Here is a 57,671-nt window from a genome sequence, read left to right on the forward strand (position 1 = left end):
GGTCGGTGGCGGCGTTGACCTGGGCCTCGGTGGCGAGGTCCAGCGCGGCCGTCGCCTCGTCGAGCAGGAGGACGTCCGGGTCGACCAGCTCGGCCCGGGCCAGGGCGATCAGCTGCCGCTGGCCCGCCGACAGGTTGCGGCCGCGCTCGGCGACCTCGTGCAGGTAGCCGCCGTCCAGCGTGGCGATCATGTCGTGGGCGCCGACCGCCCGCGCCGCCGCCTCCACCTCCGCGTCGGTCGCGTCGGGCCGCCCGTACGCGATGGCGTCGCGGACCGTGCCGGCGAAGAGGTACGCCTCCTGGGGCACGACGCCGAGCCGGTGGCGGTACGCGGTGAGATCGAGGTCCCGCAGGTCGGCGCCGTCCACGGTGACCCGGCCGGACGTCGGGTCGTAGAACCGGGCGACCAGCTTGACGAGCGTCGACTTGCCGGCGCCCGTCTCGCCGACGAACGCGACGGTCTGCCCGGCCGGAATGCGCAGCTCGACCCCGCTGAGAGCCGCCTCGTCGTCCCCGTAGGCGAAGGACACCTCCTCGAAGGCGATCTCGCCCCGCAGCGAGGACACCGGCAGCGGCTTCGCCGACGCGGCCGTGGACGTCTTCTCGCGCAGCAACTCCTGCATCCGCCCCAGCGACACGGCCGCCTGCTGGTAGCCGTCGAAGACCTGCGACAGCTGCTGCACGGGCGCGAAGAACAGGTCGATGTAGAGGAGGTAGGCGACGAGCGCACCGGTGGTGAGCGTGCCCGCCTCGACCCGTCCCGCGCCGACGATCAGCACCGACGCCGCGGCCACCGACGACAGGAACTGGACGAACGGGAAGTAGATCGAGATCAGCCACTGGCCCCGCACGCGCGCCGCCCGGTACTCCGCGCTGCGCGCCGCGAACCGCTCCGCGCCGGACCGCTCGCGCCGGAAGGCCTGCACGATCCGCAGGCCGGACACCGACTCCTGGAGGTCGGCGTTGACGACACTGATCCGCTCCCGCGCCAGCTCGTACGCCTTCACGCTGGAGCGGCGGAAGAAGAACGTGCCGACGATCAGCACCGGCAGCGTCGCGAAGACGACCAGCGCCAGCTGCACGTCGATCACGAGGAGCGCGACCATGATGCCGAAGAAGGTCACCAGTGACACGAACGCGGTCACGAGCCCGGTCTGGAGGAACGTCGACAGCGCGTCCACGTCCGTGGTCATCCGGGTCATGATCCGCCCGGTCAGCTCGCGCTCGTAGTAGTCGAGCCCGAGGCGCTGGAGCTGGGCGAAGATCTTCAGGCGCAGCGCGTAGAGCACCCGCTCGCCGGTCCGGCCGGTCATCCGGATCTCACCGGTCTGCGCGGCCCACTGCACCAGCACCGTCACCAGGGCCATTCCGGACGCCGCCCACACCGCGCCCAGCGCGGCCTGCTCGACGCCCTCGTCGATGCCGTGCCGGATCAGGATCGGCAGCAGCAGGCCCATGCCGGCGTCGACGGCGACGAGCGCCAGGCTGACCAGCAGCGCCGCGCCGAAGCCGCCCAGCAGCCGGCGCAGCCCGTACGACTCCTCGGGCCGGACCGCCCGCGCCTCGTCGACCGCCGGGGTGTCGGTCGCGGGCGGCAGCGCCTCGACCTGCGCGAGGAGCTCGGGGGTGGCGCCGGGTGCCGCCGACTCGGCGACCGGCTCGCTGCGCTCCCAGAGGGTGGGCGTGATGCCCCGCTCCGCGTCGAACTCGGCGTCGAGTTCCTCCCGTACGGTGTGGTCCTCGGGCATCTCCGGGACCGGGGCGTGGCCGGGCGAGACGCCGCCCAGCTCGTCGGGGTCGGTCAGCAGCCGCCGGTAGAGCGCCGAGCGCCGCTCCAGCTCCTCGTGGGTGCCGATGTCGGACAGCCGCCCGTCGTCGAGGACGGCGATCCGGTCGGCGAGGTTCAGGGTGGAGCGCCGGTGGGCGATGAGCAGCGTGGTGCGCCCGGCCATGACGGACCGCAGCGCCTCGTGGATCTCGTGCTCGACACGGGCGTCGACCGCCGAGGTGGCGTCGTCGAGGACCAGCAGCCGGGGGTCGGTGAGGATGGCGCGGGCGAGCGCGATGCGCTGGCGCTGGCCGCCGGAGAGGGTCAGGCCGTGCTCGCCGACCTTCGTGTCGTAGCCGTCCGGCAGCTCGGCGATGAACCCGTCCGCCTGCGCGGCCCGCGCCGCGGCACGGATCTCCTCGTCGGTCGCGTCGGGCTTCCCGAACGCGATGTTGTCCCGGACCGTGTCGGAGAAGAGGAAGCTGTCCTCCGGTACGAGGCCGATGGCGGCCCGCAGCGAGTCCATGGTCAGCTCGCGCACATCGTGCCCGCCGACCAGGACGGCGCCGTGCGTCACGTCGTAGAAGCGCGGCAGGAGCAGCGAGACGGTGGACTTGCCGCTGCCGGAGGAGCCGACGACGGCGATGGTCTCGCCGGGGCGGATCTCCAGCGAGAAGCCGTCGAGGACGGGCCGGCCGTCCTCGTAGGCGAACGACACGTCGTCGAACTCGACGCTCGCCGGGGCGTCGGCCGGCAGCTCCTTGGTGCCGTCCTCGATCACCGGTTCGGTGTCGATGAGCTCCAGGACGCGCTCGACGCCGGCGCGGGCCTGCTGGCCGACGGTGAGGACCATGGCGAGCATCCGGACCGGGCCGACGAGCTGGGCGAGGTAGGTGGAGAAGGCGACGAACGTGCCGAGGGTGATCTGGCCACGGGTGGCCAGCCAGCCGCCGAGCGCCAGCATGGCGACCTGTCCGAGCGCGGGCACGGACTGGAGGGCCGGCGTGTAGCGGGAATTCAGCTTGATGGTGCGCATGCGGCCGGCGAACAGCTTGCGGCTCGCCTCGCGGATCTTGCCGGTCTCCTGGTCCTCCTGCCCGAAGCCCTTGACCACGCGTACGCCGGTCACGGCCCCGTCGACCACGCCCGCGACGTGCGCGGCCTGGGCCTGGGCGTACCAGGTGGCGGGGTGCAGGCGGACGCGGCTGCGCTTGGCGATGAACCACAGGGCGGGGGCGACGGCCAGCGCGACCAGGGTGAGCGGCAGCGACAGCCACGCCATGATCACCAGGGAGATCAGGAAGAGCAGGAAGTTCCCGATGGTCATCGGGAGCATGAAGAGCAGGCCCTGGATCAGCTGGAGATCGCTGGTGGCGCGCCCGACGACCTGCCCGGTGGACAGCTCGTCCTGCCGCCGCCCGTCGAGCCGGGTGATCGTCCCGTACATCTCGGTGCGCAGGTCGTGCTGGACGTCGAGGGCGAGCCGTCCGCCGTAGTAGCGGCGGATGTACGTCAGGACGTAGACGGCGACCGCGGCGGCGATCAGGAGCCCGGTCCAGACGGCGAGGGAGCGCGTCCCGGCCCCGATGACGTCGTCGATGACGACCTTGGTGATCAGCGGGACGAGCGCCATGACGGCCATGCCCGCGAGGGACGAGCCGAGCGCGAGCACCACATTGCGCCGGTACCGCCAGGCGTACCCGGACAGCCGTCGTGCCCATCCTTGCTCTGCCGCCGCCACGTGGTGCCTCCCGTTCGAACCGGTGATCGGGTCGATGATCTGATCTACCGGAAGGCACCAACACGGGCGCGGACGGATTTCATCCCTCCGCAATGATCGGCCCTTGGTCCTAGGACCGGGGTGGGGCCCGGGTCGGGCGCGGGCCAGGCCGGCCCGGGCAGGGGTCCGGGCCGGCGGGCCGGAGTCAGCGGGTGGCGCTCACCAGGTCCTGGGCGGCCCGTCCGGGCACGGCCGGCACGGCCTCCTGCGGGACGGCGGGCGGGACGAAGACGTCGCTCCTGGCCGTGCCGGGGTTGAGGTCGGCGTGGACGACGCGGGCGACGGCCTGGATGGTGTTGATGCCGTCCTGCATGGTCGCGTTGTCGTGGGTGAGCACGGTGAGCTGGTAGTTGTGCTTCGTGCCGGTGAAGGCGCCGATGGAGTGCACGCGCCAGCCGTGGGTGGCGCGCGGCAGCCAGCCGTTCTTCACGTGGATCCTCGCCGTACCGGGCGCCCCGGCAGGGGTGCCCCAGCGCTGGGAGGCGACGACCTTGTTCATGAGGTCGAGGATGTAGGCGCGCGAGGCGTCGGTGAGGACGGTGTTCTTCGCGGTGATCAGCGCCAGCAGCTTCTGCTGGTCACGGGCGGTGATCTGGGTGAGGCCCCAGTAGCCGCCGGAGCCGGGGACGGTCTTGGTCATGCCGGCCGCGGTGAGGAAGCCCTTGACCTTGGTGACGCCCAGCTGCTTCCACAGCGCGCTGGTGGCGTCGTTGTCCGACTTGGTGATCATGGCGGTGGCGCGGGACTTCTCCGTCGCGGTCAGCGCCCGCTTGGACCTCTGCGCGTCCCAGAGGAGGGTGGCGAGCACGGTCGCCTTGACCGCACTGGCGGAGTCGAACTGCGTGTCCGGCCGCAGGACGCAACTGGTCTTGGTGACACGGTCGTTGACGAGGATCGCGGTGGTGGACTTGCGGCCCTGGAGGGCGGCGTTGATGTCCTTGACCAGCTTGGCGGCGAGGCCCGCCTGCTGGGAGGTGCACGCCACGGCCGGAGTGGCGGCGGTGGCGGGTGTGACGGTGGCGGCGGTCGGCAGCAGCACCCCGAGGGCGACCGCGGCGCACACGGCCCCGCGCCTGCGGCGGGATATGGAAAGTCTGTTCACGCAATCCATGACTCGGCAGCGCGGGAAAAGTTGTACGCGCGGGACTCACCGGGTCGCGAGCCCCGCGCGACTTCCGTCACAGGTGCGTCGGCGCGAACATCTTCAGCAGCGCGGGCAGTACGACGACGGAAGGCCCGGGCCGGGCAAGGGACTTCGCGAGGTCCTCGCGCAGCGCCTCCGGTGTCGTACGGACGGCGGGGACGCCGAACGACCCGGCGAGCGCGACGAAGTCCGGGCGGACCAGCTCGGTGCCGGTGGCCTCGCCGAAGGCGTCGGTCATGTACTCGCGGAGGATGCCGTAACCGCCGTCGTCGACGATCAGCCAGGTCACGTCCAGCCCGTACTGCTCGGCCGTGGCCAGCTCGGCGATCGAGTACATGGCACCGCCGTCGCCGGAGACGGCCAGCACCGGCCGCGTGGGGTCGGCGGCGGCCGCGCCGAGCGCCGCCGGGAAGGCGTAGCCGAGGCCGCCGGCGCCCTGGGCGGAGTGCATGGTGTTGGGCCGGCGGGCGTCGAAGGCGGACCACGCCCAGTAGGCGAGGATCGTCATGTCCCAGAAGCTCGGCGCGTCGTCCGGGAGGGCGTCGCGTACGGCGGCGAGGACCTGGCGCTCCACGGTGAGGTCCTGGGTGTCGATCCGTTCCCGGACCTTGTCCAGGACCGTGCGTACGCGGTCGGCGGCGCCCGTGTCCGGCCGGGGCTCCACGGTCTCCAGGAGGGCGGAGAGGGCGAGCCGCGCGTCGGCGTGGATGCCGAGGGCGGGGTGGTTGGACTCCAGCTTGCCGAGGTCGGCCTCGATCTGGACGACCCGGCCGCGCGGCGCGAAGGTGTGGTAGTTCGAGGACAGTTCGCCGAGCCCGGAGCCGACGACGAGGAGGACGTCGGCGTCCTCCAGGAAGTCGGTGGTGTGCCGGTCCTCCAGCCAGGACTGGAGGGACAGCGGGTGCGTCCAGGGGAAGGCGCCCTTGCCGCCGAAGGTCGTGACAACCGGTGCGCCGATCCGCTCCGCCAGGGCCCGGAGCTTGCCGGAGGCGTCGGAGCGTACGACTCCGCCGCCCGCGATGATCGCGGGCCGCTCGGCGTGCGTCAGCAGGTGCGCGGCGAGCGCGGTCAGCTCCGGGCGGGGCGGGAGGTCCTCGGGCGTGGCGTCCATGGCGGTGACCACGGGAAGGACGGTCTCGGCCAGCAGCACGTCCTGCGGGATCTCCACCCAGACGGGGCCGTGGGGCGCGGTCAGCGCGGACTCCCAGGCGGCGGCGATCGCCGACGGGATCTGCGACGGGGTGCGCACGGTGTGCACGGACTTGACGATGTCGCGGAACGAGGCCTGCTGGTCGCGCAGTTCATGCAGGTAGCCGCGGCGCCCGCCGCCCAGCCCGGCGGCCGGGACCTGGCTGCCGATGGCGAGCACGGGCGCGCTGGCGGCGGCCGCCTCCTGGAGCGCGGCCAGCGACATCAGGGCGCCGGGTCCGGTGGACAGCAGGAGCGGGGCGGCCTCGCCGGTGATCCTGCCGTACGCGTCGGCGGCGAAGCCCGCGTTGTTCTCGACGCGCAGGCCCACGTACCGGAGCCTGGAGCGGCGCAGCGCGTCGAACATGCCGAGCGCGTGCTGGCCGGGCAGCCCGAAGACCGTGGTGGCCCCGAGCCCGGCCAGCGTCTCGACGACGAGGTCCCCACCGGTGCGGCCGGGCGGCGGGTTGAGCGCCGCTTCGGTCTGCGCGGCGGTGGGCCGCAGGACGAGGTCGTGGTCGTGGGTCACGCCTTTTCCTTTCAGGGCTCGGTTCATCCCCAGAGGGGGGACCCCCACCGGGGCGCCTGTTGGGGCTGTCGACGGTCGATCTCCCCCTACGCCCTTCGGGCGTGGGAGGTGCCCCCGCTCGGGTCGCTCGTTCCTTAGCGACCCTCCGCGCTCCCCCTGCCTTCGGCGGGGGGACCCCCATCCCTTTCGACAGCCCCGCGCCCCTTCGGCTCACTCGCCACAGGTGCCGGGGGTGGGCCGTTCGGTCCCGGGGCCGGGATCTCATGGTTCCGCACCCCGGGGGCCGGCCGCGCGCGGGGGTTACTTCGCGGACTGCTCCGCGCCCGCGGCGCGGCTCGCGGCGATCTGGCGGGACATGATCGTCGTCAGCTCGTACGCGGTGTGGGACGCGGCGACCGAGGTGATCTCGGCGTGGTCGTACGCCGGGGCGACCTCGACGACGTCGGCGGAGACCAGGTTGCAGGACGCCAGGCCGCGCAGGATCTCCAGCAGCTCGCGGGAGGTCATGCCGCCCGCCTCGGGGGTGCCGGTGCCGGGGGCGTGGGCCGGGTCGAGGCAGTCGATGTCGATGGAGATGTACAGCGGGCGGTCACCGATGCGCTGGCGCAGCTGGTCGGCCACCTCGTCGGCGCCGCGCCGGTAGACGTCGGCCGAGGTGACGATGCCGAAGCCCATCTTCTCGTCGTCGGTCAGGTCCTGCTTGCCGTACAGCGGGCCGCGCGTACCGACGTGGGAGAGCGCCTCGGTATCGAGGATGCCCTCCTCGACGGCCCGCCGGAACGGGGTGCCGTGGGTGTACTCGGCGCCGAAGTAGGTGTCCCAGGTGTCGAGGTGGGCGTCGAAGTGGAGCAGGGCGACCGGGCCGTGCTTCTTGGCGACGGAACGCAGCAGGGGCAGGGCGATGGTGTGGTCGCCGCCCAGCGTCATCAGGCGGGCGCCGGTGCCGAGGAGGTCGTCGGCGGCTGCCTCGACCGTCTCGACGGCCTCGTTGATGTTGAACGGGTTCACGGCGATGTCGCCGCCGTCCGCGACCTGGGCGAGCGCGAAGGGCGAGGCGTCCTGCGCCGGGTTGTAGGGGCGCAGGAGGCGGGACGCCTCACGGATGGCGTTGCCGCCGAAGCGGGCGCCGGGGCGGTAGGAGACGCCCGAGTCGAAGGGCACACCGACGACGGCGACATCGGCGGTGCCGACCTCGTCGAGGCGCGGCAGCCGCGCGAACGTCGCCGGTCCGGCGTACCGCGGGACGCGGGACGAGTCGATGGGGCCGCGCGGCGTCTCGTGGGTGCTGCTCATGATCGGTTGGCCTTCTTTCGGTCGTCAGTACTGCTCTGTCCGGGTATGCGCTGCTTCGAGTGTGCATGGCCGGTCGGGACGACAGTAAGTGGCCGAGTCGCGGGGCTGAAGTGTACGTTTCATCCATTGTCGGCACCCCGGATGGAGGAAGCGTCCATGACGGAATCCGTCGCCGGGCCGGTGCCCGCTCCACCGGCACCCCCGGTCCCGCTGAGCGCGCTGCTCTCCCGTGAGGACCTGGGTCTGCGACTGATCGCGGGACCGGACGAGGCGGACGTCCACTGGGTGCACACCTCCGAGATGGCCGACCCGTACCCGTACCTGTTGGGCGGCGAACTGCTGATGACGGCGGGCGTGCAGCTCGTCGACCCCGAGCGGTACGTCGCACGGGTCGTCGCGGCGGGCGCGGCGGCGCTCGGCTTCGGGGTGACACCGGTGTACGACACGGTTCCGGAGGGCCTGGTCGCGGCCTGCGCCCGGCACGGGCTGCCACTGCTGGAGGTGCCGCCGAGGACGCCGTTCGCGGCGGTGGGGCGCGCGGTGTGGCGGCTCATGGCGGAGGCCCGCCACCGGGAGCTGCGCCGGGTGACGGAGGCCCAGCAGTCGCTCGCCACCGCCGCGGCACGCCCCGACCCGGTGCCGGCCGTGCTGCACGCGCTGGCGTCCCGGCTCGCGGGCCGGGCCGCGTTGTACGCGCCGGACGGCACGGAGTACGCGGCGGCGGGGCGCGCCGTGGAGCCGGAGGCCGCCGCGGCCCTGGCCCGGCTGGTGCGGGTGCTGGGCGCGGGCGCCCGCCCCGCCTCGGCGGCCGACACCGTGGGCGGCACCCACCTCGCCGCGTACGCCCTCGGGGGCGGCCATGGCCTCGCGCTGGGCCTCGCCTCGGGGCGCCGGGAGCCTGGCGACCATACGATCGCGGGCGTCGCCGTGGTCCTCCTGTCCCTGCTCACCGCCCCGCACCAGGGCGCCGACGAGGCCACGCGCTCCACCGCCCTGGTCCGCCTCCTGCTGGGCGCCGCCCCCGCCGAGGTGGCCCCGCTGCTCGGCGACGCCCCGTGGACCGTGGTGCACGCGCGCGGGGAGGGCGTCCCGCCGCCGCTGGGCACACCGCTGGTGGACGTGCGGGAGGGCACCGTACGGGCACTGCTGCCCGCCGGCCGCGACATCGCCCCGCACCCGGGCTGGACGCTCGGGGTCAGCGCCCCGGCGGACCCCTCGCAGCTGGGCGCCGCCGACCTCCAGGCGGCCCGCGCCCTCGGTCGCGCCCGGGCGGCGCACCTGCCGCTCGCCCGGCACCGCACCGGCGGCATCGGCGCCCTGCTGGACCCCGACGAGGCGTCCGCGTACGCGCGCAGCCTCCTGGCCCCGCTGCCGGAGCCCCTGACGGAGACCCTGCGCGCATGGCTGTCCCTGAACGGCAACTGGGACCGTACGGCCACCGCGCTGGGCGTGCACCGGAACACGGTCCGGCAGCGGATCGCCCGGTGCGCGGCCCTGCTGGAGGCGGATCTGGACGACGCCGAGGTCCGGATGGAGCTGTGGTTCGCACTGCGGTGGTTGTGATGTGAACGACCCTGGACAGGCGCGGTGACCGCCGGGTAACTTCTTCTGAGCAAGCGCTTAGCCAGACCGTAGCCAGCGACACCACGAGGAGGCGTCCGTGCGCCGTACCGTATTCAACGAGGACCACGAGGCGTTCCGGGACACCATCCGCGCCTTCATCGAGGCCGAGGTCGTCCCCGTCTACGACGAGTGGTTCGCGGCGGGCCAGGCGCCGCGCGACTTCTACTACAAGCTCGGCGAGCTGGGCGTCTTCGGCATCAACGTGCCCGAGGAGTTCGGCGGCGCGGGCCTGGACACCCACAAGTTCGAGGCCGTCCTCTACGAGGAGACCGCGCGCGCGGGCGTGAACTTCGGCGGCTCCGGCGTGCACGTGCTGCTCGCCCTGCCGTACATCAAGATGCTCGCCACCGACGAGCAGAAGAAGCGCTACCTGCCGAACTTCGTCACCGGCGAGGAGATGTGGGCGCTGGCGATGACCGAGCCGGGCACCGGTTCGGACGTCGCGGGCATGAAGACCACCGCCAAGCTCTCCGAGGACGGCACGCACTACGTCCTCAACGGCGCCAAGACCTTCATCACCGGCGGTGTCCACGCCGACCGCGTGATCGTGTGCGCCCGCACCTCCGCCCCCACCGCCGAGGACCGCCGCTTCGGCATCTCGCTCTTCGCGGTGGACACCAAGTCCGAGGGCTACTCCATCGGCCGCAAGCTCGACAAGCTCGGCCTGCGCACCTCCGACACCGCCGAGCTCGCGTTCGTCGACGTCAAGGTGCCGGTCGAGGACCTGCTCGGCGAGGAGGGCAAGGGCTTCTCCTACCTCGGCCACAACCTCGCCTCCGAGCGCTGGGGCATCGCCTTCGGCGCGTACGCGCAGGCCAAGGCCGCGATCCGGTTCGCCCAGCAGTACGTCACGGACCGCACGGTCTTCGGCAAGCCGGTAGCGCACTTCCAGAACACCAAGTTCGAGCTGGCCGCCTGCCAGGCCGAGGTCGACGCCGCCGAGGCCGTCGCCGACCGCGCCCTGGAGGCCCTGGACGCGGGCGAGCTGACCCCGGCCGAGGCCGCCAGCGCCAAGCTCTTCTGCACCGAGGTCGCCCACCGCGTCATCGACCGCTGCCTCCAGCTGCACGGCGGCTACGGCTACATGAACGAGTACCCGATCGCCCGCCTGTACGCGGACAACCGCGTCAACCGCATCTACGGCGGCACCAGCGAGATCATGAAGACCATCATCGCCAAGTCGATGGGCCTCTAGTCCCTGTGACCGAAGCGCTCGACGACCTGCTCGATCTGCTCGACCTGGAGCGGATCGAGCAGGACATCTTCCGGGGGCAGTCCCGCTCGGCGATCGTCCCGCGCGTCTTCGGCGGCCAGGTCGCCGCTCAGGCCCTGGTGGCGGCCGGCCGGACGGTCCCGGAGGACCGGCTCGCCCACTCCCTGCACGCGTACTTCCTGCGCCCCGGCGACCCCGGCGCGCCCATCGTCTACACCGTGGACCGGATCCGCGACGGCCGCTCGTTCACGACCCGGCGCGTGGTCGCCGTGCAGCACGGCCAGCCGATCTTCCACCTGTCGGCGTCGTTCCAGACGTACGAGGAGGGCCTGGAGCACCAGGCGGACATGCCGCCCGCCCCGGCGCCCGAAACGCTCCCCACGGCCGCCGAGCTGCTGCCCCGGTACGCGGACCGGTTCATCCACCCCGACACCGTGGACCGCCTCCTGGAGGCTCGGGCGGCGGTCGACCTGCGGTACGTCGAAGAGCCCCCGTACGGCACGGCGGGCACGCCCCGCGAGCCGCGCTCCCAGGTGTGGTTCCGTACGAACGGCAAGCTCGCCGACGACCCCCTGCTGCACGTGTGCCTGGCGACGTACGTCTCCGACATGACGCTGCTCGACTCGGTGCTCCTCGCCCACGGGCGCGGCGGCTGGGCGGTCGGCGACGTGGTCGGCGCGTCGCTGGACCACGCCATGTGGTTCCACCGCCCCTTCCGGGCGGACGAGTGGCTCCTGTACGACCAGGAGTCCCCCTCCGCCTCGGGCGGCCGGGGCCTCGGCCAGGCCCGCATCTACACGCAGGAGGGCCGGTTGGCCATCTCGGTGATCCAGGAGGGTGTCGTGCGCGTCCCGCGCGGATGATTTCCTTGGCTCCATGGAGACGTTGACGGGTGGAACGGCCCTGGCGCTGGCGGGAGTTGTACTGGGCACGCTGGGCACGCTCATAGGCCAGCACCTGGCGACCCGGGTCGAGAACCGGCGCCACCAGTGGGAGCGGACCGCCACCGATCGCGCGGAGCGGAAGGCGGCCATCATGGACTTCCTCGGCTCCGCGCAGCGGATCGAGATGGTCCTCGACAGCAGGAACCTCGGGCTGTCCGTCGCGGACGGTTCCGACGAGGAGGCGCTGCACGAGCTGTGGCTCGCCACCAAGGCCGTCGAACTGGTCTGCGCGTCCGACACGGCGCAGGCTGCCCAGGACTATGCCGGGGCCCTGCACGCACGCGTGCGGGGCGCCACCGCGAACGCGGCGCCGCCGGCCAAGCGTGAGAGGCGGCACGCGTTCATGGAGGCCGCCCGGGACGAGCTGGGCGGCCACCGGCGCGGGACGAAGGCCCGCTGAGCCGCCCCGGTCAGAGCAGCCCGGCCGCGTCCAGCAGGTACTCCGTCATCGGCTCGTAGAAGCGCGGGTCCACGACATGGTCGTCCAGCGGGATCGTGACCTGCATGGTGCCCTCCGCCTCGCCGATGAACAGGGCGGGGTCGTTGCAGTCGGCGAACCCGACCGAGTCGATCCCGCGCTGACCGGCGCGGCCCGCCCAGCCGTGGTCGGCCACGACCAGGTCCGGCTGCACGGCCAGGTGGTCCAGGATGGCGTTCATCGGCTCGGGCGAGTGCGTGTGCCACAGGCTCGCGCCGCGTTCGAAGACCGCCACGTCCGCGAACTGCACGACGTACCCCTCGTCCGCGATGAGCCCGCCCGGGATCCGCACGATGTCGCACCCGGCGCCCCGCAGGGCGGCGGCGGTCCTGCTGTGCACGTCCAGCAGCGCGCCGGGGTGCCCGGTCGCGAACAGCACCCGCTGCTTCCCGGCCGCCGCCTTCCGCAGCCGCGCGGCCATCCGGTCCAGGGCGTCGACGGTCAGCTCCGGGTCGATGGTGTCCTGCCCGGCCCGGTGCGCCGGATCGTCGTTCACCCCGCACCGTTCCGCCATCACGGCGAGCACGTCCTGCTCGTCGGTCCACCGGTCCCCCAGCTCCAGACCGAGCCAGTAGTGGCGGTCGCCGTTCGCCAGTTTGCGGTAGTGGGAGAGGTTGTTGTCGCGGGGCGTGGCGACGTCTCCGGCGATACGGGTACGGACGAGGTGCTCGACGAGGGCGGCGCGGCTGGGTATCGGCATGGCCCCATTGTGCCGCCCCGACACGGTGAGTGGCGGGGCTGTTTCGGGGGGTGGACGGTTACGGGGCGGTCGTGTCCGCTTCGGCGGCACGGTCGACCACGTAGACGCCCATGCCCTGGACCGTGTGCACCAGCCCTTCGTCCTTCAGGACCTGCACGGCCTTGCGAAGGGTGTCGCGTGCCACGCCGAACTCCCCCTCCAGCGCCACCAGGCTCGGGATGCGGCGACCGGGTGGGATGCTTCCGTCCTCGATGCGTGCACGCAGGATCGTCGCGATCTGGCGGTACGGCGGAACGGGGCCTTCCCGGTCAATGCTCATGGAACGCGAGCCTAGGTACCCAGCATGGACCTGCCATAGCCACCCCAGAGGGTAGACGGGGGTAGTACACCTCCTTTACGCTGCGGTGAAGCAGAAGCCCCGGCGACGGCTGCAACCGTCCCGGGGCGTGGCCGATCTGGAGAAAGCAGACCGACGTGACCGAGCTTATCCATGCCCTTTTCCGATGGGCACGGGCCCTGTCCGTACCCCCGCGCGTCCCCGAGGCGCCCCGCCCGCGTCCGGCCGTCCAAGCCCCGCCGCCCACCCTTCCGGCGCTGCGCTCGCCGTACGGGCTGGACGAGCCGCTGGACGGTGCCGAGACGGCTCTGGTGCGGCCGTATCTGCTCGGGGCGGCCGCGTGACCGGCCCGGCGCGCCGCCCGGTACGGATGTGCGTGCGGTGCGACCGGCTCACCGAGGCGCCCGTGCTGGTCGCCGAGGTCCACGCCGGTTCGGGCCCCGGGTTCAACGTCTACGCCTGCCCGGAGTGCGCACCGCACGTCCCGAAGCCACCGGACGCCCTGGACCTCCTCGCCACCGGCCGACCCGACCGCCCTCGGGACCGGTAGGGGCTCAGGCCGCCAGGGAGCCGAACGCCCCGTGGGCCAGGCGGCGCAGCAGGGCCTCCATGGCCGTACGGCCGAGCAGGCCGATGTGCGGGGTCGAGTTGAGCAGGCCGAACACGGCGTGGACGGTGGCCCGGGTCTCCGCCTCCGGGGGCGCCGGGTACAGCTCGCGCACCACCGTGACCCACAGCTCCACGTACTGCCGCTGGAGCTGGCGGACCCTCTTTCGGTCACTCTCCCGGAGGCGGTCCAGCTCGCGGTCGTGCAGGGTGATCAGGGGGCGGTCGTCGAGCGCGAAGTCGATGTGCCCGTCGATGAGCGAGCCGAGCAGCGCCTCGGAGTCGCCCGCCGCCTCCTGCACGCGTCGCCGTCCGCCGTCGAGGAGTCGCTCGCTGATGCCGACCAGCAGCTCAGCGAGCATGGCGTCCTTGCCGGGGAAGTGCCGGTAGAGGCCGGGGCCGCTGATGCCGACCGCGGCCCCTATCTCGTCGACGCCGACGCCGTGGAAGCCGCGCTCGGCGAAGAGGCGGGCGGCCTCCTTGAGGATCTGCTCACGGCGCGTCGGGGCGTCGGTCCTGGTGCTCATGGGATTGATTCTAGACAAGGCGGTTAGCGGTCGTTAACCTGATGGAAATACGTTAACGGTCATTAACTGGGGGCATGATGCAGCAGGCGCCCGTGCTGACCAGCACGGCAGACCCGGCTTCCGCCGCCTGGCAGGCCAATGAGGCGGCGCACCACGAGCTGGCCGACGGGCTGCGCGCCCGGCTGGCCGCCGCCCGGCTGGGGGGCGGTGAGAAGGCCCGGGCCCGGCACACCGCGCGCGGCAAGCTGCTGCCGCGCGACCGTGTGGACACCCTGCTCGATGCCGGTTCGCCGTTCCTGGAGCTGGCGCCGTTGGCGGCGAACGGGATGTACGACGACGCGGCCCCGGCGGCCGGGGTGATCGCCGGCATCGGCAGGGTCAGCGGCCGTGAGGTCGTCGTCGTCGCGAACGACGCGACGGTCAAGGGCGGCACGTACTACCCGATGACGGTCAAGAAGCACCTCCGCGCCCAGGAGGTGGCCCTGGAGAACCGGCTCCCCTGTGTCTACCTGGTGGACTCGGGCGGTGCCTTCCTGCCCAAGCAGGACGAGGTGTTCCCCGACCGGGAGCACTTCGGGCGGATCTTCTACAACCAGGCCCGTATGTCGGGTGCCGGCATCCCGCAGATCGCCGCCGTCCTCGGCTCGTGCACGGCCGGCGGGGCGTACGTCCCGGCGATGAGTGACGAGGCCGTGATCGTACGGAACCAGGGCACGATCTTCCTGGGCGGCCCGCCGCTGGTGAAGGCGGCGACCGGGGAGGTCGTCACCGCCGAGGAGCTCGGCGGCGGCGAGGTCCACTCCCGTACGTCCGGCGTCACCGACCACCTCGCCGAGGACGACGCGCACGCCCTCCGTATCGTCCGGAACATCGTCTCGACGCTCCCCGCGCGTGGGCCGCTGCCCTGGTCCGTGGAGCCCGCCGAGGAGCCCAAGGTCGACCCGGCGGGGCTGTACGGCGCGGTGCCCGTCGACTCGCGCACGCCCTACGACGCGCGGGAGATCATCGCGCGGATCGTGGACGGCTCGCGGTTCCAGGAGTTCAAGTCCGAGTTCGGCCAGACCCTGGTGACCGGCTTCGCCCGGATCCACGGCCACCCGGTGGGGATCGTCGCCAACAACGGCATCCTGTTCGCCGAATCCGCCCAGAAGGGCGCCCACTTCATCGAGCTGTGCGACCAGCGCGGCATCCCGCTGCTGTTCCTCCAGAACATCTCCGGCTTCATGGTCGGCCGGGACTACGAGGCGGGCGGCATCGCCAAGCACGGTGCCAAGATGGTCACCGCCGTCGCCTGCACGCGCGTACCGAAGCTGACGGTCGTCGTCGGCGGTTCGTACGGCGCGGGCAACTACTCGATGTGCGGCCGGGCGTACTCGCCGCGCTTCCTGTGGATGTGGCCCAACGCCAAGATCTCCGTCATGGGCGGCGAGCAGGCCGCCTCCGTCCTCGCCACCGTCAAGCGCGACCAGATCGAGGCGCGCGGGGAGTCCTGGTCCGCCGGGGACGAGGAGGCGTTCAAGGACCCGATCCGCGCCCAGTACGAGCAGCAGGGGAACGCCTACTACGCAACGGCCCGGCTCTGGGACGACGGCGTGATCGACCCGCTGGAGACCCGCCAGGTGCTGGGTCTGGCCCTGACCGCGTGTGCCAACGCCCCGCTGGGTGAGCCCGGCTTCGGCGTCTTCCGGATGTGAGGGACTGATGTTCACGACTGTTCTTGTCGCCAACCGGGGCGAGATCGCGGTCCGCGTCATCCGTACGCTGCGGGCCCTCGGCATCCGCTCGGTCGCCGTCTTCAGCGACGCGGACGCCGACGCCCGCCACGTACGGGAGGCGGACACGGCGGTACGGATCGGGCCGCCGGCCGCCGCCGAGAGCTATCTGCGGGTGGACCGGCTCCTGGAGGCGGCGCAGCGGACCGGCGCCGAGGCGGTCCACCCTGGGTACGGCTTCCTCGCGGAGAATGCCGCCTTCGCCAAGGCGTGCGAGGACGCCGGGCTGGTCTTCATCGGGCCACCGGCGTCCGCGATCGCCCTGATGGGCGACAAGATCCGCGCCAAGGAGACCGTGAAGGCCGCCGGCGTGCCGGTGGTGCCCGGCTCCTCGGGCAGCGGCCTCAGCGACGACGAACTGGCGGCGGCCGCCCGGGAGATCGGTATGCCGGTGCTGCTGAAGCCCTCGGCGGGCGGCGGCGGCAAGGGCATGCGCCTCACCCGGGTCGAGTCGGCCCTGCTGGACGAGATCGCGGCGGCGCGGCGCGAGGCGCGGGCGTCGTTCGGTGACGACACGCTCCTGGTCGAGCGGTGGATCGACCGGCCCCGGCACATCGAGATCCAGGTACTGGCGGACGGTCACGGCAATGTCGTCCACCTCGGCGAGCGCGAGTGCTCCCTCCAGCGCCGCCACCAGAAGATCATCGAAGAGGCGCCGTCCGTCCTGCTGGACGAGAAGACCCGCGCGGCGATGGGCGAGGCGGCCGTCCAGGCGGCCCGCTCGTGCGGCTACCGGGGCGCGGGGACGGTGGAGTTCATCGTCCCGGGCGGTGACCCTTCCGCCTACTACTTCATGGAGATGAACACCCGGCTCCAGGTCGAGCACCCGGTCACCGAGCTGATCACGGGCGTGGACCTGGTGGAGTGGCAGTTGCGGGTGGCCGCCGGGGAGCCGCTCGGGTTCACCCAGGACGACATCTCCCTGACCGGGCATTCCATCGAGGCCCGTATCTGCGCGGAGGACCCCTCGCGCGGGTTCCTGCCCTCGGGCGGCACGGTGCTGGCGCTGAACGAGCCGCGGGGCGAGGGGGTTCGGACCGACTCGGGCCTGAGTGAGGGCACCGAGGTCTCCAGCCTGTACGACCCCATGCTGGCGAAGGTCATCGTCCACGGGCCCGACCGCCCGACGGCGCTGCGCAAGCTCCGGGCGGCCCTCGCCGACACGGTCACGCTGGGCGTCCCGACGAACGCCGGTTTCCTGCGGCGTCTCCTCGCGCACCCGGACGTCGTCTCGGGCGACCTGGACACCGGATTGGTGGAGCGGGACGTGGACGGCCTGGTCCCCGAGGGCGTGCCGGAGGAGGTGTACGAGGCCGCCGCGGCGGTACGGGAGGACCGGCTGCGTCCCCGGCCGGACGCGAGCGGCTGGACGGACCCGTTCTCGGTGCCCAGCGGCTGGCGGCTCGGCGGTGAGCCCGTACCGGTCACGCACTGGCTGCGCGTACCGGGACTCGAACCCGTCGCACACCGGACCCGGGGTCACGCGCGCGTGACGGACGACCGGGTCACGGTCACCGTGGACGGTCTCACCCACACCTTCCACCGCGCCGGGACGTGGCTCGGCCGGGACGGGGACAGCTGGAACGTCCTGGACCACGACCCCGTGGAGGCGTCGCTCGGCCGGAGTGCGCACGCCGGGGCCGATTCGCTCACCGCGCCCATGCCCGGGACGGTCACCGTCGTGAAGGTGGCCGTGGGGGACGAGGTGACGGCCGGGCAGGGGCTGGTCGTCGTCGAGGCCATGAAGATGGAGCACGTCATCTCCGCCCCGCACGACGGCACCGTCGCCGAGCTGGACGTCACGCCCGGCACCACCGTCGCCATGGACCAGGTGCTGGCCGTGGTCGTTCCGAGGGAGGAATCATGATCACCGGACTCCCCATGACCGTGCCCGTGGACGGTCTGCCCACGCGTGTGCGGATCCACGAGGTCGGTGCGCGCGACGGCCTGCAGAACGAGAAGGGTGTCGTCCCGACCGAGGTGAAGGCCGAGTTCATCCGGCGCCTGGCGGACGCGGGGCTGACCACGATCGAGGCGACCAGCTTCGTGCACCCCACGTGGGTGCCCCAACTCGCCGACGCGGAACAGCTGTTCCCGATGGTGCGGGACGTTCCGGTCAGGCTTCCGGTCCTCGTGCCGAACGAGCGGGGACTCGACCGGGCGCTGGCGCTCGGGGCGCGCGAGGTGGCCGTGTTCGCCAGCGCCACCGAGTCGTTCGCCAAGGCCAACCTGAACCGCACCGTCGACGAGGCGCTCGCCATGTTCGCCCCGGTCGTCACCCGCGCCATCGAGCACGGCCTGACCGTGCGCGGCTATCTCTCCATGTGCTTCGGCGACCCCTGGGAAGGGCCCGTCCCGGTCGACCAGGTCGTCGCCGTCTGCCGGCGCCTGAAGGACATGGGCTGCGACGAGCTGAGCCTCGGCGACACCATCGGCGTGGCCACCCCCGGCCACGTCACCCGGCTCCTCACCGCCCTGAACGAGGCGGGGATCCCGACGGACGCGCTGGCCGTGCACTTCCACGACACCTACGGCCAGGCGCTCGCCAACACCCTCGCCGCCCTCCAGCACGGCGTCACCACCGTCGACGCCTCCGCCGGCGGCCTCGGCGGCTGCCCGTACGCCAAGTCCGCCACCGGGAACCTCGCCACCGAAGACCTCGTGTGGATGCTCCACGGCCTCGGCATCGAGACCGGGGTCGACCTCGGCCGGCTCACCGCCACGAGCGTGTGGCTGGCCGGACAACTGGGCCGTCCCAGCCCGTCCCGCACCGTCCGCGCCCTCGGCGGCGCGGCCTCCCACAAGGAGTCCTGAGTCATGTCCCTGGACCACCGGCTCTCCCCGGAGCACGAGGAACTGCGCCGCACCGTGGAGGAGTTCGCCCACGAGGTCGTCGCCCCGAAGATCGGTGACTTCTACGAGCGCCACGAGTTCCCGTACGAGATCGTCCGCGAGATGGGGCAGATGGGCCTGTTCGGCCTCCCCTTCCCGGAGGAGTACGGCGGCATGGGCGGCGACTACCTCGCCCTCGGCATCGCGCTGGAGGAGCTGGCCCGGGTGGACTCGTCGGTGGCCATCACCCTGGAGGCGGGTGTCTCGCTCGGCGCGATGCCGGTCTACCGCTTCGGCACCGAGGAGCAGAAGCGGCAGTGGCTGCCGCGCATGTGCAGCGGTGAGATCCTGGGCGCGTTCGGACTGACGGAGCCGGGCGCGGGCTCGGACGCGGGCGGCACCCGCACCACCGCCGTCCGCGACGGCGACGAGTGGGTCATCAACGGCTCCAAGTGCTTCATCACCAACTCGGGTACGGACATCACGGGCCTGGTCACCGTCACCGCCGTCACCGGCCGCACGCCCGAGGGCAAGCCGCTGATCTCCTCGATCATCGTCCCGTCCGGCACCCCCGGCTTCACGGTCGCGGCCCCCTACTCGAAGGTCGGCTGGAACGCCTCGGACACCCGTGAGCTGTCCTTCTCCGACGTCCGGGTCCCGGTGTCGAACCTGCTGGGCGAGGAGGGGCGCGGGTACGCCCAGTTCCTCCGCATCCTCGACGAGGGCCGGATCGCCATCTCGGCGCTCGCGACGGGGCTGGCGCAGGGGTGCGTGGACGAGTCGGTGAAGTACGCCAAGGAGCGGCACGCCTTCGGACGGCCCATCGGCGACAACCAGGCCATCCAGTTCAAGATCGCCGACATGGAGATGCGGGCGCACATGGCCCGGATCGGCTGGCGTGACGCGGCGTCCCGGCTGGTGAGCGGTGAGCCGTTCAAGAAGGAGGCGGCGCTGGCGAAGCTGTACTCGTCGACGGTCGCCGTCGACAACGCCCGCGAGGCCACCCAGATCCACGGCGGCTACGGCTTCATGAACGAATACCCGGTGGCCCGGATGTGGCGGGACTCCAAGATCCTGGAGATCGGTGAGGGCACGAGCGAGGTCCAGCGCATGCTGATCGCACGGGAGTTGGGTCTTTCCGCCTGAGGAGGCGGCACTTGCCGCGGCCGCCGCCGTCCATCGGCGGCGGTCCTTCGGCGTCCGACCCCCGGCGCGTCGTGTCCCATCGCACACGGGGGCACCCTCTGGACAATGCGTGAGGTTAGGCTAACCTACCTTCGAACTTGCCCAGTGGCCGAATACGGCCGTACGAAAGCGACTCGCCATGCCCAGCAACGCCCGAGCCACCCACCTCACCCGTCGCGGCCTGCTCGCCGCGGGCGGCGCCCTCGGGCTCGGCGCCGCGCTCGTCGCGTGCGGCGGAGGCAAAGACGACAAGGGCTCGTCGCCGGCCGGCGAGAAGTCCGGCCCGTGGAAGTTCACGGACGACCGCGGCAAGAAGGTCGAGCTGAAGTCCCCGCCGAAGAACATCGTCGCCTTCATCGGTACCGCCGCCGCGCTGCACGACTACGGCATTGAGGTCAAGGGTGTTTTCGGCCCCACGACCGTCAAGGACCCCAAGACCGGCAAGGACAAGCCGGACATCCAGGCCGGTGACCTCGACGTCACCAAGGTGAAGAACCTCGGCAACGTCTGGGGCACCTTCAACATCGAGGAGTACCTGAAGCTCGAACCCGAGCTGCTGGTCTCGGCGATGTGGGACAAGGACGTCCTGTGGTACCTGCCGCCGCAGTCCCACGACAAGATCGTCAAGCTGGCGCCGACGGTCGCCCTGTGGGCCGCCAACACCACGATGCCGAAGGCCCTGGCGCGCCACGCCGAGCTGGCCGAGTCGCTGGGCGCGGACCTGAAGGACAAGAAGACCGTCGACGCGAAGGCCCGCTTCGAGAAGGCCGCCGCCAAGCTGCGCGCCGCCGCCAAGTCGCGGCCGGAGATCCGCGTCATGATCGGTTCGGCGAGCGCGGAGCTGTTCTACGTCTCGCTCGCCAAGATGTCCGCGGACACCGCGTACTTCGAGGAGCTGGGCGTGAAGTTCGTGAAGCCGAAGGTGAACGCCCAGGGCTACTTCGAGGAGCTCAGCTGGGAGAACCTCGACAAGTACCCCGCCGACATCATCATGATGGACAACCGCAGCCAGGCCATCCAGCCCGGGGACCTGAAGTCCAAGCCGACGTGGGCCCAGCTGCCCGCCGTGAAGGCCGGTCAGGTCGTCCCGCGCTTCACCGAGCCGATCTACTCGTACGACAAGTGCGCCGTCCTCCTGGAGGACCTCGCCACGGCGATCGAGAACGCCAAGAAGGTGGCCTGAGCCGCATGTTCGGTTTCTTCTCCCTGAAGGTGCTGCGGACGCGACGGCTCGGTCCGTCGCTGGTCCGCGTCACCTTCACCGGGGCGTCCGACGCCGAACTGAAAGGTTTCGCCGCCGGGGGCCGCGACCAGAGCCTGTCGCTCTTCCTGCCCCACCCCGGTCAGCCCGAGCCGGTCATGCCGCCGGTGGTCGACGGGGATCTGTACGGCGCGCTCGGCGCGTGGCGGGCCATGCCCGACGACGTGCGGGCGGTGATGCGCTCGTACACGGTGCGCGAGCAGCGCCGGACCGGAGACGGAACGACCGAGGTCGACATCGACTTCGCCCTCCACGACGACGGCGGTCCGGCCTGCCGCTGGGCCGCGCAGGCCTCGGAGGGAGACCGGGTGGTCGTCCTCGGCCCGACGGTCGCCGACAACACCGGTGTGCGCTTCCGGTTGCCGACGGACGCGGACGAGGTGCTGATCTGGGGCGACGAGACCGCGCTGCCCGCCGCCTCGTCGATCCTGGAGTGGCTGCCGGCCGGAACCAGGGCGCAGGTGTGGCTCGAAGTGCCGTACGCCGCCGACCGGCTGGAGCTGAGGACCGAGGCGGACGCGACCGTCACCTGGCTGGTCCGGGAGGAGGGCGCGCCCGCCGCCGTCGACGCCGTACGCGCCGCCGAACTGTCCGGCACGGCTCCGTACGCCTGGATCGCCGGCGAGTCCGGTTCGGTCAAGGCGCTGCGCCGCCACCTGGTCAACGAGCGCGGGATCGACCGCCGTCGCGTGACGTTCGTCGGCTACTGGCGCAAGGGCCTGAGCGAGGACGCCCTGCGCGAGGCGCCGGACGCCACCGAGGACGAGTCCTAGCCCGGCTCATCGACCGCGCGCGGTCAACGCCCCGGGGCGCCCGCCCCGGGGCGCGGGCCGTCCTGCCGCCGGGCCCCTTCCCCCCTTTCGCGGGGACCCGGCCCGGCACCCACCCAGGACGCCGGCGCGGTGGCGCGCCGCCCGTAACGGGCGGGATCGCAGGGCCCGGTGAGACCCCCGACTCGGTTTCCCGTTCAAATTAGGTTAGGCTAACCTTACTTCCACCCGGCTCCTCAGCCCCTCCTGTCCCTGAGGGCCGATCAAGTCCCGTACGGGGAGGACCTTGCATGCGCTCGCACCTGCTCAATGACGCAACCGCCGAGCAGTACCGGCGTTCCGTCACCGAAGGAGTCGAGCGGGTGGCGAACCGGCTCGCCTCCACCCGGCAGCCGTTCACCGGCGTCACCCCCGACGAACTGGCTCCGCTCATCTCGGGCGTCGACCTCGACAAGCCGCTCGGCGACGCCTCCGCCGCTCTCGACGAGCTGGAGCAGGTCTACCTCCGCGACGCCGTCTACTTCCACCACCCCCGCTACCTGGGCCACCTCAACTGTCCGGTGGTCATCCCGGCCGTGCTCGGCGAGGCGGTCCTCTCGGCCGTCAACTCCTCCCTCGACACCTGGGACCAGAGCGCCGGCGCCACCCTCATCGAGCGCAAGCTGATCGACTGGACCACCGGCCGCATCGGCCTCGGCCCCGCCGCCGACGGCGTGTTCACGAGCGGCGGTACGCAGTCCAACCTCCAGGCGCTGCTGCTGGCCCGCGAGGAGGCCAAGTCGGACGACCTGGCGAAGCTGCGCATCTTCACCTCCGAGTGCAGCCACTTCAGCGTCCAGAAGTCCGCCAAACTCCTCGGCCTCTCCCCCCGGGCCGTCGTCGCGATCCCCACCGACCGCGACAAGCGCATGCAGTCCGTGGCCCTCGCCGCCGAGCTGGAGCTGTGCGCCGCCCAGGGCCTGACGCCCATGGCGATCGTCGCGACCGCCGGCACCACCGACTTCGGCTCCATCGACCCGCTGCCCGAGATCGCCGAGCTGGCCGACCAGTACGGCGCCTGGATGCACGTCGACGCGGCCTACGGCTGCGGCCTGCTCGCCTCGCCCACCCGCCGCCACCTCCTCGACGGCATCGAGCGCGCCGACTCGGTCACGGTCGACTACCACAAGTCGTTCTTCCAGCCGGTCAGTTCGTCCGCCGTGCTGGTCAGGGACGGGGCGACGCTGCGCCACGCCACGTACCACGCGGAGTACCTCAACCCGCGCCGTACGCTCGAAGAGCGCATCCCCAACCAGGTCGACAAGTCGCTCCAGACCACCCGCCGCTTCGACGCGCTCAAGCTGTGGATGACCCTGCGCGTCATGGGCGCCGACGGTGTCGGGCAGCTCTTCGACGAGGTCTGCGACCTGGCCGCGGCCGGCTGGGACGTGCTCGCCGCCGACCCGCGCTACGACGTCGTCGTCGAGCCGTCCCTGTCCACCCTCGTCTTCCGCTACATCCCGGCCGCCGTCACCTCGCCCGCCGAGATCGACCGCGCCAACCTCCACGCCCGCAAGGCGCTGTTCGCCTCGGGCGAGGCCGTCGTCGCCGGTACGAAGGTCGACGGCCGCCAGTACCTCAAGTTCACCCTGCTCAACCCCGAGACGACCGTGCACGACATCACCGCCGTCCTCGACCTGATCGCCGGCCACGCCGAGCAGTACCTTGGAGAGAACCTTGTCCACGCCTCGTGACATCCACGATTTCGTCGGTATCGGACTGGGTCCGTTCAACCTCGGCCTCGCCTGCCTGACCGAGCCGATCGACGAGCTCAACGGCGTCTTTCTCGAATCGAAGCCCAACTTCGAGTGGCACTCCGGGATGTTCCTCGAAGGCGCCCACCTCCAGACGCCGTTCATGTCGGACCTCGTCACCCTCGCCGACCCGACCTCGCCGTACTCCTTCCTCCAGTACCTCAAGGAGAACGGTCGGCTGTACTCGTTCTACATCCGTGAGAACTTCTACCCGCTGCGGACCGAGTACAACGACTACTGCCGCTGGGCCGCGTCCAAGCTGAGCAGCATCCGCTTCTCCACCACGGTCGAGAAGGTCGAGTACGACGCCGAAGAGAAGCTGTACGCGGTCCTCACCACCGCCGGCGAGACGTTCCGCGCCCGTCACCTCGTCCTGGGCACCGGCACCCCGCCGTACATCCCGGACGCGTGCCAGGGTCTGGACGGCGACTTCATCCACAACTCGCGCTACCTTCCGAGCAAGGAAGCGCTCCAGAAGAAGAAGTCGATCACCCTCGTGGGCAGCGGCCAGAGCGCCGCCGAGATCTACTACGACCTGCTGAGCGAGATCGACGTCCACGGCTACCACCTGAACTGGGTCACCCGCTCCCCGCGCTTCTTCCCGCTGGAGTACACCAAGCTCACCCTGGAGATGACCTCCCCCGAGTACGTGGACTACTTCCACGCCCTCCCCGAGGCCACCCGCTACCGCCTGGAGACGCAGCAGAAGGGCCTGTTCAAGGGCATCGACGGCGAGCTGATCGACGCGATCTTCGACCTGCTGTACCAGAAGAACCTCGGCGGCCCGGTCCCCACGCGGCTGCTCACCAACGCGTCGCTCAACAGCGCGACGTACGACAACGGCACGTACACGCTCGGCCTCCGCCAGGAGGAGCAGGGCAAGGACTTCGAGATCCAGACCGAGGGCCTGATCCTCGCCACCGGCTACAAGTACGTCACGCCCGCCTTCCTGGAGCCGGTCAAGGACCGCATCCGCTGGGACGGCCAGGGCCGCTACGACGTCGCCCGCAACTACTCCATCGACACCACCGGCCGCGGCATCTTCCTGCAGAACGCCGGTGTGCACACCCACTCGATCACCAGCCCCGACCTGGGCATGGGCGCCTACCGCAACGCGTACATCATCGGCGAACTGCTGGGCTCCGAGTACTACCCGGTCGAGAAGTCCATCGCGTTCCAGGAGTTCGCCGTATGAGCACCACCCTGTCCCTCGGGACGTTCACCTTCCGCCCCCTCGACCCCCTCACCGACGGCGAGCTGGTCCACGGCTGGGTCACCCACCCGAAGGCCGCGTTCTGGATGATGCAGAACCACACCGTCGCGGACGTCGAGCGCGAGTACATGGCCATCGCGGCCAACGAGCACCACGACGCCTTCATCGGCCTGCGCGACGGCGAGCCCGCCTTCCTCATGGAGCGGTACGACCCCTCCAAGGTCGAGCTGGTCGGACTGTACGAGGCCCGGCCCGGCGACGTCGGCATGCACTTCCTGGTCGCCCCCACCGACACGCCCGTCCACGGCTTCACCCGTGCCGTCATCACCGCCGTGATGGAGGAGCTGTTCCGCGACCCCGCGACCGAGCGGGTCGTCGTCGAACCCGACGTACGCAACAAGGCCGTCCACGCGCTGAACGAGGCCGTCGGCTTCGAGATAGCCGAGAAGATAGCCAAGCCGGAGAAGGACGCCTACCTGAGCTTCTGCACCCGGGAACAGTTCCGCGCCGCCGTGGGGGCCGCCCGATGAACCCCGTCGCGCACCTCACCCCCGAACGCTGGGCGCACGCCAACCGCCTCCTGATCCGCAAGGGCCTCGCCGAGTTCACCCACGAGCGGCTGCTGACGCCCGAGCCCCTCGGCGACGACTCCTACCGGGTCCTCAGCGACGACGGCACGACCGAGTACCGCTTCACCGCCGACCGGTACGCCCTCGACCACTGGCAGGTCGACGCCGACTCCATCAGCCGCCACCAGGGCGGCGAGGAGCTCCCGCTGGACGCGCTGCGCTTCATCATCGAGCTGCGCGGCTCCCTCGGCCTGAGCGACGAGATCCTCCCGGTCTACCTGGAGGAGATCTCCTCCACGCTCTCGGGCACGGCGTACAAGTCGGCCAAGCCGCACGTACCCGCCGCCGAGCTGGCCAGGGCCGACTTCCAGGCCGTCGAGACCGGCATGACCGAGGGCCACCCCTGCTTCGTCGCCAACAACGGGCGGCTCGGCTTCGGCATCGACGAGTACCACGCGTACGCGCCGGAGGCGGCGAACCCCATCCAGCTGATCTGGCTGGCCGCCCGCCGCGACCGCACCACCTTCACGGCCGGCGCGGGCATCGACTACGAGACGTTCATCCGCGCCGAGCTCGGCGACGACACCGTCGACGGCTTCGCCAAGACGCTCGCCGACCAGGGGCTGGACTTCGCGGACTACCTGCTCATGCCGGTCCATCCCTGGCAGTGGTGGAACAAGCTGTCCGTCACCTTCGCCGCCGAGATCGCCCAGCAGCGCCTGGTCTTCCTCGGCGAGGGCGACGACCGCTACCTGGCGCAGCAGTCGATCCGTACGTTCTTCAACACGAGCGACCCGGCCAAGCACTACGTCAAGACGGCCATCTCGGTCCTCAACATGGGCTTCATGCGCGGCCTGTCCGCCGCCTACATGGAGGCCACCCCGGCCATCAACGACTGGCTCGCCCACCTGATCGACGGCGACGACGTCCTCAAGGCGGCCCGCTTCTCGATCATCCGTGAGCGGGCGGCGGTCGGCTACCGGCACCTGGAGTACGAGGCCGCGACCGACCGGTACTCCCCGTACCGCAAGATGCTCGCCGCGCTGTGGCGCGAGAGCCCGGTGCCGACCGTCGAGAACGGCCAGCGCCTCGCCACCATGGCGTCGCTGCTGCACACCGACCACGAGGGCGCGTCGTTCGCGGGCGCGCTGATCGCCGAGTCGGGGCTCGCGCCCACCGAGTGGCTGCGCCGCTACCTGGACGCGTACCTCCTGCCGATCCTGCACACCTTCTACGCCTACGACCTCGCGTGGATGCCGCACGGCGAGAACGTGATCCTGGTGATCGAGGGCGGCACGGTCCAGCGGGCGATCTTCAAGGACATCGCCGAGGAGATCGTGGTGATGGACCCCGACGCGGTGCTCCCGCCCGCGGTCGAGCGGATCCGGGTCGACGTGCCCGAGGACACCAAACTGCTGTCCGTCTTCACGGACGTCTTCGACTGCTTCTTCCGCTTCCTGGGCGCGACGCTCGCCGCCGAGGGCGTGGTGGACGAGGACGACTTCTGGCGGACGGTCGCCGAGTGCGTGAAGGCGTACCAGGAGTCGAAGCCGGAGCTGGCGGACAAGTTCGCGCAGTACGACATGTTCGCCGACGAGTTCACGCTGTCGTGCCTCAACCGCCTCCAGCTGCGCAACAACAAGCAGATGGTGGACCTGGCGGACCCGTCCGGCGCGCTCCAGTTCGTCGGCACGCTGCCGAACCCGATCGCGCGGTTCGCGTAACCACCAGCCGGCCGGGGCGCTGAACGGAGTACGGTCCTCCGTTCAGCGCCCCGGTTTTTCCTACGCGGTCCGCCACGGCACCTGCGGAGACCGGTAGAAGTCGACGCCCAGCGCCTCCAGGCGCGGCCCCTGGCCCGCGAGCCGCTGCTTGTACGTCTCCCAGTCGTGCGTGGCGGCCGGGGACCACCCCAGCTCCGCCGCGCCGATCAGCCTCGGGAACGCCATTCGGTCGATGTGCGCGCTCGTCGAGACGGTCTCGCTCCACAGCGGCGCCTCGACGCCCTTGACGGCGCTCGCCGGCACGCCCGGCAGGTAGGCGCCGGGGTCCCAGTCGTACGACCGCTGGACCTCGACGTACCCGGCCCACGACAGCCCCAGCGGTGTGTCCTTGGTGTACTTCATGTCGAGGTAGAGCCGGTCGGCGGGCGACAGGATCAGCCCGGTGCCGTTCCGCGCGGCGTCCGCCACCCGCGCCTTCTCGGCGTCGCTGGTGCGGTCCAGGCCCCAGTACTGCGCGAGGGCGCCCTCCGCCGGGTTCGCGCCGGTGAGCTGGTGCCATCCGACGACCGTCTTGCCGTACTTCGCCACGGTCGCCTGCGCCCGGTCCATGAAGGCGACGTAGTCCTCGTGGCTGGTGGAGTGCGCCTCGTCGCCGCCGATGTGGAGGTACCGGCCGGGGGTGAGCGCGGCCACCTCGCGGACGACGTCGTCGACGAAGTCGTAGGTGATGTCCTTCGCCACGCACAGGCTGCTGAAGCCGACCTCGGTGCCGGTGTAGAGGGGCGGGGCGACACCGTCGCAGTTGAGCTCGGCGTACGAGGCGAGGGCGGCGTTGGTGTGGCCGGGCATGTCGATCTCGGGCACGACCTCCAGGTGGCGGGAGGCGGCGTACGCGACGATGTCCCGGTACTGGGCCTTGGTGTAGTACCCGCCGGGCCCGCCGCCGACCTGGGTGGAGCCGCCGTGGGCGGCCAGGCGGGGCCAGGAGTCGATGGCGATGCGCCAGCCCTGGTCGTCGCTCAGGTGGAGATGCAGCTTGTTGATCTTGTAGAGCGCCATCTGGTCGATGTAGCGCTTGACCTGCTCGACGGTGAAGAAGTGCCGGGAGACGTCGAGCATCGCGCCCCGGTAGCCGTAGCGGGGTGTGTCGGTGATCGTGCCGCCGGCGACCTTCCAGGGGCCCGGCTGCCGGGTGTCCTTCTCAATGGAGGCGGGGAGCTGCTGGCGGAGCGTCTGGACGCCGTGGAAGAGCCCGGCCGGCTCGCGGGCGGTGATGGTGACGCCCCGGCTCCCGGACTCCATCCGGTAGCCCTCGTCGCCGAGCGCCGCCTCGTGGGCGCTCAGCCGCAGCCGGATGCCGCCCCGCCCGTCGTCGTCGGTGACGGGCAGCGGGTAGCCGGTGGACGGACGCAGCACCGACGCGAGGTACGCCCCGATGCGGCGGGCCTCGCGCGAGTCGTCGTCCACATGGATCCGGGTGCGGGCGGTCAGCGTGTACGGACTGCCGCCGGGGCGTACGGAGGCCGGTACGGGCACGATGTCGCCGAGCGGCCGTACGGCGGGCGCCGCGGCGGCCGAGCCGGGAGCGGCCCCGGTCCCGGCGACCCCGGCCGCCACGACGAGCAGCAGCGAACCGAGGAGGCGGAGGCGGGCGAACGTTCTGCGCTGTCTCACAAGCCGGTCCCTTCGAGGGGCGTCGCAACTGTGGGCTGTGCAACCGAACGGTCACCATGCGTACCGCGCGTCGCAGGGCCGGTCAAGGTGTAGACCATTCCCGGGCCAGTCGATCACCGCATCTTCGCCCCGCGATGCCAGAATCCTCCCGAGTACGACCCCCACGCCGTGGAGCTGTTCGGCTTCCGCAAGGACCCGCTGATGGCACTGGTCGGCGCGGCCGTGGTGGCCCGGCTGCCGCACCCGAACGCCCCCGCGGCGGACGCCGCCCCGGTGGCGGAGGCGGCGGGCCCCGCCGACCACGACGTCCTGCTGCGACGGCTGAGGGAGCTGGGCGAGCTGTACCGGACGGGGATCCTCACCGACGACGAGTTCAGCATCGCGAAACAGGCGATTCTCAGGCAACTCTAAGCAAAACGGATCCACCCCTGCCCGATCTCGGGCAGGATTGTTGCCATCGCCCTGCCCGTCCTTCAATATCTACGAGTGCTCGAACACCGCCCGTCGCACGACGACCTCATCGACCACCTGGTCCGCAGCACCGCGCTCCAGCGCGGTGAGGCCGCCCGGGTGGTGCTCGACGTGCTGGCGTACTTCGACGAGACGACGGAGGAGTTCGTCCGCCGCCGCCACCGCGAGCTGCAGTCCGGCGGCGAGGTGAACGCCACGATCTTCGAGCGGATCGCGGCCGAACTGCCGCACCGCGCCGTGGCGCCACCGGAGCTCTCGCTCCGGCAGCTGCGCCGCATCGTCTACGGCTGAGCCTCCAGGGCTGAGCACACACCCGCAATCATTCGGAGGGGCAACACTTTATGTGCGGAATCGTCGGTTACATCGGGAAGCGTGACGTGGCTCCGCTGCTGCTGGAGGGCCTGGCGCGGCTGGAGTACCGGGGGTACGACTCGGCGGGCATGGTGATCACCAGCCCCAAGTCCACCGGCCTGAAGATGGTCAAGGCCAAGGGCCGGGTCCGCGACCTGGAAGCCCGCGTCCCCAAGCGCTTCACCGGCACCACCGGCATCGCCCACACCCGCTGGGCCACGCACGGCGCCCCGAGCGACGTGAACTCGCACCCGCACATGGACCCCGAGAACAAGGTCGCGGTCGTCCACAACGGCATCGTCGACAACGCCCCCGAGCTGCGCGCCAAGCTCGAGGCCGACGGCGTGGTCTTCGCCTCCGAGACCGACACCGAGGTCCTCACCCACCTGATCGCCCGCTCCCAGGCCGAGACCCTGGAGGAGAAGGTCCGCGAGGCGCTCAAGGTCGTCGAGGGCACGTACGGCATCGCCGTCATGCACGCCGACTTCAACGACCGCATCGTCGTCGCCCGCAACGGCTCCCCGGTCGTCCTCGGCATCGGCGAGAAGGAGATGCTCGTCGCCTCCGACATCGCCGCGCTGATCGCCCACACCCGCCAGATCGTCACCCTCGACGACGGCGAGATGGCCACCCTGAAGGCCGACGAGTTCCGTACGTACACCACCTCGGGCACGCTGACCACCGCCACCCCCGAGACCGTGGAGTGGGAGGCCGCCTCGTACGACATGGGCGGCCACGACACGTACATGCACAAGGAGATCTCGGAGCAGGCCGACGCGGTGGACCGCGTCCTGCGCGGGCGCATCGACGAGAAGTTCTCCACCGTCCACCTGGGCGGCCTGAACCTGGACGCCCGTGAGGCCCGGGGCATCCGCCGCGTGAAGATCCTCGGCTGCGGCACCTCGTACCACGCCGGCATGATCGGCGCCTCGCTGATCGAGGGCCTGGCCCGCATCCCGGCCGACTCCGAGCCGGCCTCCGAGTTCCGCTACCGCAACCCGGTCGTGGACCCCGACACCCTGTACATCGCCGTCTCGCAGTCCGGTGAGACCTACGACGTACTGGCCGCCGTCCAGGAGCTGAAGCGCAAGGGCGCCCGCGTCCTGGGCGTCGTCAACGTGGTGGGCTCCGCGATCGCCCGCGAGGCCGACGGCGGCGTGTACGTCCACGCCGGCCCGGAGGTCTGTGTCGTCTCCACCAAGTGCTTCACCAACACCGTCGTCGCCTTCGCGCTGCTCGCCCTGCACCTGGGCCGCATCCGCGACCTGTCCGTCGCCGACGGCAAGCGGATCATCGAGGGCCTGCGCAAGCTGCCCGGCCAGATCCAGGAGATCCTCGAAAGCGAGGAGGACATCAAGAAGCTCGCCGCCGAGTACGCCGACGCCAAGTCGATGATGTTCATCGGCCGTGTCCGGGGCTACCCGGTCGCGCTGGAGGCCTCCCTGAAGCTCAAGGAGATCTCCTACATCCACGCCGAGGCGTACCCGGCCTCCGAGCTCAAGCACGGCCCGCTGGCGCTCATCGAGCCCGCCATGCCGACCGTCGCCATCGTCCCGAACGACTCCCTGCTGGAGAAGAACCGAGCCGCGATGGAGGAGATCAAGGCCCGCAGCGGCAGGATCCTCGCGGTCGCGCACCAGGAGCAGGAGAAGGCCGACCACACGATCCTCGTCCCGAAGAACGAGGACGAGCTGGACCCGATCCTCATGGGCATCCCGCTCCAGCTCCTCGCCTACCACACGGCCCTGGCCCTGGGCCGGGACATCGACAAGCCGCGCAACCTGGCCAAGTCCGTCACTGTGGAGTAAATCCCGCCCCTGACGGCCGCAGCGACAATTGAGCAACCCTCACGGCGAGTAACCACGTCCGCGAGAGCGGCGGCGGTTCAGCCGCAAGAAACAGCGACCCCCGGCGCGTGCCACCAACGCGCCGGGGGTCGCCCTTTTCGTACGGCCGGTGCCGCCCTTGCACCGGCCTCAGTGGCCGCTCAGCCGGTGGCCGTCACACCCCGGCCCGCGGCGCGCCCCGAGAGCGTCGGCCACTTGGCGAGAGACGCGGTGGCGCCGTACCAGGCACCGAGGCCCGCGAGTGCGGCGGCCCAGCCGCCGATCTGCCCGAGCGCCGAGGCGTCCGCGAAGGCGCCGATGCCGGAGAGCAGCAGGGAGAGGGTCAGCAGCCCGTACACGCCCTGCCCGAGCAGCCCGCTGCCGGAGGCGGCGGCCGTCAGGCTGAGCGCCAGCATCGCCCACAGCAGCATGAACAGCCCGCCGGCCTCCTCGGACACCCCGCCGCCCGCGCCCGTGCCCCAGGCGAACCAGAAGGCGCCGAGGCCGGCGAACGCGGTGCCGGTGCGGCCGTCGCCCGCGCGGAGTTCGAAGAGACCGGCGACGAAGAGGGCGACCCCGCCGACCCACGTCGCGAGAGCGGCGGCGTCGGAGGCCGCGACATTGTCGATCACACCGGTGCTGCCGATGCCGAACGCCAGCAGCGTCAGACCGAGTGCAAGGTGGCCGAGAGTAGAGGTGGTGCTCCCCGCAGAGACGTCGTTGTCCACGGCGGGCTCCCTTCATGCTCATGTGCAGTTGTGCTGCTTCCCAGCCACCTGGATATACCCTTCACAAGCGCACAACCCACCTCGCGGAGCGGCTGAATTTCGCCTACGGGCAGGGAAATTGACGCCGTATCACCGGCGGATAACGGCAGGGCTACGGGATGACCACGACCGGCCGCTGCGCGCGCCGCGCCAGCCGTCCGGCGACCGAACCGAAGATCCGGCCGACGATGCCGTGCGTCGAGCCGACGACGATGGCGTCGGCCGAATACTCGCGGCCGACCTCCTCCAGCTCGTGGCAGATGTCGCCGCCGCGCTCGACCAGGATCCACGGCACCTCGGACAGGTAGTCCGCGCAGGCCAGCTCCAGCCCCAGCACCTCGGTGCGGTGGTCGGGCACGTCGACGAAGACGGGCGGCTCGCAGCCGGCCCAGACGGTGGTGGGGAGGCGGTTCGCCACATGCACGATGATCAGGCCCGAGCCGGACCGCCGGGCCATGCCGATGGCGTACGCGAGCGCTCGCTCGCTGGAGGTCGAGCCGTCGAAGCCGACGACCACCCCGTGCTGGAAAGCGGGATCGCAGGAGTGGCGTGTCTCATCCGCCGCGAGGGGGTCGACCGGGGAGTCGGCGACCTGCCTGCGGTCCGCGGGTTCGGGGAATTCGTGACCGGCCATCGGTGTCTCGACGAAGAACGTCCTCTTGGGAAGGAACAGGGGACCAACGGTTGGCGACGGAGCTCTGTCCGGGAATCATCTTCCCGACCCCATACCCCCAAGGGTACGGCGGCACTCCTCCGCTGCCCAGTGCCCGCCACCCTGCCGCGGCGGTCACACGGCGTTCCAGGGAGCATGCACGAGCCCGCCCCGTATGGCAATGCCGGATGCCCACTACAGCCGTCCTCCGTCCCACCGCCCTCGCCCCGCACTCGCCGGGCCCACCCCGCGTCCACCTGCACGAACCCCCTCCGAAACCACCCCGGCCCCCACCGCGGCCGCCCGCTCCGCCCCCGCTCGCCCTCGGGCCCGCGCCGGCCGTCCCCGCCGCCGTCGCGCGGGCAGTGGTCACCGGACCGACGGAACGAGGCGCACCCGGGGCCGCCCGGAGGCGTACGCCCGGTCCGCCGCCCCGGCGTTACTCTCCGTGACGGACACGCGCGACCATGCCGACCGGCCGGTACCTTCCTCCGGTCTCCTGCCCCTCGCACACAACCATGCCGACTGGGCGGTTTCTCGCCAGGCCCCCGCCGCCCGACGCCGCGCCCATCCGGGGGCGCGGGGCAGTGACCGGGGCGGCCGGTTGTCGTTGGCCACTCGGTCCGACCGGTCATACCGCAGCCCGCAGCCCGCGCCCCGCAGCCATCAGGGAGCCCCCGTGCCCGCACACCCGTCCGCCTCAGCCCCGTCGTCCGCGTCCGAGTCGGCGAGTGACGTGGTCCGCTGGGCAACCTTCAGCTGCGCCCTGGTCCCCGTGGTGCTGCTGGTGTACGGCACGTCCTTCGGCGGTGCGGCCGGAACCGCTCTCGCGCTGGCCGCCGTGACCGCCGCCTGCCGGGTGCTCCTGCGCCGCTCCGAGCGGGTGGCCGAGGAGGCACGGCGGCGGACCCTCCCGCACCGCGGCCGGCACTCCCGGTCCGGCACAGGAGCGCACCGCGGCGGTCGGCACGGGGTGGGGTGTGCGCCCGGGGACTGACCCGTTCGCACATCCGCGCCCGTAGGTTTTCAGCCAACTTCGGGCTCACGGCCATTCCTTGCCAGAATGGCCTGCCAACCCCCTTGTCACCAGGCGAGAAAGGACCGCGGCGGCCGCTCGCACCCTACGCGGATGGGCCATGCGTGTGAGGCGGCCTTCCCTGCGCGGCTCCCGAGTGGAACGCTTCGTGATCGAATGCTTCGCGCCAAGTTGCCTTGTCGACATAGCGCCGGATGCGGAACTTGTCACTCCGGCGCCACGGGACGCAGTAGATTCGATCATGACTATCGAAGACTGGGGACTCGTGCAAAACCGAGGGGAAACGTGCAGGAGCGACAGGACCTAGGAGACGCGAACACCGAGGGGGGCTTAGCGTCATGAGCCAGGACTCCGCCGCACCGGAGACCGGACGCAAACTGTCCGGACGGCGCCGCCGCGAGGTCGTCGCAGTGCTGCTCTTCAGCGGCGGCCCCATCTTCGAGAGTTCCATCCCACTCTCGGTGTTCGGGATTGACCGCCAGGACGCCGGGGTTCCGCGCTACAGGCTGCTCGTCTGCGCGGGCGAGGACGGACCGCTGCGGACCACCGGCGGGCTCGAACTGACCGCGCCGTACGGGCTGGAGGCCATCAGCCGGGCCGGCACCGTCGTCGTACCGGCCTGGCGGTCGATCACCTCGCCGCCACCGGCCGAGGCGCTCGACGCACTGCGCCGTGCGCACGAGGAGGGCGCCCGCATCGTCGGCCTGTGCACCGGCGCGTTCGTGCTCGCCGCCGCCGGTTTACTGGACGGGCGGCCCGCCACCACGCACTGGATGTACGCGCCGACGCTCGCCAAGCGTTACCCGTCGGTCCATGTGGACCCGCGGGAGCTGTTCGTCGACGACGGCGACGTACTCACCTCCGCCGGAACGGCGGCCGGGATCGATCTCTGTCTGCACATCGTGCGCACCGACCACGGGACGGAGGCGGCCGGGGCACTCGCCCGCCGGCTCGTCGTGCCGCCCCGGCGCAGTGGCGGACAGGAGCGGTATCTCGACCGGTCGCTGCCGGAGGAGATCGGCGCCGACCCGCTCGCCGAGGTGGTGGCGTGGGCGCTGGAACACCTGCACGAGCAGTTCGACGTGGAGACCCTCGCGGCCCGCGCGTACATGAGCAGGCGGACGTTCGACCGGCGTTTCCGCTCACTCACCGGGTCGGCCCCGCTCCAGTGGCTGATCACGCAGCGGGTGCTCCAGGCCCAGCGGCTGCTGGAGACGTCCGACTACTCGGTCGACGAGGTGGCGGGACGCTGCGGCTTCCGCTCGCCCGTCGCGCTGCGCGGGCACTTCCGCCGGCAGCTGGGCTCCTCGCCCGCCGCGTACCGGGCCGCCTACCGGGCCAGGCGCCCGCAGGGTGAGCCGGCCGGACCATCGGGACCGTCGTCGGGCGTCGTGGAGCCCATGGTGCCCTCACAGATGTCGTCGGCGGCGCGACGGGCGGCCGCGGCGTCCACCGCGTCCGGCCCGACGGCGACCGCCGCGGCCCCGCCGGAGCACGGCAAGCCGCACGCGGAAGCCTTCAGCGGCGGCCGGGCGGCCTTCCCGGGCCAGCGCAGCGCGCCGTAGCAGGACAGCGGGAGACCCGCGGGCCGCCGTGGAGGGGCGGTCGCTGAGGGGGTGCGGAAGCGCACCCGCTCAGCGACCGCCCCTCTAAGGTAGGACGCATGAACGATCGCATGGTGTGGATCGACTGCGAGATGACCGGGCTCTCGTTGACGGATGACGCACTTATCGAGGTGGCCGCACTGGTCACCGACTCGGAACTGAACGTACTCGGTCAAGGTGTGGACATTGTGATCCGCCCGCCGGACGCGGCGCTGGAGACCATGCCGGACGTGGTGCGCCAGATGCACACCGCCTCCGGTCTCCTGGACGAGCTCGCGAACGGCACCACCCTCGCCGACGCCGAGGAGCAGGTCCTCGCCTACGTACGCGAACACGTCAAGGAACCCGGCAAGGCTCCCCTGTGCGGGAACTCGGTCTCCACCGACCGCGGCTTCCTGCTGCGTGACATGCCGACCCTGGAGGACTACCTCCACTACCGGATCGTCGATGTCTCCTCGGTCAAGGAGCTGGCTCGCCGCTGGTACCCGAGGGCGTACTTCAACAGTCCGGAGAAGGCCGGCAACCACCGGGCGCTCGCCGACATCCGCGAGTCCATCGCCGAGCTGCGCTACTACCGCGAGGCGATCTTCGTCCCGCAGCCCGGCCCCGACTCGGACACGGCGAAGCAGATCGCCGCGCGCCACGTCCTGCCCGAGTAACCCGCCCGCCCGAAAGGCGGGAGCGAGCACCCTCTCGGACCCTGTACACTTTTTCTCGGCCGGTCGGGAAAAAGACCGGTCGTGGTGGGTATAGCTCAGCTGGTAGAGCACCTGGTTGTGGTCCAGGATGTCGCGGGTTCGAGTCCCGTTACTCACCCTGATCGACGAAGGGCCGATCCGCGGAAGCGGATCGGCCCTTCGTCACGTCGAGCCGGCCGGACCTGCGGACGGTGTGCGGTGGCCGCCCCGAGATCGACGGGCACGTCGTGTGGTTCGCGTCACTACGGTCGCAAGCGGTCGGCAGCGCCCCGGCCCACGCCGCCGGGTCGTCGTTCCGTCCACCGGCCGCTGATGCCGGCCGGCCCCGGCCGGTCGTACGAGGACGCCGGGGCCCCGGACCCGCCCGCGCCGGGTCGGCGGGGCCGGGACGCCCAGGCACGCAGGCGGCGGTCAGGACCCCGCGGTGTCGCCGTAGACGATGCCGCGGCCGTTGGTCGCCACGTACACCCGGCCGTAGACCCGGGGGTCGCCGGTGATGGCGGCCCCCGTCCAGCCCCACTGGTGGGCGTCGTCGTTGATCCGTACCCAGCTCTTCCCGGCGTCCGTGGACCGGAAGATGCCGCGTACGCCGCCGGCCTTCGCGCTGGAGTAGAGCGCCGGGTACGTGGCGCCGGGCGCCGCTTTGCCGAAGCCGATCGTGTCGGCCTGTTCGACGCCGCCGAGCCTGGTGAAGGTCGCGCCCGAGTCGGTGGAGTGCCACAGGCCGTACGCGCCGGTGGGGGATCCGCCCGCGAGCCAGATGTCACCGGAGCGGCCCGGCACCGCCTGGAAGCGGACGTTCCCGGTGGCAGGCAGTCCGGTGGCCCCGGCTCGGAAGGTGAGACCACCGTCCGTACTGACGTAGAAGGTCCCGTTCTTGAAACCGTAGAACCTCTTCGCATCCACCCGGTCGGCCTCGACGGTCGCGCCCGCCGGAATGCCCTGGGACGCGGTCCAGGACGTGCCGAAGCCCACCGTGGTGTGCACGGCCGCGCCGTCCGGACTCCACACGAACCGGCTGCCGTCGGCCGCCGCCGCGACCGTGCCGCCGCCCGAGACACCGGAAGGCTCCTGCCCCGGCCACCAGTTGGCGCCGTTGTCCGTGGAGAAGGCGATACGCGGGCCACCGTCGAGGTTGCCGACGCGGACGACCGTGTTCGGGTCCTTCTCGGCGTGGTCGAGGCTCGTGGTGGAGGTGAAGTTGGGCGAGGTGAACATCATGGCCGGCACCTGGCGGACGTCGGTGTGGCGGAAGCCGCCGATGTCGCCGAGCGCGCTGATCAGCGGGGCGCCGGAGGGCGGCGAGACCAGGTCGTTGACGGCGGTCTCCTCCAGCCCCTGCACCATGGGTGTGATGGTGATCCGGCCGCCGCTGTCCCACTGCGAGAGGTTCTCGGTGCCGTAGATCGTGGCGCCCGTGCCGTACATCATCCGGTTGGAGTCGAAGGGGTCGATCTCCAGCGCCTCGGTCATCCAGCCCAGTTTGGGGGTCTGTTCGGGCGGGGAGGGGTGGGCGCCCCAGGTGAGCCAGGGGGAGGACGAGACGTCCATGGTGTAGCGGTTGGAGCGGTTCGGGTACGGGCGGTACTCCCACGCCCGCGTCCAGGTCGCGCCGCTGTCCGTGGTGCGGAAGATCTGGGTGTCGGGCCACCAGGAGCTGTAGCCGGTGACCATGACCGTGCCGGGTTCGCGGCGGTCCACGCTCAGCCCGCTGAAGCCGTAGTACGCCTGGGGGTCGGGGGTGATGTCCTGCCAGGTGCCGGTCTTCGTGGCGTACCGCCACACGGCGCCCTTGCCGCCGTCGTACGGGCCTCCGGTGTCGCTGTACGCGAGGTAGAGGTGGCCGTTCACCGCGTCGAGGACGCCCTTGTGGGCGAGGAGGCCGGTGGGCTGGCCGGGCAGGCGGGTCCAGGTGGCGCCGGCGTCGGTGGAGCGGTAGACGGAGTTGGCCTTGTCGGCTACACCGACGTAGATGGTCCTGGTGGCGTTCCCGCGCGTACCGGTCGTCTCGTCGAAGGTGACCCAGACGACGCCCTGGTTGTCGGAGGCGTAACCGCTGGTGTCGGACGGGTCCTGGGCGTAGTTGCCGGGGTTGGGGAAGGCGGTGACCTTCGACCAGGTGGCGCCCGCGTCGGTGGAGCGCCACAGGCCCTTGCCGCTCGGCGCGCCGAGGTAGAGCACGCGGTTGCGGTGGGGGTCGACGGCGAGGCGCTCGCCCATGCCGCGGCCTGGCATGTTGCCGCCGAGCTTGAAGGGGAGGTCGGCCTTGCGCCAGGTGGCGCCGCGGTCGGCGGAACGGAGGACGGCACCGTTGCCGGGGTCCCAGCTGTTGGTGTAGGTGCCGACAGCGGCGTACACCCGGTTGGGGTCGACGGAGTCGGAGGCGAGGCTCACGACGCCGGTGTGGCCCCAGTCGTCCCAGCCGATGTGGTCGAGCAGCGGGGTCCAGCTCCTGGTCGCCTGCTGCCAGCGGTACGCGCCGCCGATGTCGGTGCGGGCGTAGGCGAGGTTCTTCTCGGTGCGGTTGAAGACGATGCCGGGAACGAAGCCGCCGCCGTCGATGCGGACGTTCTTCCAGGTGTACGACGCGGCCGTCTGCGGGCCGGCCGTGGCCGGAGGTGGCGCTGCGGTCAGCAGCCCGGCGGCGAGGGCCAGGCCGAGGAGCAGGTTTCGCGTTCTGCGCACGGGTGCTTCCTCTCGGACGTGGGGGGGTCCGCGGCGGGGGCTGTGGGCGGCTCGGTCCGCCGGGGGTGTGACGCGTCGTGCACAAGCCTTGAACCAGTGGGAGCGCTCCCACTATGAGGAGGGGGAGGCGAGGGGTCAAGGCGCTTGAAGAGTCGAAGAAGTTCGACAGGCGCAAATTGACGGCCCCTCTGTTCCTTGACGGAGTCTGCCGCTACGGTCTGCTCCACCAGTGGGAGCGGTTCCATTCAGTCGGCGCAGGGTCGGGTGCGCCCGAGCTGCAAGGAGTCGCTCATGCGACACCCCCCGCACGTCTGCCCCGGGCCACCGGGTGCTCGCCCTTCCCACCGCCCGCGCACCGCCCACGGCGGGTGACCGCGGCGAACCCGTATCTCCTCCGATCCAGCGACGACGACGGCACGCCCCCGCACATCTCCGTACGCATCCGTCACCGGGCCGCGGCGACCACCGACGCGCGCCCACGACCGAGAGGTAGCACCGGACATGAGCCGCACCAGAACCGCCGCACCCCCCACCCCCTCCCGCCGCCGAACCGCCCTCCTGGCCGCCTGCACCCTGCTCGCGGCGACGGGCGCCACCGCCACCGCACTGAGCACCCAGGCCGGCGCCGCCGCCCCCGGTTGCCGGGTCGACTACCAGGTCACCAACCAGTGGAGCACCGGCTTCGGCGCCAACGTCACCGTCACCAACACCGGTGACCCGGTGAGCTCCTGGACCCTGGAGTGGACCTACGCGGGCAACCAGCGCGTCACCCAGTCCTGGAACGCCACCACCTCACAGACCGGCGCCGCGGTCACCGCCAGGAACGTGTCGTACAACGGCAGCCTGGCCACCGGCGGCTCGGCCTCCTTCGGCTTCAACGCCTCGTACAGCGGCACCAACGCCGTACCGGCGACGTTCAAGCTGAACGGCGTGACCTGCAACGGCGGTCCGACGGATCCGACCGACCCGACGGACCCGCCGACCGACCCGCCGCCGCCCGGGAGCCGCGTCGACAACCCGTACGCGGGCGCCAAGGTGTACGTGAACCCCGAGTGGTCCGCGAAGGCCGCCGCCGAGCCGGGCGGCACGCGGATCTCCAGCCAGCCGACCGGCGTCTGGCTGGACCGGATCGCCGCCATCAACGGCGTGAACGGCGGCATGGGCCTGCGCGACCACCTCGACGAGGCGCTGCGCCAGAAGGGCACCGGCGAACTCGCCGTCCAGTTGGTCATCTACAACCTGCCGGGGCGCGACTGCGCCGCACTCGCCTCCAACGGCGAACTGGGCCCGACGGAGATCGAGAAGTACAAGACCCAGTACATCGACCCGATCGCCGCGATCCTCGCCGACCCCAAGTACGCGGGCCTGCGCATCGTCACGACCGTGGAGATCGACTCCCTGCCCAACCTGGTCACCAATGTGACCCCGCGCCCGACCGCCACGCCCAACTGCGACGTGATGAAGGCGAACGGCAACTACATCAAGGGCGTCGGGTACGCGCTGAACAAGCTCGGCGCGGTCGGCAACGTCTACAACTACGTGGACGCCGGCCACCACGGCTGGCTCGGCTGGGACGACAACTTCGGCGCCTCCGCCGAACTGTTCAAGCAGGCGGCGACCGCCGAGGGATCGACGGTCTCCAAGGTGCACGGCTTCATCGTCAACACGGCCAACTACAGCGCGCTGAAGGAGGACCACTTCAGGATCGAGGACACGATCAACGGCGTGTCCGTACGCCAGTCGAAGTGGGTCGACTGGAACCGGTACACCGACGAGCTGTCGTACGCCCAGGCCATGCGCGCCAAGCTGGTGTCGCTCGGCTTCGACCAGAACCTGGGCATGCTGATCGACACCTCCCGCAACGGCTGGGGCGGCACGGCCCGCCCGACCGGCCCCGGGGCGACGACCACTGTCGACACGTACGTCAACGGCGGCCGCTACGACCGGCGCATCCACCTCGGCAACTGGTGCAACCAGGCCGGTGCCGGTCTCGGCGAGCGCCCGAAGGCCGCGCCGGCGGCGGGCATCGACGCGTACGTGTGGATGAAGCCGCCGGGCGAGTCGGACGGGGCGAGCCGGGAGATCCCGAACGACGAGGGCAAGGGGTTCGACCGGATGTGCGACCCGACGTACACGGGCAACCCCCGGAACAACAACAACATGTCGGGCGCCCTGCCCAACGCCCCGCTGTCGGGCCACTGGTTCTCGGCCCAGTTCCAGGAGCTGATGAAGAACGCCCACCCGGCGCTCTGACCCGCCCCTGAGCCCCGCCCCCGGCCGGCCCTCGACGGGCCCGGCCGGGGCGGGATCCTCCGTGGCCGGGGGTGGACGGGGGTGGCGTCACGTCGAGTCGCGGACGACCAGCTCCGTCGGCAGGACGACCCGGCAGGGTTCGGGGCCCGGGCCGGTGATCTCCTGGAGCAGGGCGCGGGCCATACGGCGGCCCATCTCCTCGATCGGCTGGCGCACGCTCGTCAGCGGCGGGTCCATGAGGCGGGCCACCGCCGAGTCGTCGACGCCGATGAGCGCCACGTCGTCGGGGACGTGCCGGCCCGCTTCGCGCAGCGCTCCGCGGGCGCCCGCCGCCATGACGTCCGACGCGGCGAAGACGCCGTCGACGTCGGGGCAGCGGTCCAGCAGCTCGCGCATGGCGCGGCGGCCGCCCTCCTCGGTGAAGTCGGCGGCGGCGACCAGCCGGTCGTCGGCGGGGAGGCCGGCCGCCTCGATGCCCTGGCGGTAGCCGTCGAGGCGGCAGCGGGCCACGTACATGTCGAGGGGGCCGGTGATGGTCGCGACACGGCGGCGGCCCCGGCCGGTGAGGTGGTCGACGGCGGAGCGGCCGGCGCCCACGTTGTCGGAGTCGACGTAGGCCACCGGTTCGTCGGCGGAGCGGCGGCCGTTGAGCACGGCCGGCAGGCCCAGTTCCCGCACCAGGTCGGGCAGCGGGTCGTCCCCGTGGATGGAGACGAGCAGCACGCCGTCCACCCGCTGGGCGGACAGGTACTGCTCGAACCGCTGCCGCTCCTTGCTGGACCGGATCAGGGTCAGCAGCAGCTGCATGTCCGCTTCCGCGAGTTCGGCGCTGACGCCCCGGATGATGTCGAGGAAGTACGGCTCGGCGAACAGGCGGGCCTCGGTCTCCGGGATCACCAGGGCGATGGCGTCCGTGCGGGCGCCGGCCAGTGCGCGGGCGGCCCGGTTGGGGACGTACCCCAGCTCGGCGATGGCCTGGCCGACCGCCTCCTTCGCCCGGTCGCTGACCCGGGGCGAGCCGTTGATCACCCGGGACACGGTGCCGCGCCCGACACCCGCCCGGGCCGCGACCTCCTCCAGCGTGGGCCTGCCGGTCTGCCGTCCGCTCACCGCCATCGGTCTCCCATCGAACGCCGAGCCCCGCCATGAGCAGCGGGGCAGTGACTGCCGTCAACCTAGAGGGTGCCCCTGCACCGGGGCGAGCGGGAGTACCGGTCCGCCGCCTCCCGACGATTTGCCGCCCATGCCTTGACACCCGCCCCCGCCAGGCAGCACCCTTCCGGGCATGGTGCCGCATGGGAGCGCTCCCACACGGACCGCTGCCCGACCCGCACCTTCCCTTCTTGCGCGCACACCGGCACCACCTGGACGAGGAGAGTGGAATGCGCACTTCCAGCAGTACGCGCGGGCGCCGCCCGAGATCCGCGGCCTTCGCGGCGCTCACGGCCGGCGCGATCCTGATGACCGGCTGCAGCACGGACGCGGGCGGGGCCACCGGCGACGGGAAGATAACCCTGCGCATCGGAACCTTCGGTTCCTTCGGCTACGACGACAAGAACGGCGCCAAGCTCTACGCCGAGTACGAGAAGCTCAACCCGAACGTCACGATCGTCGAGTCGAACGTCGCCGACGGCCAGAAGTACTGGGACACCCTGAAGCTGCGCCTCTCCCGCAACAGCGGCCTCGCCGACATCCAGGCCATCGAGGTCGGTTACATCGCCGAGGCCGTCGGCCCCACCATGGCCAACAAGTGGGTGGACCTGTCCAGGACGGGCGGCGCCGACACCTCCGCGTTCCTCGACTGGAAGGTCAAGCAGGCCACCACCGCCGACGGCAAGGTCATCGGCCTCGGCACCGACATCGGCCCCATGGCCATCTGCTACAACAAGGACCTCTTCGCCAAGGCGAAACTGCCCACCGACCGCGCCCAGGTCGCCAAGCTCTGGGCGGGCGACTGGGCCAAGTTCGTCGCCACCGGCAAGACGTACCAGAAGAACGCTCCCCCCGGGACCGCCTTCCACGACTCCGCCAGCGGCCTGTTCAACGCCGTGCTCTCCAGCCAGCCGCAGCAGTACGCCAACGAAAAGGGCGAGCTGGACTACGAGAACAGCCCCGGCGTCAAGAAGGCCTGGGATCTCGCCGTCGAGGCCGCGCGGAGCGGGATCACCGCCAAACTGCGGCAGTTCGACGAGAAGGGCACCTGGAACGCCGGGTTCAAGAACTCCAAGTTCGCCACCGTCGCCTGCCCGAGCTGGATGACCGGCATCATCAAGGACCAGGCCGGCCCCGGCAACCAGGGCAAGTGGGACATCGCAAGCCCACCGGTCGCAGGAAACTGGGGCGGCTCCTTCCTCGCCGTACCGAAGGCCGGCAAGCACGCGGAGGAGGCCGCGAAGCTCGCCGCGTGGCTGACGGCTCCGGCGCAGCACGCCAAGGTGTTCGGCGTCAACGGCAACATCCCCTCCACCAAGGACACGCTCGCCTCGGCGACGGTGCAGAACGCCAAGATCCCGTACTTCGGTGACACACCGGTCGGGAAGATCTACTCGGAGGCCGCGGCCGGGATCACGCCCGCGCCGGTCAGCCGCTACGACGGTCAGGTGAAGACCTTCATCACCGACAACGGCATCCTCGACATCGAGCAGCGCGGCACCTCGCCGGACGCGGCCTGGGAGAACGTCAAGAAGCTGGTCGACGACAAGATCGACCAGTAACCCCTGCCGCCGGGCCCTCTCCGCCGCAGCCGCACGTGCCCGCGGCGGGGAGGGGTCGTGCAGGGTCGTCCCCGCTGGGGCCCCCGCGTGGTGGTGGCCCCTCCGGGGGAGGGTCGAGCCCGGAGGACCCCGGCCAGCCCCACGGACCGCACCGCCCCTGGGCCACCACCCGCCCGAACGCCGCACGCACGCGCATGCCCCGCACCCCCGAACGCCGCACGCACGCGCATGCCCCGCACCCCCGAGCGCACCCGCACGCACGCGCGTGCCCCGCACCCGCCTGAAAGGACCGTCCGAGTGGCCACCTCCGTCCGGGCGGCGGCCGACGGCACGTCGCCGCCCGACCCGCCCGACCCGTCCGAACCGCCGACTCCTCCTCCCCCGCCGGCCCGCAAGGCAGCCGGCCGGCGCAGCCGCCTGTACCGCTGGGACCTGAAGGCGACCCCGTACGCCTTCGTCGCGCCGTTCTTCCTCTGCTTCGCGGCCTTCGGGCTCTTCCCGCTCATCTACACGGGCTGGCTCTCGCTGCACCGCGTGGAGCTGGGCGGGGAGGCGCAGTGGCGCGGCTTCGACAACTACACGGGGCTGTGGGACAGCGACTTCTTCTGGAACGCGCTGGCGAACACGTTCACCATCGGGGTCATCTCCACCGTGCCGCAGCTGTTGATGGCGCTGGGCCTGGCCCACCTGCTCAACTACAAGCTCCGCGGGCGGGGTTTCTTCCGGGTGGCGGTCCTCGCGCCCTACGCGACCTCCATCGCCGCCGCGACGCTCGTCTTCGCCCAGCTGTTCAACAGCGACTACGGACTGATCAACACCGTCCTCGGCTGGGTCGGTTTCGACCCGGTGGACTGGGAGTCGTCCAAGTGGCCCGCGCAGATCGCGATCTCCGTGATCGTCATCTGGCGGTGGACCGGCTACAACGCGCTGATCTACCTCGCCGCCATGCAGGCCGTTCCCCAGGATTTGTACGAGGCCGCCTCGCTCGACGGTGCCTCGCGCTGGCGCCAGTTCATCAGCGTGACCATCCCCTCCATCCGCCCCACCATCCTCTTCACCGTCGTGGTCTCGACGATCGGCGCCACCCAGCTGTTCGGTGAACCGATGCTGTACGGCGGGAGTCTCGGGGTCAGCGGGGGCAGCGGCAACCAGTTCCAGACGCTGAGCCTGCTGATGTACGAGAAGGGCTGGATCACCGGGGCGCTGGGGCAGGCGTCCGCCATCGCCTGGGTGATGCTGCTGATCCTGCTGCTGATCGGCGGGGTCCGGCTGCTCGTCGCCCGCCTGAACAGGGAGACCACGTGAAGATCAAGCAGACGGCGGGACGCCAGCACCACGCGGGGCCGCTGACCTACGTGCTGCTGGGCCTGGCCGCCCTGGTCTCGCTCTTCCCGCTGTACTGGAACCTCGTCGCCGCGTCGCACACCGGCGAGCGCGTGGTCGAGGCCCCGGCGCCGCTCCTGCCGGGTCCGCACCTCCTCGACAACCTCACCTTCGCCTGGAACCAGGTGGACATGGGCGAGGCGCTGGTCAACACCACGGTCGTGGCGGGCCTGGTGGCGGCTTCCACCGTGGTCTTCTCCACACTCGCCGGCTTCGCCTTCGCCAAGCTGCCGTTCCGGGGCCGCAACGCCCTGCTGGCCCTCGTCGTGGCCACGATGACCATCCCTCCGCAGCTCAGCGTGATCCCGCTCTACCGGATCATCACCGACCTGGGGTGGGTGGACCAGCTCCAGTCGGTCGTGCTGCCTTCCCTGGTGGCCGCCTTCGGGGTGTTCTTCATGCGGCAGTACCTGCTGGAGGCGCTGCCCGTGGAGCTGGTGGAGGCGGCGCGGGTGGACGGCGCGCACAGCCTGCGGATCATCTGGCACGTCGTCTTCCCGGTCGCCCGGCCCGCGATGGCCGTGCTGGGCATGCTGGTGTTCGTCCAGGCCTGGAACGACTTCTTCTGGCCGTTCATCGCGCTCACACCGGACGGGAATCCGACCCTCCAGGTGGCGCTCGCCGGTCTCGGCTCGGGGAACCACACCATCAACCAGGCGATCGTGCTGACCGGCGCGCTGATCTCCACGCTGCCGCTGCTGCTGGTCTTCGCCCTGCTCGGCAAGCACATCGTGGGCGGCATCACCTCGGGCGCGGTCAAGAGCTGACCTCGCACGGCCGATCCCGTAAAGACCGACCCTCTTCTGCGTTGGGAGCGCTCCCGTATGACTGCGTCCGATTCCCTGCCGCTCACCGCGACCCGCCGGTTTCCGCCCGGCTTCCTGTGGGGCGCGGCCACCGCCGCGTACCAGATCGAGGGGGCGGCGGCCGAGGACGGCCGAACCCCGTCCATCTGGGACACCTTCGCCCGTACGCCCGGGAAGGTCTTCGAAGGGCACACGGGCGATGTGGCGGTCGACCACTACCACCGCTTCCGTGACGACGTCCGGCTCATGGCGGACCTGGGGCTGACCGCGTACCGCTTCTCGGTGTCCTGGTCGCGGGTGCAGCCCACCGGGCGCGGCCCCGCCGTCCAGAAGGGCCTCGACTTCTACCGCCGGCTCGTCGACGAGCTGCTCGCCCACGGCATCTCCCCCACGCTGACGCTCTACCACTGGGATCTGCCGCAGGACCTGGAGGACGCGGGCGGCTGGCCGCACCGGGCCACCGCCGAGCGGTTCGCCGAGTACGCCGGGATCGTCGCCGGCGCGCTCGGTGACCGTGTCGGGCGCTGGACGACGCTCAACGAGCCCTGGTGCAGCGCGTTCCTCGGATACGGCTCCGGCGTCCACGCCCCGGGCCGCACCGACCCCGTCGCCGCCCTCCGCGCCGCCCACCACCTGAACCTGGGGCACGGGCTGGCGGTGCAGGCGCTGCGCGCCGCGCTGCCGCCGCGCGCGGAGATGTCCGTGTCGCTCAACCTGCACGAGCTGCGGCCGCTCACCTCGGCGCCGGAGGACCTGGACGCGGTACGCCGGATCGACGCGGTCGGGAACCGGGTCTGGCTCGGCCCGATGCTGAACGGGGCCTATCCGGAGGACCTGCTGCGGGACACCGCGTACCTCACCGACTGGGCCTTCGTCCGTCCCGGCGACCTCACCGCCATCAACCAGCCGCTGGACAGCTTGGGCATCAACTACTACACGCCCACCGTGGTGGCCGCGGCGCGCGAGGGCGACGACGCCCCGCGCAACGACGGCCACGGTGCCAGCGCGTACTCGCCCTGGCCCGGGTCGGAGGACGTCGCCTTCCACCAGCCGCCCGGTGAGCGGACCGCGATGGGCTGGGCGGTCGACCCGACGGGCCTGTACGACCTGCTGCTGCGGGTGGCCGGTGAGCACCCGGGCCTGCCGCTGCTGATCACGGAGAACGGCGCGGCGTTCGAGGACGAGGTCGCCGCCGACGGTTCGGTCCACGACCCGCGGCGCCTCGCGTATGTGCACGCCCACCTGGAGGCGGTGCACCGGGCGATCACCGACGGGGCGGACGTGCGCGGCTACTTCCTCTGGTCGTTGCTGGACAACTTCGAGTGGGCGTACGGCTACGCCAAGCGGTTCGGCGCGGTGCACGTGGACTACGAGACGCAGCGGCGTACGCCGAAGTCGACGGCCCACTGGTACGCGCGGGTGGCCCGTTCCGGTGAACTGCCCGCGCTCGACGGGGCGTAAGTCCTGACGGCGGGATCAGGCCGGGGCCCCGGCCCGCCGCGGGGGCCTCGGCGCGTCGCGTGCCCGGTTGCGTACAGAATCGGCTCATGCGCGCACTCACCCGCGGATCGCGGAACGCCCGGAGGCGGGGCCTCCGGCGAGGAGCCCGCCACGGACGGGCCCTGCTGGTCGCGGCCCTCGTGGCACTCGCCGCCGCACCGGCCGCCGGCTGCGCCCGAGGCGGCGACGACGGCCGGACCACGCTCACCGTGGGCCTCTTCGGGACGTTCGGATACGCGGAGACCGGGCTCTACGACGAGTACATGAGGCTGAACAAGGACGTCGTCATCAAGCAGACGTCCATCCAGCGCAATGAGAACTACTACCCCCAGCTCCTCACCCACCTCGTCAGTGACAGCGGGCTCGCCGACATCCAGGCGGTCGAGGCCATCAACATCGCGGAGGTGACCGCCACCCAGGCGGACAAGCTGGAGGACCTGGGCAGGGCGCCGGGGGTGCGCCGGGCGGACTTCCTGCCGTGGAAGTGGGCGCAGGCCACCACCGGGGACGGCCGCACGGTGGGCCTCGGCACCGACATCGGGCCACAGGCCATCTGCTACCGCAAGGACCTCTTCGCCCGGGCCGGGCTCCCCACCGACCGGGAAGCGGTCGGCCGGCTGTGGGCGGGCGACTGGCGCGGGTACCTGGAGACGGGCCGGCGGTACCGGGACAGGGCCCCGGCGGGCACGGCCTTCACGGACTCGGCGTCCGGCGTGTTGTCGGCCGTCACCGGCAGCAGCGCACGGCGGTTCTACGACGAGGACGGCACCGTCGTCTACAAGACCAACCCGGCCGTGCGCGAGGCGTGGGACCTCGCCGCCTCGTTCGCCACCGAGGGCCTGACGGCGAGGCTCCAGCAGTTCACGCCCGCCTGGGACCAGGCGTACGCGAACGGCACCTTCGCCACCGTGTCCTGCCCCGCCTGGATGCTGGGCTACATCGAGGACAAGGCGGGCCCGGCGGGTGAGGACCTGTGGGACGTGGCGGCCGCGCCCAGGCCCGCCAACTGGGGCGGCTCCTTCCTCGTCGTACCGAAGTCCGGCAGGCACCGCGCGGAGGCGGCGAGGCTGGCGGCCTGGCTGACGGCGCCCGCGCAGCAGGCGAAGCTGTTCCAGCGGCGCGGCAGTTTCCCGAGCGCGTCCGCCGCTCACGCCCTCCCGGCGGTCGCGGGCGCCCGGCACCCGTACTTCGGCGACGCCCCGATCGGCCGGATCTACACCCGCGCCGCGCAGGGCGTGCCGGTGACGATCCTCGGCCCGAAGGACCTGGTCATCGCGCAGAACCTGGCCGACGTCGGCATGCTCCAGGTCGATCAGAAGGGCCGGCGGCCCGAGGACGGCTGGGACGCGGCGGTCAGGACCATCGACAACGCACTGGACCTGTGACCGCCATGCCGAGCGACACGACGACCACCACACCCGACGGCGACTCCCCCGACGAGCCACTCGCGGCACCCGGCGGCGCGGCGGCCCCGGACACGGGCACCGCCCCCCGGACCGCCGTCATCACCCCCGGCGCCCCCGGCACGACCGGCCCGCCCGGCGAGAAGGCCGTCGCCGCCACCGCCCGTTCCGCCGCGACCGGACAGGGGCCGCCCGGGCGCCGGACGGAGGGCACGGGCCGGTGGGGCGGCCGCCGACGGCATCCGGGGAGCCGCCGGGCGGACCGGTGGACGCCGTACGCGTACATCGCCCCGTTCTTCGTCCTCTTCGCCGCGTTCGGCCTCTTCCCGCTCCTCTACACCGGCTGGGCGTCCCTGCACCGGGTGGAGCTGACCGCGCCCACCGACATGGAGTGGGTGGGGCTGCGGAACTACTCCCGCCTCCTCTCGGACGAGTTCTTCCTCAACGCCCTGAGGAACACGGTCACCATCGGCCTCCTGTCCACCGTCCCGCAGCTGGCGATGGCGCTGGGCATCGCGCACCTGCTCCACCACCGGCTGCGCGGCTCGATGTTCTTCCGGGTTGTCGCCCTCACCCCGTACGCCACCTCCGTCGCCGCCGCGACCCTGGTGTTCGTGCTGCTGTTCGGCAGGGACTTCGGACTGGTCAACTGGGCGCTCGGCCTCGTCGGCATCGACCCGGTCGACTGGCAGAACGGCGCGTGGACCTCGCAGATCGCGGTGTCCGCAATCGTCGTCTGGCGGTGGACGGGCTACAACGCGCTGATCTACCTCGCCGCGATGCAGGCCGTCCCCGACGAGTTGTACGAGTCGGCGGCGCTGGACGGCGCCTCGCGGTGGCGGCAGTTCGTGCACGTGACCGTGCCGTCGCTGCGGCCGACGATCCTGTTCACCTGCGTCGTGTCGACGATCGGCGCCACCCAGCTGTTCGGCGAGCCGCTGCTGTACAACGGCAGCGCGGGCGCGACGGGCGGCTCGGACCACCAGTTCCAGACGCTGGGTCTGTATCTGTACGAGCAGGGCTGGGTGAACCTGCACCTGGGCCGCGCCTCGGCGATCGCGTGGGCGATGTTCCTGATCCTCGTCGTCCTCGGGGCGGCCGTCGCGCTGCTCACCGCGTACCGAAGGAGGGCGGAGTGAAGGCTCGTGCAGGCCTGGTGACGTACGCCGTGCTCGTCGTCCTCACCGTGCTGTCGCTGTTCCCGCTCGTGTGGACGGCGATCGCGGCGTCCAGCACCAACGGCAGGCTGGCGCAGACGCCACCGCCGTTGTGGTTCGGCGACAACCTGCTGGAGAACCTGGGCGTCGCCTGGACCGACGCCGACATGGGCCTTGCGCTGGTCAATACGACGATCGTGGCGGGCACGGTCGCGGCGGGCACGGTCCTGTTCTCCACGCTCGCCGGTTTCGCCTTCGCCAAGCTGCGCTTCCGCTTCAAGAACCTGCTTCTGCTGCTGGTGATCGGCACGATGATGGTGCCGCCGCAGCTCAGTGTCGTCCCGCTCTTCATGCTGGTGGCCGAGCTGTCGTGGACGGACCGGCTCCAGTCCGTCGTGCTGCCCGCGCTGGTGAGCGGTTTCGGCGTGTTCTTCATGCGCCAGTACCTGGTGCGGGCGCTGCCCACCGAGCTGATCGAGGCGGCCCGGGTGGACGGCGCGAGCGGCCCGAGGGTGGTGTGGCACGTCGTCTTCCCGGTCGCCCGGCCCGCGATGGCGGTCCTGGCCATGCTGACGTTCGTGATGTCCTGGAACGACTTCTTCTGGCCGATCATCGCCCTCACCCAGAGCAACCCGACCGTGCAGGTGGCCCTGACGGGCCTGGGCCGCGGCTACATCCCCGACCAGTCGGTCATCATGGCGGGCGCCCTGCTGGGCACCCTCCCGCTGCTGCTCGTCTTCGTGGTGTTCGGCCGGCAGATCGTCGGCGGCATCATGCAGGGCGCGGTGAAGGGCTGAGCACGGGGACGGACAGGGGCGCGCTCCGGCCGGGTGGGGGGCGGGCCCGGCCGGAGCGCTGGAGGAGTGGCTACTTGTAGGCGGCGAACGCCTTGGTGAAGGCCAGCGGCTGCTGGAGGATCGAACTGCAGGTGGCGTCCGCGTGGTTCACGGCACCCGCGGCGCACTGCTTGTCGCGGGTCGAGGACCACATCGAGAGCCAGCCCAGTCCCTTGGACTTCGCGAAGTCGACGAGCTGGGTGGCGTCGTCGACCTTGAAGATCTCGGTGGTGACGTCGTTGACGCCGATCATCGGGGTGACGGCGACGGTCTTCCATGCGGCCGCGTCCGACAGTCCGAGCACGCCCTTGATCTGCGCCTGGGTGGCGGTCGCGGCCTGGATGGCGTACTGGCCCATGTCCCCGCTGTACGCCGGGCCGTAGTCCATCGCCATGATGTTGACGGCGCCGATCTTCACGCCGTTCTTCCTGGCGTCCGCGAGCAGGTCCACGCCCGGCTGGGTCAGCCCCTCCGGCATCACCGGCAGGGTGAAGGAGACGTCCAGGCCCGGGTGCGACTTCTGGAGCTGGGCTATGGCCTGGGCACGGCGGGTGTTGGCGGCGGTGTCGGGGAGGGCCGCGCCCTCGACGTCGAAGTCGACCTTGGTGAGCTTGTACTGGTCGACGACCTTTCCGTACGCCGTGGCGAGGTCGCCGGCCGTGGCGCAGTTGAGGGCCAGTTCGTGGCCCGCGGCGCCGCCGAACGACACGCGGACATCTCCGCCCTGGGCGCGCAGGGCACCGATCCGGGCGGCCACCTTGTCGTTCGCGAGGTCGGTGACGCCGCCCCAGAGGGGAGCGCAGGAGCCGCCGGAGGTGATGAAGGCGAGGGTGAACTCCTTCACGCCGGTCTTGGCCGCGGTGTCGAGCAGGTCGTACGCGGGGTGGAGGGAGGTGTCGACGTACGGGGCGAACCGTGCGCCCGCGCCCGGTGCGGGCGGCGGGGTCGGGGTCGGGGTCGGAGGGGGCGGGGGCGTGGGCGTGGAAGCGGTCGGGGTGGGCGTCGGCGTGGGCTTGGCGGTCGCCGGCGGGGTGGGAGTGGGCTTGGGCTGCTCGGTGGGCCGGCCGCTGGGCCGCGGCGTGGCGCCGCCGCCGGCCGAGCAGGTGACCTCGTTGATCAGGCACCCGGCCGGGTCGCCCGCCTGCCCCGTCGCGCTGGTGACGAAGCCCACCGTGACGGAGGCGCCGGGCGCGAGCTGCTTGCTCCAGCTCGGGGGCTTCACGGTGACGTGCTGCCCCTTGACGGTGTGGTCGCCGTTCCAGAGGGAGCCGATCCTCGTACCGGCGGGCAGGTCGAATTCGAGGGTCCAGTCGGACTGGGTCTTGTCCGTCTCGTTGGTGACGACGTACTGGCCGGTGTAACCGCCGTCCCAGGAGCTGGTCCTGGTGTACACGGCTCCCCCAAGGTCTCGGCTTCGCTCGACCAGGGAGGTACCCCCATCGGCGGCCGCCTGCGCGGTGCCGGTGAACGCGAACGCCGCGCCGCCGACCACCGCGGCGGCCACGACCGCGCCGATCACCTTGCTCCTGCCGCTCGCCCTGCGCCGGTGCGCTGCCCTGCCGCCGGTGCCGCCCGTGCTGCGCGTGCTGCCCATCGCGTGCCTGCCTCTGTGTTACTGGGGGGGTTGTGGTGCGGCAGCACGCTAGCGAGCCCGAAACGGACAAATGTTCACTACGGGGCGGTGGTTGAGGATCTTAGGCTCCGCTTAAGGAAGCCATGGGCGCCGATTAATGCTGGGTGCGCCGCCGGCGCCTCATCCGGTGGCCGCGCCCCCGTCCCCGCCCCTCCGACGGGCCGCGCCGCCCGTCCAGCCCGATCCAGACACGGACCTCCGTACCGCCGAGGACCGAGTGCCCGATCCGTACGTCCCCGCCGGTCGACTCGGCGACCCGGCGCACGATGTCCAGTCCGAGCCCCGTCGACCCGTCCCGGGCCCCGCTGTTGCCGCGCGCCAGGGCCGCCTCCGGGTCGGCGATGCCCGGCCCCGCGTCCGAGACCAGGATGATGACGGCGTCGTCGCCGTTGTGGACGTCCACCGAGAAGGCGGTGCCTTCCGGGGTGTGGCGGAAGACGTTGCCGAGCAGCGCGTCGAGCGCGGCGACCAGCTCCGGGCGGGCGACGGGAATGCGTACGGGCCGGTCGACACCCGCGAGACGCACCTTGCGGCCCTCGTCCTCGGCGAGCGCGGACCAGAAGTCCATGCGTTCCCGTACGACTTCGGAGGCGTCGCACCCGGCACCCGGGCCGGTCGCCTGGGTCTGCGGCTTGGCCGCCCTGGCCGTACGGATGATGGTGTCGACCTCCCGCTCCAGCTGCTCCACCGCCGCCCGTGTCTGCTCGGCGGCGGGCCCGTCGCCGAGCGAGGCGGCGTTGAGGCGCAGCACGGTCAGGGGCGTACGCAGCCGGTGGGAGAGGTCGGCGGCGAGCTCGCGTTCGTTGGCGAGGAGCTGGACGACCTGGTCGGCCATCGAGTTGAAGGCGATGGCCGCGGACTTGAGTTCGGTGGGCCCGTCCTCGGGCACGCGGGCGCCGAGCCTGCCCTCGCCGAGGTCGTGGGCGGCGTGGGCGAGCCGCTGGGCGGGCTGCACCATGCGCACCCCGAGCCGGTCGGCGACCGCGACCGAGCCGACGACCAGCGCGATGCCCACACCGGCGAGGATCAGCCAGGCCGTGGCGAGGCCGTTGGTGACCTCGCCCTCGGGGACGTACACCTCGACGATCGCGATCTGGCCGGTGCTGATGGCGGTCGGCTGGAGCAGGGCGTAGCCGCCGGGGACCTCGGTGGTCGAGGCGCGCGGTACGCGCTGGACGGTGGCCAGGTCCTTCTCGGTGGCGCGGCCCGTGCCGATCTCCATGGGCGCGGCTTCCGCGGAGGCCGGGATGTGCACGGCCAGGTGCCCGGCGGCGCCGGCCTGGGTGGAGGCGACGGCCCGGTCGAGCTGGGCGCGGTCGGTGGTGATGGACAGGGAGGTGCCGATGGCGGCGGCCTGCCGTTCGGCGTTGGTGAACGCGCGGTCGCGGGCCATCTCCTTGATGACGAGCCCCAGGGGCACGGCGAACGCGACCACGACCATCACCGTGACGGCGAGCGCCACCTTGACGAGCGCCCACCTCACCGCACTCGGCTCGCTTCTCCGCCCGCGCGGCTCAGAGGTGCGGCTTTCGTCGTCGTCTGCGGCCCGGCGGCCGCCCCGCCGCGGCAGCGGCTGATGTCAGGGTCGACGCTCACAGCGGCGGCTCCAGCTTCACTCCCACGCCCCGAAGCGTGTGCAGGTAACGCGGCCTGGCGGCCGTTTCGCCCAGTTTCCTCCGCAGCCACGACAGATGGACGTCGATGGTCTGGTCGTCCCCGTACGACTGCTGCCACACCTCGGCGAGGAGCTCCTTGCGCGGGACGACCACGCCCGGCCGGCCGGCGAGGAACGCCAGGAGGTCGAACTCCCGCCGCGTCAGGTCCAGCCGCGCCCCGTCCAGTTCGGCCTGGCGCCGCAGCGGGTCGACGGTGAGCCCGCCGACCTGGAGGACGCTGCTGGGCGGTGCCTCGCCGGCGGCGGCGCGGGAGCGGCGCAGCACGGCGGCCATCCGCGCGGACAGGTGCTCCACCGAGAACGGCTTGGTGAGGTAGTCGTCGGCGCCGTCGTTGAGGAGCCGTACGATCTCGGCCTCGTCGTCCCGGGCGGTCGCGATGATCACCGGTACGTCGGTGATGCCGCGCAGCATCTTCAGCGCCTCGGACCCGTCGAGATCGGGCAGTCCGAGATCCAGGATGACGACGTCGAAGCGGAAATGGGCGACCTCGCGCAGCGCCTCCAGTGCCGTGCCGACGCTCCGTACGGTGTGGGAGGCCTCGGTCAGGTGCCGGATGAGGGCGGAGCGCACGAACTGGTCGTCCTCGACCACGAGCACACTTGCCATGGGCGGCACCGTACGCCATACGGCGGAATGAGGGGGACCGGTGTTGACCTCTGGGGCGAGTGGTGCAGGATGGCCCGGATGCGTAGAGGACTCGTACATGCCATGGCGTGGTCGCTCGCCACGGGCGCGGCGGTCACTCTCTCGTGGTGGGGCGTGCACACGGTGATGGCGGGGACGGCGTACGACCCGCCGCGCGCCCTGCCGATCACGGCCGACCGCCCGGCGACGACGCCGCCGAGCGTGGCTTCGCAGGCCTCGTCCACCCGGCGCCCGAAGGCTTCCCCGACGCCGAGCCCCACGCAGCCCCCGGCGTCCGTGGCCGCTCCGAGCCGCAAGCCGCCGGCCCCGCCCTCGCGCTCCCCGTCACCGGCTCCGAGCACGCCGTCCGCCGGCAGGGGCGAGGTGAAGAGCTACACGGTGGACGGCGGCCGGGTGGCCTTCGACATCGGCACCTCGTCCGCGGAACTGGTCTCGGCGACCCCGGCGTCCGGCTGGCAGATGCAGGTGTGGAAGCAGCCGACGTACATCCGGGTGACGTTCAGCCGCGACGGCAAGGAGATCGACGTGTTCTGCACCTGGCACGATCACGCGCCGATGGTGCAGATCGACGAGCGCTGAGCGCGCTCAGCCCTCTTCGACCCGGTACGACTTCGTCCAGGTGGCGCCACAGCGGCAGTGGTAGTGCTCGATGAGTTCGCCGCTGTCGGAGACGCCCATACCCTGGTGGACGCGAACATGGATGTGCGTATCCATGAATGGCCTCTTTCTGTCATGGGGGGCAATGTGCCGATTTTCACCTCGGTGTCTCATTCCCGGCAAGGAGACGCCCACCATGCGGACGGCGCCGGTCACTGGAACACGGCGGGCGGCGGTACGGGGGAGTCCTTGGCGCTCGCGTCGGTGACGGCGACCGCCCCGCCCGTGAAGTCGGCCAGCCCCCGCCCGTGCTCCACGCGCCCCGGGTGCGGATCGGTCGCGACCCGGCGGGTCAGTTCGGCAACGGGCAGCGGGGTGTCGGAGGCCAGGAGCACGGCGTTGCCGAAGCGGCGGCCGCGCAGCACCGCGGGGTCGGCGGCGAGCGCCAGCTCCGGGAAGACGGCGGCGGCGGTGGCGACCTGGCCGCGCAGATGGGCCAGCGGCGGGCCGTCGGCGAGGTTGGCGGCGTAGTGCCCGCCGGGGGTGAGGACGCGCCGCACCTCGGTGAGGAACTCCGCGCTGGTGAGGTGCGCGGGGGTCCGGGCACCGCTGAAGACGTCGGCGACGACCAGGTCCGCCCAGGCGTCCGGCACCTTGCCGAGCCCCGCGCGGGCGTCGGTGGTGCGCACCCGGATGCGGGCGCCCGGGTCGAGCGGCAGCGCGCGGCGGACCAGCTGGACGAGGGGCCCGTCGAACTCGACGATCTGCTGGGTGGAGCGGGGCCGGGTGGCGGCGACGTACCGGGCGAGGGTGAACGCCCCGCCGCCGAGGTGGACCACCTGGAGCGGCCGGCCGGGCGGTGCGACGAGGTCGGCGACATGGCCGAGCCGCCGCTGGTACGCGAAGCTCAGCCGGGCCGGGTCGTCGAGGTCCACGTGCGACTGGGGCGCCCCGTCGATCAGCAGCGTCCAGGCCCGTGCGTGCTCCGGGTCGGGTATGAGCTCGGCGACGCCACCGGCCACGGTCTCGACGACGGTCTCGGCCGCCGAACCGCGCGCACGCCGCTTGTTCCTTGCCATCCGCCCATTATCGAGGCTCCCGCCCTCACACCGGACCGGCCACCGCGCACGCCCGCGGCCCGCGGCCGGTCCGCCAGTGGTGGTCCACCCCGTGGGCACGCGGAAGCGGCCCCGCGGGGGGCGACCGGGCGGACATGCGGAAGCGGGCCGGGCGGCCGGAAACGGGGCGGCCGGACCGGTGGCCCTACCGGCAGTTGTCGGCGGCTTCGATCAGGCGGGCGGCCTCGCCCAGGGCTTCGCGGAGGACGACGGGGTCGGTGACCGGGCCGGTGTCGGTCGGGGGGAGCAGCCAGCCGGCGCCGGAGACGGGGGGCTCCGGCTGGGCCCCGGGGAGGGGAGGGATCCGCAGGCCGCGCCCGGAGGTCCGGGTGCAGGCGCTGCCCGGCATGTCCCAGCCGGCGGCGGTGCCCGGCGGCACCAGGAAGCCGAGGGTGTCGCACGACCCGTCGTGCAGCACCGGCCCGACGAGCGGGGCGCCCCCGCGCCGCAGGATGTCGACCGCTTCGAGGCCCTGCCGGGCCGGAACGGTCACCAGATCACAGGGCTCGCCCTCTCCGGGCGGGGCGCTCGCGTCCGGTGTCGGCCAGTGCTGCGCGGTGGCCCCTGACGCACCGCCGGACTGCGGGTTCACCTGCATGCCGACCTCCAACAAGGGATCCCCTCCTCGCTCGAGTCCCCGTGTGGAGACACGTTGCGTCTCTCCACATGGTTCAACGCCCATGCGCGTCAACAGCTACGGCGGCACGCCGCCGCAAAGGATGGCAGTTCATGGCGGATCACGAGCGAGATATCCGATTTGTAGCCAAACACTGCGTGCCCGGGCCGTCACAGGGGGTACGTTCTTGCCCGCCGGAACAGCGGCAGTGCAGTACGCAGGAGAGGGCTCGGCCATGGCGACGTCACGGGCAGTTCCCAATCTCGCCTTCCGCCGCTTGCGCGGGCAGCGCTCCCCGGGGGAGTTCGCGGCCGCGGTCCGC

49 protein-coding genes, 1 tRNA gene and 1 pseudogene (1 of these 51 only partly in view) are annotated in these 57,671 nt (G+C 71.7%); 33 read left to right on the forward strand and 18 right to left on the reverse strand.

The genetic code is table 11. The features are described from left to right. From ABT360_RS00685 to speB, 4 genes are all read right to left on the reverse strand, one after another. Nucleotides 1–3,508 (reverse strand): ABC transporter ATP-binding protein (locus tag ABT360_RS00685; protein ID WP_351808524.1); only part of this gene is annotated, 3,508 nt, incomplete at its 3' end. Between the two features lie 184 nt (nucleotides 3,509–3,692). Further along, entirely contained in the window at nucleotides 3,693–4,586 is an 894-nt protein-coding gene (locus ABT360_RS00690; protein WP_444852158.1) for a serine hydrolase, read from the reverse strand. 139 nt (nucleotides 4,587–4,725) lie between these two features. Then, nucleotides 4,726–6,408, reverse strand: a complete 1,683-nt coding sequence (locus tag ABT360_RS00695; RefSeq protein WP_351808531.1) for a thiamine pyrophosphate-binding protein — start codon at nucleotides 6,406–6,408, stop codon at nucleotides 4,726–4,728. 300 nt (nucleotides 6,409–6,708) lie between these two features. After that, complete coding sequence (speB, locus tag ABT360_RS00700; RefSeq protein ID WP_351808534.1) at nucleotides 6,709–7,701, reverse strand: agmatinase; 993 nt, start codon at nucleotides 7,699–7,701, stop codon at nucleotides 6,709–6,711. Nucleotides 7,702–7,857: 156 nt separating this feature from the next. Between speB and ABT360_RS00705 the strand changes: the two genes are divergently transcribed. The 4 genes from ABT360_RS00705 (at nucleotide 7,858) to ABT360_RS00720 (ending at nucleotide 11,881) form a co-directional block, all read left to right on the forward strand. Beyond that, nucleotides 7,858–9,264 carry a helix-turn-helix domain-containing protein gene (locus ABT360_RS00705; protein WP_351808537.1) on the forward strand — a complete coding sequence of 469 codons (1,407 nt, stop codon included), beginning with the start codon at nucleotides 7,858–7,860 and terminating at the stop codon, nucleotides 9,262–9,264. Between the two features lie 97 nt (nucleotides 9,265–9,361). Beyond that, nucleotides 9,362–10,519, forward strand: a complete 1,158-nt coding sequence (locus ABT360_RS00710; protein WP_351808540.1) for an acyl-CoA dehydrogenase family protein — start codon at nucleotides 9,362–9,364, stop codon at nucleotides 10,517–10,519. Between the two features lie 5 nt (nucleotides 10,520–10,524). Beyond that, on the forward strand, nucleotides 10,525–11,400 hold the full coding sequence (gene tesB / locus ABT360_RS00715) for an acyl-CoA thioesterase II (RefSeq protein WP_351808543.1): 876 nt from the start codon (nucleotides 10,525–10,527) through the stop codon (nucleotides 11,398–11,400). A gap of 13 nt (nucleotides 11,401–11,413) precedes the next feature. Further along, nucleotides 11,414–11,881: a hypothetical protein gene (locus ABT360_RS00720; protein ID WP_351808546.1), complete on the forward strand. Its 468-nt coding sequence runs from the start codon at nucleotides 11,414–11,416 to the stop codon at nucleotides 11,879–11,881. A gap of 10 nt (nucleotides 11,882–11,891) precedes the next feature. On the opposite strand, the gene ABT360_RS00725 is transcribed toward ABT360_RS00720, so the two are convergent. Beyond that, entirely contained in the window at nucleotides 11,892–12,659 is a 768-nt protein-coding gene (locus ABT360_RS00725) for a phosphatase (protein WP_351808549.1), read from the reverse strand. Between the two features lie 58 nt (nucleotides 12,660–12,717). Further along, a complete protein-coding gene (locus ABT360_RS00730; RefSeq protein ID WP_351808552.1) occupies nucleotides 12,718–12,978 on the reverse strand; it encodes a GntR family transcriptional regulator in 261 nt (86 codons plus the stop codon). A 155-nt stretch (nucleotides 12,979–13,133) separates the two neighbouring features. Between ABT360_RS00730 and ABT360_RS00735 the strand changes: the two genes are divergently transcribed. Beyond that, on the forward strand, nucleotides 13,134–13,340 hold the full coding sequence (locus ABT360_RS00735) for a hypothetical protein (protein WP_351808555.1): 207 nt from the start codon (nucleotides 13,134–13,136) through the stop codon (nucleotides 13,338–13,340). After that, complete coding sequence (locus ABT360_RS00740) at nucleotides 13,337–13,546, forward strand: hypothetical protein (RefSeq protein ID WP_351808558.1); 210 nt, start codon at nucleotides 13,337–13,339, stop codon at nucleotides 13,544–13,546. Before ABT360_RS00735 ends, ABT360_RS00740 begins: the two co-directional genes overlap by 4 nt. A gap of 4 nt (nucleotides 13,547–13,550) precedes the next feature. Here the strand turns inward: ABT360_RS00740 and ABT360_RS00745 are convergent, their stop codons facing one another. Next, the gene (locus ABT360_RS00745; protein ID WP_351808561.1) at nucleotides 13,551–14,129 is read right to left on the reverse strand and encodes an SACE_7040 family transcriptional regulator; all 579 of its coding nucleotides are present in this window, start codon (nucleotides 14,127–14,129) and stop codon (nucleotides 13,551–13,553) included. Between the two features lie 77 nt (nucleotides 14,130–14,206). On the opposite strand from ABT360_RS00745, the gene ABT360_RS00750 reads away from it, so the two are divergent. From ABT360_RS00750 to ABT360_RS00795, 10 genes are all read left to right on the forward strand, one after another. After that, the gene (locus ABT360_RS00750) at nucleotides 14,207–15,823 is read left to right on the forward strand and encodes a carboxyl transferase domain-containing protein (protein WP_351808962.1); all 1,617 of its coding nucleotides are present in this window, start codon (nucleotides 14,207–14,209) and stop codon (nucleotides 15,821–15,823) included. Nucleotides 15,824–15,830: 7 nt separating this feature from the next. Then, nucleotides 15,831–17,768 (forward strand): acetyl/propionyl/methylcrotonyl-CoA carboxylase subunit alpha, encoded by a 1,938-nt coding sequence (locus ABT360_RS00755; protein WP_351808564.1) that lies wholly within the window; start codon nucleotides 15,831–15,833, stop codon nucleotides 17,766–17,768. Next, nucleotides 17,765–18,715 (forward strand): hydroxymethylglutaryl-CoA lyase, encoded by a 951-nt coding sequence (locus tag ABT360_RS00760; RefSeq protein WP_351808567.1) that lies wholly within the window; start codon nucleotides 17,765–17,767, stop codon nucleotides 18,713–18,715. Before ABT360_RS00755 ends, ABT360_RS00760 begins: the two co-directional genes overlap by 4 nt. A 3-nt stretch (nucleotides 18,716–18,718) precedes the next feature. After that, nucleotides 18,719–19,879 carry an acyl-CoA dehydrogenase family protein gene (locus ABT360_RS00765; protein ID WP_351808570.1) on the forward strand — a complete coding sequence of 387 codons (1,161 nt, stop codon included), beginning with the start codon at nucleotides 18,719–18,721 and terminating at the stop codon, nucleotides 19,877–19,879. A gap of 178 nt (nucleotides 19,880–20,057) precedes the next feature. Then, nucleotides 20,058–21,101: an ABC transporter substrate-binding protein gene (locus ABT360_RS00770; RefSeq protein WP_351808573.1), complete on the forward strand. Its 1,044-nt coding sequence runs from the start codon at nucleotides 20,058–20,060 to the stop codon at nucleotides 21,099–21,101. A gap of 5 nt (nucleotides 21,102–21,106) precedes the next feature. Next, on the forward strand, nucleotides 21,107–21,952 hold the full coding sequence (locus ABT360_RS00775) for a siderophore-interacting protein (RefSeq protein ID WP_351808576.1): 846 nt from the start codon (nucleotides 21,107–21,109) through the stop codon (nucleotides 21,950–21,952). Nucleotides 21,953–22,239: 287 nt separating this feature from the next. Beyond that, nucleotides 22,240–23,682 (forward strand): pyridoxal phosphate-dependent decarboxylase family protein, encoded by a 1,443-nt coding sequence (locus ABT360_RS00780; RefSeq protein ID WP_351808579.1) that lies wholly within the window; start codon nucleotides 22,240–22,242, stop codon nucleotides 23,680–23,682. Further along, nucleotides 23,666–24,937: a lysine N(6)-hydroxylase/L-ornithine N(5)-oxygenase family protein gene (locus ABT360_RS00785; protein WP_351808582.1), complete on the forward strand. Its 1,272-nt coding sequence runs from the start codon at nucleotides 23,666–23,668 to the stop codon at nucleotides 24,935–24,937. Before ABT360_RS00780 ends, ABT360_RS00785 begins: the two co-directional genes overlap by 17 nt. Beyond that, entirely contained in the window at nucleotides 24,934–25,485 is a 552-nt protein-coding gene (locus ABT360_RS00790) for a GNAT family N-acetyltransferase (protein ID WP_351808585.1), read from the forward strand. Before ABT360_RS00785 ends, ABT360_RS00790 begins: the two co-directional genes overlap by 4 nt. Continuing rightward, nucleotides 25,482–27,248, forward strand: a complete 1,767-nt coding sequence (locus tag ABT360_RS00795) for an IucA/IucC family protein (RefSeq protein WP_351808589.1) — start codon at nucleotides 25,482–25,484, stop codon at nucleotides 27,246–27,248. The genes ABT360_RS00790 and ABT360_RS00795 overlap by 4 nt, the downstream gene beginning before the upstream one ends. A 60-nt stretch (nucleotides 27,249–27,308) precedes the next feature. Here the strand turns inward: ABT360_RS00795 and ABT360_RS00800 are convergent, their stop codons facing one another. Then, a complete protein-coding gene (locus ABT360_RS00800; RefSeq protein WP_351808592.1) occupies nucleotides 27,309–28,922 on the reverse strand; it encodes a beta-N-acetylhexosaminidase in 1,614 nt (537 codons plus the stop codon). 144 nt (nucleotides 28,923–29,066) lie between these two features. Between ABT360_RS00800 and ABT360_RS00805 the strand changes: the two are divergent. The 3 genes and pseudogenes from ABT360_RS00805 to glmS all read left to right on the forward strand — a co-directional run. Further along, nucleotides 29,067–29,333: pseudogene (locus ABT360_RS00805) on the forward strand (SHOCT domain-containing protein); the annotation flags it as partial. A gap of 75 nt (nucleotides 29,334–29,408) precedes the next feature. Continuing rightward, a complete protein-coding gene (locus ABT360_RS00810; RefSeq protein ID WP_064069380.1) occupies nucleotides 29,409–29,684 on the forward strand; it encodes a hypothetical protein in 276 nt (91 codons plus the stop codon). Between the two features lie 50 nt (nucleotides 29,685–29,734). Next, entirely contained in the window at nucleotides 29,735–31,552 is a 1,818-nt protein-coding gene (gene glmS / locus ABT360_RS00815; protein ID WP_351808596.1) for a glutamine--fructose-6-phosphate transaminase (isomerizing), read from the forward strand. Nucleotides 31,553–31,731: 179 nt separating this feature from the next. Here glmS and ABT360_RS00820 read toward each other — a convergent pair whose 3' ends face one another. Together ABT360_RS00820 and ABT360_RS00825 are read right to left on the reverse strand one after the other, a co-directional pair. After that, the gene (locus ABT360_RS00820; protein WP_351808599.1) at nucleotides 31,732–32,298 is read right to left on the reverse strand and encodes a GPR1/FUN34/YaaH family transporter; all 567 of its coding nucleotides are present in this window, start codon (nucleotides 32,296–32,298) and stop codon (nucleotides 31,732–31,734) included. Between the two features lie 151 nt (nucleotides 32,299–32,449). Further along, entirely contained in the window at nucleotides 32,450–32,971 is a 522-nt protein-coding gene (locus ABT360_RS00825) for a universal stress protein (protein ID WP_351808602.1), read from the reverse strand. Nucleotides 32,972–33,668: 697 nt separating this feature from the next. On the opposite strand from ABT360_RS00825, the gene ABT360_RS00830 reads away from it, so the two are divergent. From ABT360_RS00830 to ABT360_RS00845, 4 genes are all read left to right on the forward strand, one after another. Beyond that, nucleotides 33,669–33,986, forward strand: coding sequence for a hypothetical protein (locus tag ABT360_RS00830; RefSeq protein WP_351808605.1), 318 nt, complete (start codon nucleotides 33,669–33,671; stop codon nucleotides 33,984–33,986). Nucleotides 33,987–34,363: 377 nt separating this feature from the next. Further along, entirely contained in the window at nucleotides 34,364–35,590 is a 1,227-nt protein-coding gene (locus ABT360_RS00835) for a helix-turn-helix domain-containing protein (protein WP_351808608.1), read from the forward strand. A 98-nt stretch (nucleotides 35,591–35,688) separates the two neighbouring features. Further along, entirely contained in the window at nucleotides 35,689–36,288 is a 600-nt protein-coding gene (orn, locus tag ABT360_RS00840) for an oligoribonuclease (protein ID WP_126889095.1), read from the forward strand. 84 nt (nucleotides 36,289–36,372) lie between these two features. Then, nucleotides 36,373–36,445: transfer RNA gene (locus tag ABT360_RS00845), tRNA-His, on the forward strand. Between the two features lie 293 nt (nucleotides 36,446–36,738). Here the strand turns inward: ABT360_RS00845 and ABT360_RS00850 are convergent. Then, complete coding sequence (locus tag ABT360_RS00850) at nucleotides 36,739–39,012, reverse strand: WD40/YVTN/BNR-like repeat-containing protein (protein WP_351808611.1); 2,274 nt, start codon at nucleotides 39,010–39,012, stop codon at nucleotides 36,739–36,741. 501 nt (nucleotides 39,013–39,513) lie between these two features. Between ABT360_RS00850 and ABT360_RS00855 the strand changes: the two genes are divergently transcribed. Then, a complete protein-coding gene (locus ABT360_RS00855) occupies nucleotides 39,514–41,265 on the forward strand; it encodes a glycoside hydrolase family 6 protein (protein WP_351808614.1) in 1,752 nt (583 codons plus the stop codon). Between the two features lie 87 nt (nucleotides 41,266–41,352). Here the strand turns inward: ABT360_RS00855 and ABT360_RS00860 are convergent, their stop codons facing one another. Further along, nucleotides 41,353–42,381 (reverse strand): LacI family DNA-binding transcriptional regulator, encoded by a 1,029-nt coding sequence (locus tag ABT360_RS00860; protein ID WP_351808617.1) that lies wholly within the window; start codon nucleotides 42,379–42,381, stop codon nucleotides 41,353–41,355. Between the two features lie 266 nt (nucleotides 42,382–42,647). Here ABT360_RS00860 and ABT360_RS00865 point away from each other — a divergent pair, with 266 nt between their 5' ends. The 7 genes from ABT360_RS00865 (at nucleotide 42,648) to ABT360_RS00895 (ending at nucleotide 51,025) form a co-directional block, all read left to right on the forward strand. Next, entirely contained in the window at nucleotides 42,648–43,979 is a 1,332-nt protein-coding gene (locus ABT360_RS00865) for an ABC transporter substrate-binding protein (RefSeq protein WP_351808621.1), read from the forward strand. A gap of 297 nt (nucleotides 43,980–44,276) precedes the next feature. Beyond that, nucleotides 44,277–45,284 carry a carbohydrate ABC transporter permease gene (locus ABT360_RS00870; RefSeq protein WP_351808624.1) on the forward strand — a complete coding sequence of 336 codons (1,008 nt, stop codon included), beginning with the start codon at nucleotides 44,277–44,279 and terminating at the stop codon, nucleotides 45,282–45,284. Then, a complete protein-coding gene (locus ABT360_RS00875) occupies nucleotides 45,206–46,129 on the forward strand; it encodes a carbohydrate ABC transporter permease (protein ID WP_444852159.1) in 924 nt (307 codons plus the stop codon). The genes ABT360_RS00870 and ABT360_RS00875 overlap by 79 nt, the downstream gene beginning before the upstream one ends. 57 nt (nucleotides 46,130–46,186) lie before the next feature. Then, a complete protein-coding gene (locus tag ABT360_RS00880; RefSeq protein WP_351808630.1) occupies nucleotides 46,187–47,629 on the forward strand; it encodes a GH1 family beta-glucosidase in 1,443 nt (480 codons plus the stop codon). Between the two features lie 86 nt (nucleotides 47,630–47,715). Further along, nucleotides 47,716–49,053 carry an ABC transporter substrate-binding protein gene (locus tag ABT360_RS00885; protein ID WP_351808633.1) on the forward strand — a complete coding sequence of 446 codons (1,338 nt, stop codon included), beginning with the start codon at nucleotides 47,716–47,718 and terminating at the stop codon, nucleotides 49,051–49,053. Then, entirely contained in the window at nucleotides 49,050–50,210 is a 1,161-nt protein-coding gene (locus tag ABT360_RS00890; RefSeq protein ID WP_351808636.1) for a carbohydrate ABC transporter permease, read from the forward strand. Before ABT360_RS00885 ends, ABT360_RS00890 begins: the two co-directional genes overlap by 4 nt. After that, nucleotides 50,132–51,025 (forward strand): carbohydrate ABC transporter permease, encoded by an 894-nt coding sequence (locus tag ABT360_RS00895; RefSeq protein WP_444852153.1) that lies wholly within the window; start codon nucleotides 50,132–50,134, stop codon nucleotides 51,023–51,025. The genes ABT360_RS00890 and ABT360_RS00895 overlap by 79 nt, the downstream gene beginning before the upstream one ends. Before the next feature lie 70 nt (nucleotides 51,026–51,095). Here the strand turns inward: ABT360_RS00895 and ABT360_RS00900 are convergent, their stop codons facing one another. The 3 genes from ABT360_RS00900 to ABT360_RS00910 form a co-directional block, all read right to left on the reverse strand. After that, a complete protein-coding gene (locus ABT360_RS00900; protein ID WP_351808642.1) occupies nucleotides 51,096–52,658 on the reverse strand; it encodes a glycoside hydrolase family 18 protein in 1,563 nt (520 codons plus the stop codon). A gap of 133 nt (nucleotides 52,659–52,791) precedes the next feature. Continuing rightward, nucleotides 52,792–54,180 carry a sensor histidine kinase gene (locus ABT360_RS00905; protein ID WP_351808645.1) on the reverse strand — a complete coding sequence of 463 codons (1,389 nt, stop codon included), beginning with the start codon at nucleotides 54,178–54,180 and terminating at the stop codon, nucleotides 52,792–52,794. A gap of 109 nt (nucleotides 54,181–54,289) precedes the next feature. Then, a complete protein-coding gene (locus tag ABT360_RS00910) occupies nucleotides 54,290–54,979 on the reverse strand; it encodes a response regulator transcription factor (RefSeq protein ID WP_351808648.1) in 690 nt (229 codons plus the stop codon). A gap of 69 nt (nucleotides 54,980–55,048) precedes the next feature. Between ABT360_RS00910 and ABT360_RS00915 the strand changes: the two genes are divergently transcribed. Beyond that, nucleotides 55,049–55,597, forward strand: coding sequence for a hypothetical protein (locus tag ABT360_RS00915; RefSeq protein WP_351808651.1), 549 nt, complete (start codon nucleotides 55,049–55,051; stop codon nucleotides 55,595–55,597). A 6-nt stretch (nucleotides 55,598–55,603) separates the two neighbouring features. Here ABT360_RS00915 and ABT360_RS00920 read toward each other — a convergent pair whose 3' ends face one another. From ABT360_RS00920 to ABT360_RS00930, 3 genes are all read right to left on the reverse strand, one after another. After that, nucleotides 55,604–55,732, reverse strand: a complete 129-nt coding sequence (locus ABT360_RS00920) for a hypothetical protein (protein WP_351808654.1) — start codon at nucleotides 55,730–55,732, stop codon at nucleotides 55,604–55,606. 95 nt (nucleotides 55,733–55,827) lie between these two features. Further along, entirely contained in the window at nucleotides 55,828–56,694 is an 867-nt protein-coding gene (locus ABT360_RS00925) for a spermidine synthase (RefSeq protein WP_351808657.1), read from the reverse strand. 184 nt (nucleotides 56,695–56,878) lie between these two features. Further along, nucleotides 56,879–57,331, reverse strand: coding sequence for a hypothetical protein (locus ABT360_RS00930; protein WP_351808660.1), 453 nt, complete (start codon nucleotides 57,329–57,331; stop codon nucleotides 56,879–56,881). Between the two features lie 253 nt (nucleotides 57,332–57,584). Here ABT360_RS00930 and ABT360_RS00935 point away from each other — a divergent pair, with 253 nt between their 5' ends. After that, a protein-coding gene (locus ABT360_RS00935; RefSeq protein WP_351808663.1) for a tetratricopeptide repeat protein crosses the window boundary here: on the forward strand, nucleotides 57,585–57,671 show its 5' end (the start). It continues 1,248 nt past the right edge of the window; only the first 87 of its 1,335 coding nucleotides appear in the window; its start codon is at nucleotides 57,585–57,587; the stop codon falls past the right edge of the window.

The organism is Streptomyces sp. NPDC000229 (assembly GCF_040300825.1).
Lineage (GTDB): Bacteria > Actinomycetota > Actinomycetes > Streptomycetales > Streptomycetaceae > Streptomyces.

Bases quoted from the DNA above. Each gene is read 5' to 3' on its own strand.
- speB (WP_351808534.1), bottom strand. From the start codon at position 7,701: ATGAGCAGCACCCACGAGACGCCGCGCGGCCCCATCGACTCGTCCCGC.
- ABT360_RS00705 (WP_351808537.1), top strand. From the start codon at position 7,858: ATGACGGAATCCGTCGCCGGGCCGGTGCCCGCTCCACCGGCACCCCCG.
- ABT360_RS00720 (WP_351808546.1), top strand. From the start codon at position 11,414: ATGGAGACGTTGACGGGTGGAACGGCCCTGGCGCTGGCGGGAGTTGTA.
- ABT360_RS00725 (WP_351808549.1), bottom strand. From the start codon at position 12,659: ATGCCGATACCCAGCCGCGCCGCCCTCGTCGAGCACCTCGTCCGTACC.
- ABT360_RS00730 (WP_351808552.1), bottom strand. From the start codon at position 12,978: ATGAGCATTGACCGGGAAGGCCCCGTTCCGCCGTACCGCCAGATCGCG.
- ABT360_RS00745 (WP_351808561.1), bottom strand. From the start codon at position 14,129: ATGAGCACCAGGACCGACGCCCCGACGCGCCGTGAGCAGATCCTCAAG.
- ABT360_RS00750 (WP_351808962.1), top strand. From the start codon at position 14,207: ATGCAGCAGGCGCCCGTGCTGACCAGCACGGCAGACCCGGCTTCCGCC.
- ABT360_RS00755 (WP_351808564.1), top strand. From the start codon at position 15,831: ATGTTCACGACTGTTCTTGTCGCCAACCGGGGCGAGATCGCGGTCCGC.
- ABT360_RS00760 (WP_351808567.1), top strand. From the start codon at position 17,765: ATGATCACCGGACTCCCCATGACCGTGCCCGTGGACGGTCTGCCCACG.
- ABT360_RS00765 (WP_351808570.1), top strand. From the start codon at position 18,719: ATGTCCCTGGACCACCGGCTCTCCCCGGAGCACGAGGAACTGCGCCGC.
- ABT360_RS00770 (WP_351808573.1), top strand. From the start codon at position 20,058: ATGCCCAGCAACGCCCGAGCCACCCACCTCACCCGTCGCGGCCTGCTC.
- ABT360_RS00775 (WP_351808576.1), top strand. From the start codon at position 21,107: ATGTTCGGTTTCTTCTCCCTGAAGGTGCTGCGGACGCGACGGCTCGGT.
- ABT360_RS00780 (WP_351808579.1), top strand. From the start codon at position 22,240: ATGCGCTCGCACCTGCTCAATGACGCAACCGCCGAGCAGTACCGGCGT.
- ABT360_RS00790 (WP_351808585.1), top strand. From the start codon at position 24,934: ATGAGCACCACCCTGTCCCTCGGGACGTTCACCTTCCGCCCCCTCGAC.
- ABT360_RS00795 (WP_351808589.1), top strand. From the start codon at position 25,482: ATGAACCCCGTCGCGCACCTCACCCCCGAACGCTGGGCGCACGCCAAC.
- glmS (WP_351808596.1), top strand. From the start codon at position 29,735: ATGTGCGGAATCGTCGGTTACATCGGGAAGCGTGACGTGGCTCCGCTG.
- ABT360_RS00825 (WP_351808602.1), bottom strand. From the start codon at position 32,971: ATGGCCGGTCACGAATTCCCCGAACCCGCGGACCGCAGGCAGGTCGCC.
- ABT360_RS00835 (WP_351808608.1), top strand. From the start codon at position 34,364: ATGAGCCAGGACTCCGCCGCACCGGAGACCGGACGCAAACTGTCCGGA.
- orn (WP_126889095.1), top strand. From the start codon at position 35,689: ATGAACGATCGCATGGTGTGGATCGACTGCGAGATGACCGGGCTCTCG.
- ABT360_RS00855 (WP_351808614.1), top strand. From the start codon at position 39,514: ATGAGCCGCACCAGAACCGCCGCACCCCCCACCCCCTCCCGCCGCCGA.
- ABT360_RS00860 (WP_351808617.1), bottom strand. From the start codon at position 42,381: ATGGCGGTGAGCGGACGGCAGACCGGCAGGCCCACGCTGGAGGAGGTC.
- ABT360_RS00865 (WP_351808621.1), top strand. From the start codon at position 42,648: ATGCGCACTTCCAGCAGTACGCGCGGGCGCCGCCCGAGATCCGCGGCC.
- ABT360_RS00880 (WP_351808630.1), top strand. From the start codon at position 46,187: ATGACTGCGTCCGATTCCCTGCCGCTCACCGCGACCCGCCGGTTTCCG.
- ABT360_RS00885 (WP_351808633.1), top strand. From the start codon at position 47,716: ATGCGCGCACTCACCCGCGGATCGCGGAACGCCCGGAGGCGGGGCCTC.
- ABT360_RS00900 (WP_351808642.1), bottom strand. From the start codon at position 52,658: ATGGGCAGCACGCGCAGCACGGGCGGCACCGGCGGCAGGGCAGCGCAC.
- ABT360_RS00910 (WP_351808648.1), bottom strand. From the start codon at position 54,979: ATGGCAAGTGTGCTCGTGGTCGAGGACGACCAGTTCGTGCGCTCCGCC.
- ABT360_RS00915 (WP_351808651.1), top strand. From the start codon at position 55,049: ATGGCCCGGATGCGTAGAGGACTCGTACATGCCATGGCGTGGTCGCTC.
- ABT360_RS00920 (WP_351808654.1), bottom strand. From the start codon at position 55,732: ATGGATACGCACATCCATGTTCGCGTCCACCAGGGTATGGGCGTCTCC.
- ABT360_RS00925 (WP_351808657.1), bottom strand. From the start codon at position 56,694: ATGGCAAGGAACAAGCGGCGTGCGCGCGGTTCGGCGGCCGAGACCGTC.
- ABT360_RS00930 (WP_351808660.1), bottom strand. From the start codon at position 57,331: ATGCAGGTGAACCCGCAGTCCGGCGGTGCGTCAGGGGCCACCGCGCAG.